This window comes from Micromonospora sp. NPDC049301, from assembly GCF_040678715.1.
Classification (GTDB): Bacteria; Actinomycetota; Actinomycetes; order Mycobacteriales; family Micromonosporaceae; genus Micromonospora.
The window spans coordinates 1-56,341 of the sequence record NZ_JBFAQO010000006.1; the positions used below are offsets into that span (position 1 = coordinate 1).

Genomic DNA, 56,341 nt, shown 5'->3' on the forward strand with positions numbered 1-56,341 from the left:
CACCGCCACGGCGGAGCCCACCGCCACGGCGGAGCCCACCGCCACGGCGGAGCCCACCGCCACGGCGGAGCCCACCATCACGGCGGAGCCCACCATCACGGCGGAGCCCACCATCACGGCGGAGCCCACCATCACGGCGGAGCCCACGACCACGGCGGAGCCCACGACCACGGCGGAGCCCACGACCACGGCGGAGCCCACCGCCACGGCGGAGCCCACCGCCACGGCGGAGCCCACCGCCACGGCGGAGCCCACCGCCACGGCGGAGCCCACCATCACGGCGGAGCCCACCACCACGGCGGAGCCCACGGCCACCCCGACGAAGAGCGAGTTGCCGGTCACCGGCACGTCGGCAGGCAGTCTGCTGTCCACGGCCATCCTCGGCCTGGGTGCCGTGGCGCTCGGTGCCGCGTTCATTGCCGTACGCCGTCGGCGGGACGCGGAGGGCTGATCGTCAGCACCGCAGCGGACACCGGACCGTCCGGCCGTGTCCCCGGGGCCCTCCTCGTCGAGGAGGGCCCCGGGCTACGCCGAGTCGCGCAGGATCAGCTCGGTGGGGAGCATGACCGCCGGTTCGATGGTCTCGCCGGCGGCCAGCCGGAGCAGCTGCCGGGTCATCCTCCGGCCGATCTCCACGATCGGCTGCCGGACGGTCGTCAGCGGCGGCTCGGTGTACGCGGCGGTCTCGATGTCGTCGAAGCCGACCACCGCGACGTCCTCCGGCACGCGCCGGCCGGCCTCCCGCAGCGTCCGCAGGGCGGCGTGGGCCATCAGGTCCGAGGCGGCGAAGACCGCGTCCAGGTCGGGGTGTTCGGTGAGCAGCCGGTGCATCGCCGCCGCCCCGGACTCCCGGGTGAAGTCCCCGATCGCGACCAGCTCGGGCATCCCCGCGTCGGCCATCGTGGTGCGGTAGCCGGTGAGTCGTTCGATCCCGGCCACCATGTCCTGTGGCCCGGCGATGGTGGCGATCCGTCGGCGACCGCTGTCGATCAGGTGCCGGACGGCCGCGGTCACCCCGCCGACGTGGTCGACGTCGACGTACGGCACGGGCACGTCGCCGAGCGGCCGGCCGCTGCACACCACCGGGATGCCGAGCCGGGCCAGCGTGCCGGGCAGCGGGTCGGCGCCGTGCAGCGAGGCGAAGAGCACCCCGTCGACGTGCCGTCCGGTGGTGAACCGTTCGACCCGGTGGTGCCCGGCCGGTGAGCCGGCCAGCATCAGCACCAGTTGCTTGTCGGCCGCCTCCAGCTCCTGGCTGACCCCCCGGATGATGCCGGGGAAGACCTGGTCGTCGGAGAAGACGCGGGTTGCCGCCTCCGGCATGACCAGGGCGATCGAGTCGGTGCGCTGGGTGACCAGGCTGCGCGCGGCCAGGTTGGGCACGTACCCCAGCTCGGCGACCGCCCGGTTGACCGCCTCCCGGATGGGCTGGGCGACGGTGGTGGAGCCGTTGACCACGCGCGAGACGGTGGCCCGGGACACCCCGGCCCGCGCCGCCACCGCCTCGAGCGTCGGCCGTTGCGCCGTCGTCATCGCGACTACCCCCCCGCTCGTCACAACCCGTTCCGGGAGATCACCTCCTGGTACCACCGGGCGCTGGCCTTCGGTGTGCGCCGCTGGGTCAGGTAGTCGACGTGCACGATCCCGAACCGCTTGCGGTAGCCCTCCGCCCACTCGAAGTTGTCCAGGAACGACCATACGAGATAGCCGCGCAGGTCCACGCCCCGGGAGATCGCCTCGTGCGCGGCACGCAGGTGTCCGTCGAGGTACGCGATCCGGTCCGTGTCGATCACCTGCCCCGGCCCGTCGGGCGAGTCGGCGCCCGGCTTGTCGGGGAAGGCCGCGCCGTTCTCGGTGATCAGCAGCGGCACCCCCGGGTAGTCGGTGGCGATCCGCTCCAGCAGGCGGGTCAGCCCGGCCGGTTCGATCATCCACTCCATGTCGGTGAGCGGCCCGGTCGGTGGCAGGAACTGCACGGCGCCCTCGGTGCCCGGGTACGCGCCACCGCCGCCCGCCCCGTCCGGCCGACCCGCGACGTAGCTGGGTTGGTAGTAGTTGATCCCGAGCAGGTCGATCGGTGCGGCGATCAGCTTCTCGTCGCCATCCCGGATGAACGTCGGCTCGACGATGCGCGCCACATGTTCCCGCACGTCGTCGGGGTAGCCGCCGGCCAGCAGCGGGTCGAGGAAGATCCGGTTGTGCAGGCCGTCGACCAGGCGGACCGCCGCCGCGTCCGCCGCGCTCTGCGGATCGGCCGGCCGCACGTCGGCCGGGTTGAGGGTGATGCCCACGCTGCGCGCTCCGGCCGCCCGCAGCGCCCGTGCCGCCAGGCCGTGCCCGAGCAGCAGATGGTGTACGGCCGTGAAGGCCGCCGCCGGATCCTGCTCGCCCGGGGCGTGCACTCCGTTGCCGTACCCGAGGTACGCCGAGCACCACGGCTCGTTGAGCGTGGTCCAGACGTCCACCCGGTCGCCCAGCCGGGCGTACACCGCCGTGGCGTACGTGGCGAAGTGCTCGGCGGTGTCCCGGTTGGTCCAGCCGCCCCGGTCGCCCAGTGTCTGCGGCAGGTCCCAGTGGTAGAGGGTGACGATCGGGTCGATCCCCCGGTCGAGCAGCGTGTCGGTGAGCCGGTCGTAGAAGTCCAGCCCGCGCGGGTTGGCCGGGCCGGTGCCGTCCGGCTGGATCCGTGGCCAGGCCACCGAGAACCGGTACGCCCGCAGCCCCAGCTCGGCCATCAACGCCACGTCGTCGGCGTACCGGTGGTAGTGGTCGCAGGCGACGTCGCCGGTGTGGCCCTGGTACACCTTCCCCGGTGTCCGGCTGAAGGTGTCCCAGATGGACGGGCCGCGTCCGTCGTCGCGGGCCGCGCCCTCGATCTGGTACGCGGCGGTGGCCGCTCCCCAGAGGAAGTGCTCGGGAAACCGGAGTTCATTCACGCCTTGACCGCACCTTCCATGATCCCGCCGATGATCTGCCGGCCGAACAGCACGAAGACCAGCAGCAGGGGCAGCGTCGCGATGGCCGTCCCGGTGAACACCTGCGACATGTCCTGGTAGTACCCGTCCGACAGCGCCCGCAGGGAGAGCTGCACGGTCGGGTTCGCCGGGTCGTTCAGCACAGCGTACGGCCACAGGAAGTCGTTCCACGTGGTCATGAACGTGAGCAGGCCGAGCACGGCGGCGGCCGGGCGCAGCGCGGGCAGCACCACGTGCCAGAAGACCCGGGCGGTGCCGCAGCCGTCCATCCGGGCGGCCTCGATCAGCTCGTCGCTGACCGCCTGGCCGGCGTACTGCCGCATCATGAACACCCCGAACCCGGTGACCAGCGCCGGCACGATCACCGCGGGCAGCCGGTCGTTCCACTGCAGCCGGGTCATCAGCATGTACAGCGGGATCACACCGAGCTGCGTCGGCACCATCATGGTCGCGATGACCACCAGCAGCAGCGCGTTGCGGCCGCGGAACCGCAGCTTGGCGAAGGCGAAGCCGGCCAGGCTGGCGAAGAACACCACGGAGACGGTCACCGTACCGGCCACGATCGTCGAGTTGATCAGGCCGGTCAGGAAGTACGCGTCGGTGTTGTCGAACAGTCGGGAGATGTTGGCTCCCAGGTTGCCGCCCGGTGTGATCGGCGGCGGCAGCTGGCCCATGGCGTCGCTGGACCGGCTGGCCACCACGAACATCCACCAGATCGGGAAGATCGACATCCCGGCGGCGACCACCAGGGCCAGGTACGTGAGCGGGCTGGCCCGCCAGAGCCGGCTCATCGGGCCGCTCCCTTCCGGTCGTCCGGTCCGCCGCCCAGCCGGCGCAGGACCAGTACGTTGACCGCCGCGACGATGGCGATGAGCGCGAAGAGCAGCCAGGCCACCGCCGAGCCGTACCCGAAGTTGTAGTGCGGCGCGAAGGCGTTCTCGAACATGTACATGGTCACGGTCTGCGACTCGCGCAGCGGTCCGCCGCGAATCGGGTTGGTGCCGGAATGGAACAGCCGGGGCTCGGTGAAGAGCTGCAACCCGCCGATGGTGGCGATGATGACGCAGAAGATGATCGTCGGCTTGAGCAGCGGCACCGTGACCGACCAGAACTGCCGGACCCGGTTGGCGCCGTCGATCGCCGCCGCCTCGTACAGGTCGCGGGGGATGGCCTGCATCGCGGCCAGGAGGATCAGCGCGTTGTAGCCGGTCCAGCGCCAGTCGACCATGGCGGAGATGGCCACCCAGGAGGCGACCCGGTCGGACTTCCACTCGACCGCGTCCAGCCCGACCAGGTCGAGCAGCCAGTTGACCATGCCGAACTCGCGGCCGAAGAGCACCCCGAACACGATCGCCACGGCGGCCGTGGAGGTCACGTTCGGGACCAGCACCGCCATCCGCCAGCCGGTGCGGGCCCGCAGCCCCCGGTTGAGCAGGTTGGCCAGCCAGAGCGCGGCGAGCAGCTGGGGGACGGTGGAGATGACGAAGATGCCCAGTGTGTTGACCACCGCGTGCCAGAAGTCGGTGTCGGCCAGCAGCCGGGTGTAGTTCTCCGCGCCGACGAACGGGTGGTCGGTGCCGAGCAGGTCCCAGTCGTGCAGCGAGACCCAGAAGGTGTACACCAGCGGGTAGATCCCGAAGACCGCGAAGAGCAGGAAGAACGGGGCGACATAGAGGTACGGCGAGAACCGGGTGTCGAGGCGGCTGAGCCGGCCCGCCGATCGGCGGTGGGTGCCCGGTGCCGGTGCGACCGGCGGGCGGGCGTCGAGCTGGACGGTCATGCCCGGGGACTCCTTTCCGCAGTGCGGGCGGGACTCCGGTCGCCGGAGCCCGCCCGCACGCTGGTTCGGGCTACTTGGCGGCGGCCTTCTTCGCGTTGGTCACCGCGTCGGTCCAGCCCTGCTCCGGGTTGCGCTGGCCCAGCTCCACGGTCCGTACGGCGTTCTCCACCTCGGTGCGGACAGCCTGGTTCTTCGGGCCCATGTAGACCGGCTTCAGGCTCTTCGCGCCGGTGCCGAAGATCGAGCCGACCGGTGCCCCGAAGAAGTACGCGCTGGTCGCCCCGGTGATCGCCACGTCGTCGAGCGCCTGCGGGGAGGAGGGGAGCGGGCCCTTGGCCTTGAACGCGCCGATCTGGCCCTTGGCGCTGGTCAGGAACTTGGCCAGCTCGATCGCCTCGGCCTGGTGCTTGCTCTGCTTGGGCACCGCGAGGTGCGATCCGCCCCAGTTGCCGCCGTTGCCGGGCACCCGGGCGATGTCCCACTTGCCCTTGGCGGCGGGGCCCGCGTTGCCCTCGATGACGCCGGTCATCCAGGCGGGGCAGGCGATGGTGGCGAACTTCGACTGCTTGAAGGCGGAGACCCACTCCTCCGACCAGGAGCCGTACTTTCCGGAGAGGCCCGAGTCGATGATGTCGATGGTCGTGTCCCAGGCCTGTCGTACCGCCGGGTTGCTGTCGACGACCAGGTTGTCGCTGGTGTCGTAGTAGCTGTAGCCGGTCGTGTTGCCGGCGGTCTGGAGCAGGATGGTGTTGAAGGTGTTGGTCGCCGCGTCGAGGAAGGACGCCCCGGTCTTGGCCGCGACGAACCGTTCACCGGTGGCGATGTAGTCCTGCCAGGTGGGCCAGAGCTTGGAGACCGCGTCCCGCTCGGTGGGTAGGCCGGCCTTGGCGAAGAGGTCCTTGCGGTAGCAGATGGCGATGCCGCCCACGTCGGTGCCGAGGCCGATCAGCTGCTTGCCGTCGGCGGTCAGCCCGGCGTTCCACTTCCACTCGAGGAAGTTGCCCTTGAGGTCGGCGGCGCCGTGGTCCAGCAGGTTGACGAAGTTGCCGGGGTTGGCCTTGTACTCGACCATCAGGCCTTCCTCGATCGCGACCACGTCGCCGGCGCCTCGGCCGGCGGCGAGCCACTGGGTCAGCTTCGGTGAGTACTCGTCGAGGTTGGTGCCGGTGCCGCGCTCGACGATCTTCACGTCGGGGTGCGCGGTCATGTACTCCTGGTAGAGCTGCTCGTAGCCGAACTGGCCGAAGACGTCGACGGTCAGCGTGACCGGCCCGTCCCCGTCCGCCTCGTCGCCGCCACCGCAGCCGGCGGTGACGAGCAGGGCGGTGGCGGCGGCGAGGGCCACCGCGGCGAGGCGGCGGCGCGGGAAGACAGCCATGGGATTCGGACCCCTCTCAAAGGTGGTCGGTGGTGGCAGATGGCTAAGAGAGCGCTCTCACGACAGGGTGGTGGGTCGTCCGGGCCGTGTCAAGAGAGCGCTCTCTAAGGCGTCCGGCATCCAGCGATCTTGATGGCTCGTCGGCACGCGGCGATGCGGAGCGCGGACGCGACGGAGGGCGTCACCCCCACGGGGTGACGCCCTCCGCGTGTCGTCCCGGCCGGCCGGGCGAAGGTCAGCTGGTGCGCACGCCCTCAAGCAGGTTGCGGTCGCCGGTGACGTCCAGCGTCTCGAAGCTGATCCGGCCCCAGAGCGCCAGCAGCAGGTCGCTCGCGGTGCCCCTCACCTGCGCCCGGGCGTGGTGGTCGTCGTGGTCGAAGATGGTCGCGGTGTCGAGCAGCGCAACCCCCTCGCCGCGCAGCCGCAGATACCACTCCTGGGCCGCGTCGGTCGCGGAGAGCTGCACCACCCCGTGCCAGTCGCCCGGCGTCCGCCGCCGGCCCGCGGGCAGCCAGGTGTCCAGCACCTCGCTCACGCCGTCGGCGGCGAGCTTGGCCTCCACGGGCTCACCGGCGGCGATGGCGAGCTGGGCGTCCCAGCGGTGCACCGCCGTCTCGTGCGCCATCCGGCGCGGCCAGAAGCCGGCCTTCTTCGGCTGCGGGGCCCAGTTCCACGCCGGAGCCTCCGCGTCGAGCCCGTCGAAGAGGGTCATCAGCTGGTCGTACCCCTGCTGCCAGAGCTGGAGCGGGCTCCGGCCCGGGTCGGCCTCGACCCGGTCCGGGCGGGCCGGCGCGGTGGTCAGGCCGGAGCCGACAAATGACGAAACCCAGTGGTAGATGCCGGCGAGGTGCAGAGTGAGATCGGTGACCGTCCAGCCCGGACAGGACAGCACCGGTGTCTCCGGCGGCGCCTCGGCCACCGCCGAGGCGAAGGCCGGACCCTCCGTCCGGAGCGCGCCGATCCAGAAATCCTTGCTGCCCTGCAGTCTGCTCATCGCCATCCTCCCGGGGGTGCCGGGCCACCAGTGGGTGCCACGGCTGCCCCTCAGCCTAAGGTGAAAGACGTGTCAGACGCCTACGCCCAGCCGACAACCGAAGCCGATCGTGCCATCCCTGGTCCACTGGCCAGCTACACCACGCTGCGGATGGGTGGGCCGGCCGGGCGGATCGTGGCCGCGGACACTGCCGACGAGATCGTTCGGGCCATCCGGGCCACGGACGGACCGCTCCTGATCCTGGCCGGCGGCAGCAACGTGGTGATCGGCGACGCCGGCTTCCCCGGAACGGTCGTCCTGGTGCGCTCGCATGGCCTGCGGGTCATCGCCGAGGACGCGGACTCGGTCACGGTGCGGGTCGAGGCCGGCGAACCGTGGGACGACCTGGTCGCCGCGACGGTGGCCAACGGCTGGGCCGGCCTGGAGTGCCTCTCCGGCATCCCCGGCTCGACCGGTGCCACCCCGATCCAGAACGTCGGCGCCTACGGCCAGGAGGTCGCCGAGACCATCACCGGGGTCGAGGTGTACGACCGGGCGGAGGACGTCCGCCAGTTCATCCCCGCCGCCGACTGCGGGTTCGCCTACCGGGGCAGCATCTTCAAGTACGGGGACCGCATGGTGGTGCTCTCCGTCGACTTCCGGCTCGCCCGGTCCCCGCTCTCCGGCCCGGTGCGCTACGCCGAACTGGCCCGGGCGCTCGGTGTCGAGGTGGGCGACCGGGTGTCGCTGGCCGATGCCCGCGCGGCGGTGCTGCGGCTGCGCGCCGGCAAGGGCATGGTGCTCGACGCCACCGACCCGGACACTCGCTCGGTCGGCTCCTTCTTCACCAACCCCGTGCTCGACCGGGCGTCGTACGAGCTGCTCCGGGAGCGCGCCGTCGAGCTGGGCGAGCCGCCGGCCTGGCCCGGCCACGACGACACCGTCAAGGTGAGCGCGGCCTGGCTGATCGACAAGGCCGGCTTCACCAAGGGCCACCCCGGCCCGGACGGCGTGGCGATCTCCGGCAAGCACACCCTGGCCCTCACCAACCGCAGCGGCACGGCCAGCACGGCCGACCTGCTCACCCTCGCCGGCGACATCCGCGACACCGTGCAACGCCGCTTCGGCGTGACCCTGCACCCCGAACCCGTCCTCATCAACTGCGCGCTCTGATCCCGGGCCGGCCCGGTCAGGTGCGGGGGGCGACGCTGGGCCAGGGGAGCGTCAGCTCGCCCTGGCGCCAGCGGTGGGGGCGGTCGAGGATGGGCCAGCCGGTGTCCCTGAGGTGGGTCACGGCTCGTAGCCAGCGTTGACGCGGGCCGAAGGTGGCGTACGGGGCGGCGGAATGCCAGGCGCCCTCCAGCGCGGAGATCAGCTCGTGCACCGGCTCGCCCGGCACGTTGCGGTGGATCAGCGCCTTGGGCAGCCGCTCGGCCAGCTCGGCGGGGCTGCCCAGCGTGGTGAGCTTCGCGGCCAGGGTCAGCGTCCGGGGGCCGTCGGCGTCGATCAACAGCCAGCCGGCGAGCCGGCCCAGCTCGTCGCAGGTGCCCTCGACGAGCACCCCGCCGGGGGCGAGCGCGGCGGTCATCGTCCGCCAGGCGTCCGGCACCTCGCGTTCGTCGTACTGGCGCAGGACGTTGAACGCGCGGACCAGCACCGGCCGGAGCCCGGCCAGCTCGAATCCGCCCCGGGCGAAGGTCAGCCCGGGTGGGTCGGCGGCCGGCGCGGCGGCCGCCACCCGGGCCGGGTCGATCTCCAGCCCGACCAGCCGTACGTCCCGACGCACCCCGGCGGCCAGCCGGGCCCGCAGCTCCACCGCGGTCACCGGGGTGGCGCCGTAGCCGAGGTCGACCACCAGGGGGTCGACCGCCGCCCGCAGCCGGTCGGCGCAGGTCGCGACGATCCAGTTGTCCACCCGGCGGAGCCGGTTCGGGTTGGTCGTCCCCCGGGTGACCACGCCGAGAGGCCGGTGCCGCGCCGCCCCGCTCATCCCCGGCTCACCGCTCCCGGGTCACTGCCCGACCCGGTGCACCTTGTGCTGGGCGGCCTGCGCGCGTGGCCGGACCACCAGCCGGTCCACGTTGACGTGCTGGGGTCGGGTGGCGCACCAGGCGATGCAGTCGGCCACGTCCTCGGCGACCAGTGGATCGGGCACACCGGCGTAGACGGCGGCGGCCCTTTCCGCGTCGCCGTCGAAGCGGACCAGCCCGAACTCGTCGGTCTTGACCATGCCCGGGTCGATCTCGATCACCCGCAGCGGCCGGCCGCACAGCTCCAGCCGGAGCGTGCCGGCGATGGCGGTCTGCGCGTGCTTCGCCGCGGTGTAGCCGCCCCCGCCCTCGTACACGGTCAGTCCGGCGGTGGAGGAGACCACCACGATCGTGCCCGCGCCGGACGCCTCCAGCGCCGGCAGCAGCGCCTGGGTCACCCGCAGTGTGCCGAGCACGTTCACGTCGTACATCCACTGCCAGTCGCCGAGCGAGCCGGACTCCACCGGATCCAGCCCGCGCGCCCCGCCGGCGTTGTTGACCAGCAGGGTGACGGGCCCGGGAGCCTGCGCGGCGGCCTCGGCCAGCCCGGCCACCGACTCGTCCGAGGTGACGTCGCAGGTCACGGCGGTGGCCTGCCCGCCGGCGGCGGTGATCTCGGCGACCAGGTCGGCGAGCCGGTCGGCGCGGCGGGCGGCGGCGAGCACGTGGAAACCCTCGGCGGCGAGCCGGCGGGCCGTGGCCGCGCCGATTCCGCTGGAGGCTCCGGTGACGATGGCGACAGGGGTCATCCCGCCATTCTCACCCCGGCCAACGGGTCCGGTTCGGGCGGGCGTGACGGCCACCGTCAGCGGGGCAGGAGGGTGGGCCGTGATGAGGTCCGTCACCCCGGGGGGCCGCGCCGACGAATTTCCGTAGGCCGATGGGGAAGATGACATCCGGCGTACAGGTTGTCCGAGAAGCGCCGGTCGTGCGAGACGGCATTAACCGTGACAAGAGGAGCGGACGTGGCGGAACTGCACACCGGCGTCGGTCGTCAGCGAGGTGCCCGACCGTGGCCCCGGCCCCGCCGCATCGCCACCCTGTCGGTGCACACCTCCCCGCTGCACCAGCCCGGCACGGGCGATGCCGGCGGGATGAACGTCTACATCCTGGAGGTCGCCCGGCGGCTCGCCGAGGCCAACGTCGAGGTGGAGATCTTCACCCGCGCCACCTCCGGCGACCTGCCCCCGGTGGTCGAGATGGCCCCCGGCGTGCAGGTCCGGCACATCACCTCCGGCCCGCTGGAGGGGCTGACCAAGGAGGAGCTGCCCGGCCAGCTCTGCGCCTTCACGGCCGGGGTGCTGCGCGCCGAGGCGTCCCGCCCGCCGGGGCACTACGACCTGATCCACTCCCACTACTGGCTCTCCGGCCAGGTCGGCTGGCTGGCCAAGGAGCGCTGGGGGGTGCCGCTGGTGCACACCGCGCACACCCTGGCGAAGGTCAAGAACGCCCAGCTCGCGGCCGGTGACCGGCCCGAGCCCAAGGCCCGCGTGATCGGCGAGGAACAGGTGGTCGCCGAGGCGGACCGGCTGGTCGCCAACACCCGGGTGGAGGCTCGCGACCTCGTCGAGCGGTACGACGCCGACCCCGCCCAGGTCGCCGTCGTACAGCCGGGCGTCGATCTGCAGCGGTTCCGGCCCGCGCCGGGCGACCGGTCCACGGCCGCCCGCGCTGCCCGCCGCCGGCTCGGGCTGCCGGTCGACGGGTACGTGGTGGCCTTCGTCGGTCGGATCCAGCCGCTCAAGGCGCCCGACGTGCTGATCCGCGCGGTCGCCGCGCTGCGGGAGCGCGACCCGGCGCTGGCCGACCAGGTGACCGTCGCGATCTGCGGCGGGCCGAGCGGCAGCGGGCTGGACCGGCCGACCGCGCTGATCGAGCTGGCCGCCACGCTCGGGGTCACCGACCGGGTGCGCTTCCTGCCGCCCCGCACCGGGGACGACCTGCCGGCCCTGTACCGGGCCGCCGACCTGGTCGCGGTGCCGTCACACAACGAATCCTTCGGGCTCGTCGCCCTGGAGGCGCAGGCCTGCGGTACGCCGGTGCTGGCGGCCGCCGTGGGCGGGCTGGTCACCGCCGTACGCGACCAGGTGAGCGGGGTGCTGATCGACGGGCACGACCCGGCGGACTGGGCGCTCGCGCTGGCCCGCCTGCTGCCAGACCACGCCCGGCGGGCGGCACTGGCCCGAGGCGCCGAGCAGCACGCCCGGCACTTCTCCTGGGACCGTACGGTCGCCGGCCTGCTCGACGTCTACGGCGAGGCGGCCGCCGCGCACCGTGCCCGCCTCGTCGCCGACCTCGCGGGCGGCCCGGCGCTCTCCTGCTCCTGGTGACCCGGCAGGGCTCGCCCGCCAGCCGGTGCTCCCGCCGGGCCGGTCGTAGAGTGGTCCGGTGAGCCCGAAGAGCGATCTTGCGACCCTGATCGAGTCCGTCTGTGCCGAGCGGGAGTTGGCCTGCGAGTCGACCGGGCCCGGCTCGTACGCGGTGACCCTGCCGGGCACCCACAAGCTCAAGACGGTCTGCAACCTGATCGTCGGCGAACACGCGCTGCGGATCGAGGCGTTCGTGATGCGCCAGCCGGACGAGCGGCGTGAGGAGCTGTGGGCCTGGCTGTTGCAGCGCAACGCACGCATGTACGGGGTGTCCTTCTCCACCGACGCGGTCGGCGACGTGTACCTGACCGGGCGGGTCAACCCGGCCGGCGTGGACGCCGACGAACTGGACCGGCTGCTCGGCGCGGTGCTCACGTACGCCGACGAGTCCTTCGACACCATGCTGGAGATCGGCTTCGGCAGCTCCATCCGTCGGGAGTACGAGTGGCGGGTCAAGCGCGGCGAGTCGACCGCCAACCTGGCCGCCTTCGCCCATCTCTTCGAGCCCTCCGGCTCCGGCCCCGCCCCGGCCTGACGGCCCGACGTGGGCCGGCCTGACCCCACGGCCCGGAAGCCCGTTGCCGGCTGGTGGTTCGGAGCGCTCCTGACGGGTATGCCGCACCGCGCGGTGCGGCAAGGGACCCCCGCGCGCCGAGGACGGAGTGTCGAGGAGCGTGAGCGTCCCATGGCTCAGCGGAACAGCTCAGGTCGCGGCGGGACTGCGACCAGGACGAAGCGACAGACCGGCAACCAGACACCGAACACTCCCGGGATCTCCGAGTCGGAGATCTCGGGGATGCGGGTGGACGACATCCGCGGGCAACTGCGCAAGCGCGGGGTCTCCGGTATCTCCGCACTGCGTAAGCCCGACCTGGTGAAACAGTTGGTGCGCTCGCTGCGCGCCGAGGGCGGCGGCGCGGGTCGTCGTAGCACCGGTCCGGCCGGCCGGGCCGCCGGTACCCGGGCGTCGGCGGGTCGTGCCGCCGCGACGAAGAAGTCGGCGACGCGGGCGGCGCCGAGCCGCGCGAAGGCGGCACCGGCGAACAAGAGCGCCCCCGCGAAGCGGGCCGCGGCCAAGAAGACGGCCGCCGCGAAGAAGACGACCGCCGCGAAGAAGACGGCGGCGGCCAAGAAGACGACGGCGGCGGCCAGGAAGACGACCGCGGCCAAGAGGACGACGGCGGCGGCGAAGACGACCGCCCGGAAGAAGACGACGACGGCGCCGGCGAAGAAGACGACAGCGGCGAAGTCGACGGCTGCCCGCAAGGCAGCGACCGCGCGCAAGACAACGGCCGCGCGGAAGTCGACGACGGCCCGGAAGACCACGGCGCGGAAGACGACGACCGCCCGGACCGCCCCCGCGCGGAAGGCGCCGGCCAGGAAGGCCCCGGCGCGGCCGTCGGCGGCGAAGCGGGCGTCGCCCGCCAGGTCCGCTGCGACCACCGGGCCGGCCGGCGGAGCCCCGGCGGCCGTGGGGATCCGCACCGGGCGGGGCACCGGGCGCTCGGTTCGCAGTTCGCAGGTGATCGCGTCGATCGCGGATCGGCCGGAGCGCCCGGGACGAAGCCTGGTCACCGCGAATCACGAGGTCATCCAACGGTGGGCCCGGGAGCGCGGTGCGAAGCCGGCGACCATCGCCGGTACCGAGCGGGACGGCCGGGCGGGTGTGCTGACCTTCAACATCCCCGGTTACCGGGAGAGCAGCCGGATTCGTGAGATCACCTGGGATGAGTGGTTTCACACCTTTGACCTGCGCCGGCTGAACCTGATCTATCAGGAGCAGATGCGCGACGGTCGGCAGAGCAACTTCTTCCGGACCGAATCACCCGATCGGGAGGACGGTTGAGGTGTTTGCGGGAATGCGCGAGGGGTATGCGGCTGTTGCCACAGACCGAGGCCCGAACTGCGGATACTCGCGAGTTGTGACCGGCGAGACAGCCGGTCTGGGTTGAATCCAGAATCCGGGCGAACTAACTTTATTGCACCGCGCCACGCTTGGAAACGTTCGGGGGAGCGGCGGATCGATCAGATCCGCGCACCGGGCGAGGCGCGAGGGGACGGGTGGATCAACCGTTGGGGGACGGTGCCCACCTGTTTGGACCGGCGGCGCGAGCGGGCGACGCTTACGGGGGTGAGTGTTGCCCGCCGCCGCCGGCCCCGCCGTCCAAACGCCCACCACGACCTTTGCGTCGTGGTGGGCGCTTTGCGTCGTACCCGGGGTGGGTGGCCGGTCAGGCTGCCGGCACGCGGTCCACGGGCGGTGTCGCCTCCCGGTTGGCGGCCCGGTGCAGGGCGGCGACGTGCCGCTCCCGGGGCGGCCCGGCGAACAGGTGCCCGAGCGCGGCCAGCAGGCCCAGCCCGCCCACGATCAGCCAGTGCCGGTCACCGAGGTACTGAAGGCTCACCCCGCCGAGCGTGGGGGCGACGAACGCCGCGGCCGGGAACGTCAGGTAGAAGACCGACTGATACCGCGCGCGCAGCTGTGGCGGTGCCAGGTCGGCGTTGATCTGCGCGTTCGGCGGGGCGGCGAGCATCGAGCCGACCGTCCAGACGACCGCGGCACCCAGGTAGACGGCCAGCTCGTCGGCGACCGCGAGGACGCCGAAGCCGACGGCGAGCAGGGCGGTGGAGGCGGCCAGCACGACGTCCTTGCGGTGCCGGTCGATCAGCCGGGGCACGAACAGCTGCCCGAGCACGATGAGCGCGCCGCCGAGCGCCACCACCAGCCCGTACGCGGACGGGCCCAGGCCGTCCGCGCGCATGGCCAGCGGCATGATCGTCGAGGTCTGGAGGGTGAGCACGGCCAGCACGAAGGTGAGCCCGACGAAGACCAGGAAGGTCCGGTCGGTGAGCGCGGTGTGCAGTCCCGGTCGCCGGGGCCGGACGACGCCGGGCGTCGGTTGGAGGTCGGCGGCCCGTTCGCTGCGCCGCAGGGTCTCCGGCACCTTCCAGCCGATCACGGCGGCGGCGGCCAGGGTGGCGCCCGCGTCGACCAGGAACAGCGCGGTGAAGCTCGCCTCGGCCAACACCCCGGCGAGCAGCGAGGCGACCGCCATGCCCAGGTTGAACGCCCAGAACTGGAGGTTGAACGCGCGGGAGCGACGCTCCGCTGGCACCACGTCGACGATCGCCGCGACGAAGGCCGGGCTGGGCATCGAGTGCACCACGCCGACCAGCGCGGAGAGCACCGCGATCAGGATCAGGGGTCGGCTGAAGGCCAGGGCCACCATCAGGCCGGCGGTGACCAGGTGCGCGGCGAGCAGGGTGGCCCGGCGGCCCCACCGGTCGGCCAGCACACCGCCGAGCAGCACACCGGCCGCCCCGCCGGCCCCGTACGCGCCGACCACCGTGCCGGCCAGCGCTTCGCTGGCCCCACGCGCGTCGGTCAGGTAGAGCGACAGGAAGAGCATGGCGAACGCGCCGGCCCGGTTGATGAGCAGGCCGGCCCAGAGGTACCAGAAGGTGGCGGGGAGCCCGCCCGCGGTGTCGTGCCACCAGCGCCGCAGGGTGTGCACCCGACCTCCCGACAGTTCGGTTTCCTAACAGTTTCCCCTGCACGGTAGGAACCGTGCGCGGGCCCCGCCACCCGATTTCCTGATCATGGGCGCTTCGTCACCGGGGAGCGGGCCGCTGCTCAGGCGGCCGCCGCCTCGGCGGGCTGCCCCGCCGACGGCGGGGTGGCGCTGACCGGTGCCAGCGCCTCGCCGGAGCGGCGCAGGGCGGTGGCACGCCGCTCCCGGGCCGGGCCGGACAGCAGGTGGGCCACCGCGGCCACGACGCCGATCGCGGCGCAGCCGAGCCAGAGCGTCGAGTTGCCGGCGTGCTCGCGCACCAGGCCGCCGAGGACCGGCGCGCAGGCTCCGGCGATCTGCCAGGAGAGGCCGAACACGCCCTGGTAGCGCCCGCGCAGCTCGGCGGGGGAGAGCTCGGCGATCAGGGTGGAGTTGGACGGCGAGTTCAGCATCTCGCCGACCGTCCAGATCAGCACGGTCAGCCCGTAGAGCCAGGCGGTGCCGGCGAACGCGGTCAGCCCGAACCCGACCCCCATCACGATGGCGGCCAGCGCGAGCACGTGCGAGCGGCTCCGACCCCGGATCAGCCGGGGCACGAAGAGCTGGCCGATCACGATCAGGACGCCGTTGAGCGCGATCACCGTGCCGTAGGTGGCGGGACTGAGGCCGTCGTCGCTCATGGCGATCGGCAGCATCGAGATGTGCTGGAGGAACACCAGGGCGGCGAGCAGGTTGAGTGCCACGAAGCCGAGGAACACCCGGTCGGTGAGGATCGTGCGCAGGGCGCCGCGCGGGGCCTTCAGCGCGGCGGCCGCGCGCCCGCCCTGCCGGGTCTCCGGCACCCGGGCGAAGATGATCAGCGCGGTGACCAGCATGGTGGCCGCGTCGACCACGAACAGCAGCAGGTAGTCGGCCTGCGCGGCGAGACCGGCGAGGACGGCGGCACAGGCGAAGCCCAGGTTGATCGCCCAGTAGTTGAGCGAGAAGGCGCGCAACCGGTCCTTCGCCGGCACCACGTCGATCATCATGGCCCCGAACGCGGGCCGCGCCGCCTCGGCGAACAGGCCGAGCAGCAGGGCACCCAGGGCCACGGCCCAGAGGTCCTTGGCCAGCCCGAGGGCGAGCATCATCGCGGCTGCGCCCACGTGCGCGGTGAGCAACGTGGGCCGCCGGCCCCAGCGGTCGGCCAGGGTGCCGCCGGCGGTGGTGCCGACCGCCCCGCCGACGCCCCACAGCCCGAGCACCAGACCGGCCTGGGAGGCAGAGAAGCCGCGTTCCTGGGTCAGGTAGATGGCCAGGAAGACGAGGACGAACGAGCCGAGCCGATTGATCAGCGTGCCGGACCACAGGTACCAAAAGGTGGTTGGCAGGCCGCCGGTGGTGTCCCGGAACCAGCTCCGCATCGTCCGCACGTGGCGCCCCCGCGTGTAAGTAATGACCCATATGACTTCAGCGCCTTACAACTTAGTCGGGCGCGGAGTCACTGGTCACCCGCTTTTTCACGTGGTGGTCGTCACGACGGGTGCCCGCGTGTCCCGGCGACGGTTGAGGCAGGATGATCCGCATGACTGCGAGCGAGGGGCCCACCATCGGGACGCTGGTCCTGCTGCGGCACGGCGAGAGCGACTGGAACGCCAAGAACCTCTTCACCGGCTGGGTGGACGTCGACCTGACCGAGAAGGGCGAGGGGGAGGCGCGGCGCGGCGGCGAGCTGATGCGCGAGCACAGCCTGCTGCCGGACGTCGTGCACACCAGCGTGATGCGCCGGGCGATCCGCACCGCCGAGCTGGCGCTGAACGCCGCCGACCGGCACTGGATCGCGGTGCGCCGGTCGTGGCGGCTCAACGAGCGGCACTACGGCGCCCTGCAGGGCAAGAACAAGAAGCAGACCCTGGACGAGTACGGCGAGGAGCAGTTCATGCTCTGGCGCCGGTCGTACGACACCCCGCCGCCGCCGATCGCCGACGACGACGAGTGGTCGCAGGTGGGTGATCCGCGGTACGCGCTGCTGCCGACCGAGCTGATGCCGCGCACCGAGTGCCTCAAGGACGTCGTCGAGCGGATGCTGCCGTACTGGTACGACTCGATCGTGCCGGACATCCTGGCCGGCCGGACGGTGCTGGTGGCCGCGCACGGCAACTCGCTGCGGGCCCTGGTCAAGCACCTCGACCAGATCTCCGACGAGGCGATCGCCAAGCTGAACATCCCGACCGGCATCCCGCTGCGCTACGACCTCGACCCCCAGCTGCGCCCGCTCAGCCTGGGCGGCACCTACCTCGACCCCACGGCGGCGAAGGAAGCCGCCGCCGCGGTGGCGAACCAGGGCCGCTGAGACGTCAGAAAGGGCCCCTTGTCGTCGCCCAGCGACAGCAAGGGGCCCTTTCTCCAGGTCAGCTGGCGGTGGGGGCGGTCTGCCCGGTGATCAGGTAGACCACGTGCTCGCCGGCGTTGACCGCGTGGTCGGCGAACCGCTCGTAGAAGCGGCCCAGCAGGGTGGCGTCGATCGCGGTCTCCACCCCGTACGGCCAGTCGTCGCCGAGCAGCACCGCGAACAGGTTCTTGTGCAGCTCGTCCATCGCGTCGTCGTCGCGGTCCAGCTCGCCGGCGAGGTCGGCGTCGGGCTTCGCCAGCACCGAGCCGATCTTCACCGCCATCCGGTCGGCGATGTCCGCCATCTCGGTGAAGATCGCCCGCAGCTCGGCCGGTACGGCGGGCGAGGGGTGCCGGCGCAGCGCGGTCTTCGCCACGTGGTCGGCGAGGTCGCCCATCCGCTCCAGGTCGGCGGCCACGTGCAGGGCGGTGATCATGGCCCGCAGGTCGGAGGCGACCGGCGCCTGCCGGGCGAGCAGGTCACAGACCCGCTCCTCGACGTGCCGGTAGAGGTCGTCGATCTCGGAGTCCCGCTCGATGACCGTCTCGGCGGCCTGCCGGTCGGCGGTGAGCAGGGCCCGGGTGGCCTGGCGCATGGCGGCGCGCACGCCCTCCGCCATGTCCACCAGCAGTTGGCTGACGATCTGGAGGTCGGCCCGGAACTCGTCGCGCATCATCACGTCCTGTGGTCGGTCGCCGCCGACGGGTGCCGGCGCAGGGGTTGAGCAGGGTGCGCCGCCAACGGTAGGTGGCGCGGACGGACCCCGGATGAACCCCGGTGAACGACGCCAGACGCGGGAGTGAACATTCGCGAAAGTGAGGGTGGTTCGTCCCGGTCTGTGTGGTAGCCAGGTTAACAATGACCCTACGATCGCCGGGTGGAGTGGGCGGTGGCGGTCGTGGTGGCCGTGGCACTGGTGGCCGGGTTGGCCGCCGGTCTCCTGCTGCCCCGGTTCCTGCCGGCCTCCACGTCGACGGGGAGCGCAGGCTCCCGCTGGAGCAGGGGGAGGCCCGCGATAGCCGACGAGCAGCAGGCCGGGCTCGGCCGCCGGACGATCGACTCGCTCCGGGCCGGTGTCGTGGTGCTGGACAACGACGACGTGCCCGTTCTGATCAACCCGGCCGCCCGTGCGATGGGTCTGCTGCGCACCGGCAGCACCGCGGGCTCGGTCGCCGCGCACCCGCTGATCCGTACCCTCGCCGGCCAGGTGCGGCGCACCGGGGTGCGGCGCGAGATCGAGCTGGACCTTCCCCGGGGCCGCGACAGCGCGGGGGAGAACCCGCTCGGCGTGCACCTGCGGGCGATGGGCCTCGGCAACGGCTTCATCGCGGTGGAAGCGGTCGACGTGACCGAGTCACACCGGCTGGCGCGCGTGCGACGTGACTTCGTGGCCAACGTGAGTCACGAGCTCAAGACCCCGATCGGGGCGCTCCAGCTGCTCGCCGAGGCGCTGCTCGACGCCACCGAGCCGGCCGACGCCGCGGCGCCCGACCTCTCCGAGGACCTGGTCGCCGCCCGCCGGTTCGCCGAACGGATCCAGCACGAGTCGACCCGGCTGGGCCGGCTGGTGCAGGAGTTGCTGGAGTTGACCCGGTTGCAGGGCGCCGAGCCGCAGCCGCCGGCCGAGCCGGTCGCACTGGACTGGGTGATCGCCGAGGTGGTCGACCGGACCCGCACCACGGCCTCCGCCCGGGGCGTCGAGGTGTCGGTGACCGGGGAGCGCGGCCTCACCGCGTACGGCAGTGACACCCAACTCGCCACCGCGGTGGCGAACCTGGTGGAGAACGCCATCAACTACTCGGGTGAGGACACCACGGTCCGGGTCACCACCCACGGCGACGACGAGCACGTCGAGATCGCCGTCGCCGACCAGGGCATCGGTATCGCCCCGACGGACGTGGACCGGATCTTCGAGCGGTTCTACCGGGCGGACCAGGCCCGCTCGCGTGCCACCGGCGGCACGGGGCTCGGCCTGGCCATCGTCAAACACATCGCGAGCAACCATGGCGGACGGGTCGAAGTGTCGAGCACTCTTGGTGGTGGATCGACGTTCACTCTCCGGCTGCCCGCCCGTCCACCGGACGACCTGCTGGCGACACTGCCGCCGGCTGGGATCGAGGCCGGTCCGGCCGAGCTACGGCAGGTCTGACAGCAATGGAAAGGAAATCCCCGTTGAGCCGCGTTCTGGTGGTCGAGGACGAGGAGTCGTTCTCCGACGCCCTGTCGTACATGCTCCGCAAGGAGGGCTTTGAGGTCTCGGTCGCCGCGACCGGCACCGACGCCCTCACCGAGTTCGACCGAACCGGCGCCGACATCGTGCTGCTCGACCTGATGTTGCCCGAGATGTCGGGGACCGAGGTCTGCCGGCAGCTCCGGCAGCGGTCGGCCGTCCCGATCATCATGGTCACCGCCCGCGACAGCGAGATCGACAAGGTGGTCGGCCTGGAGATCGGCGCCGACGACTACGTCACCAAGCCGTACTCGCCCCGCGAGCTGGTGGCCCGGATCCGGGCGGTGCTGCGCCGGCAGAGCCCGGAGGTGGCCGACCCGGGTGCCCCGACCCTGGCCGCCGGGCCCGTGCGCATGGACATCGAGCGGCACGTGGTGACCGTCGACGGTGGCGCCGTGCAGCTGCCGCTCAAGGAGTTCGAGCTGCTGGAGCTGCTGCTCCGCAACGCCGGCCGGGTGCTGACCCGGGGTCAGCTCATCGACCGGGTCTGGGGCGCCGACTACGTCGGTGACACCAAGACGCTGGACGTGCACGTCAAGCGGCTGCGCTCCAAGATCGAGCCGGAGCCTTCCGCGCCGCGCTTCATCGTCACCGTCCGGGGGCTGGGCTACAAGTTCGAGCCGTGATCGGCGTACCGGAGGGGCGACGCTCGGCGTCGGCCCCTCCGGCCGTCACGGCGTGACCTGCTCAGGGCCCCGCGGAGCGGACTCGGGGCGAAGGGCTGTCAGGATCAGCTAGACCTCGTCGGCGGGGTGCGGGGCGACCAGGCCCTGCTTCGTGCGGGCCGCGCACAGCTCGGCCAGCCGCTCGTACGCCGCCGCGCCGATCAGCGCGGTCAACTCGGGCCCGTACGAGAGGTACATCGGCTCGGCGCCGACGTGCGCGTCCGTCGAGGAGGTGCACCACCAGTCCAGGTCGTGCCCGCCGGCACCCCAGCCCCGCCGGTCGAACTCCGACAGGGTGGAGACCAGGACCTTGCTGTTGTCCGGACGCTTGACCCACTCCTGGTCCCGCCGGATCGGCAGTTGCCAGCAGACGTCCGGCTTGTACTCCAGTGGGTGCACCCCGTCGCGCAGCGCCTGGGCGTGCAGCGCGCAGCCGCCCCCGCCGGCGAAGTCGGCGTCGTTGAGGAACACGCACGGCCCCTCCGGGCCCTGGGTGGCGGTCCGGCGGGCCGGGGTCTTGCCGTCGATGGTGTCGTTGTCGGTCCAGTTCTTGAACCCGCGCCGGAAGTGCTGCCAGGTCGTCGGGGTGAGCAGCTTGACGGCGTTGCGGACCCGCTTCTCGTCGTCGGAGTCGGTGAAGAACGCTCCGTGCGAGCAGCAGCCGTCGGCGGCCCGGCCGGCGATGATGCCGTGGCAGCCCCGGCCGAAGATGCAGGTCCAGCGGGAGAGCAACCAGGTCAGGTCGGCACGGATCAGGTGGGTGTCGTCGGCGGGGTCGGCGAACTCGATCCACTCTCGGGGAAAGTCCAGCGGCACCTCGCGGCTGCGCGGGTCACCCGGATCGTCCACCAGCACGCGGAGCTCCATCGTCACCCGGCCCAGCGTACGCGCGGTCCACTCCCTGGGCCGGCGAGCCGCGCAAACATGTTGCACCTAGGGTCTTCACCATGCGACTGGGTGTCCTCGACGTCGGATCCAACACGGTGCACCTGCTGGTGGTGGACGCGCACCACGGCGCGCACCCGTGGCCGGCGCACTCGGAGAAGGTGGTGCTCCGGCTGGCCGAGCAGATCGGCCCCGACGGAGCGCTGACCGACGCGGGCTCGGACGGTCTGGTCAAGGCGGTCGGTATGGCGAAGGCGGCGGCCGCCGGGCTGGAGGCCGACGACCTGATCGCGTTCGCCACCTCCGCGGTGCGCGACGCCACCAACGCCGCCGACGTGCTGGCCCGGGTCCGCGACGAGACCGGCGTACGGCTGGCGGTGCTCTCCGGCGCGGACGAGGCGCGGATGACCTTCCTGGCCGTGCGGCGCTGGTTCGGCTGGTCGGCGGGACGGCTGCTGGTGCTGGACATCGGCGGCGGCTCGCTGGAGATCGCCGCCGGGATCGACGAGGACCCGGACGTCGCGGTCTCGCTGCCCCTCGGCGCCGGCCGGTTGACCCGGGAGCGGCTGCGGTCCGACCCGGCCAGCGCGGCGCCGCCGTCCGCCGAGGCCGTCGACAAGCTGCGGGAGTACGTGGACAGCCGGCTGGACAAGGTCGTCGACCAGATGACCGAGGTGGGCTGGGAGCGGGCGGTGGCCACCTCGAAGACGTTCCGCACCCTGGCCCGGCTGGCCGGGGCGGCGCCGTCCGGTGCCGGGCTCTGGGTGCGGCGCAGCCTGACCCGCCCCGGGTTGCGGCAGGTCATCGGCTTCATCCGGCACATCCCACCGGCCCAGCTGATGGAGCTGGAGGGGGTCAGCGCGGGCCGGGCACACCAACTGCTGGCCGGCGCGGTGGTCGCCGAGGCGGTGATGCGCCGTCTGGATCTGGAGTCGCTGGACATCTGCCCGTGGGCACTGCGGGAGGGCGTCATCCTCCGCCGGCTCGATCAACTCGCACCGATGTGACAGGCGCGGGTGGTTACGGGTGGTTTGCCGGCGCTCGTCACGATGGCGTCGGCGCCGCCGGGCTACCCTGGCTGATGTGACTTCCCGCGTTCCCGTCCTCCTGTCCAGCTCGTCGGTCTTCCCCGAGCCGACCGCGGCGGCGTTCCAACTGGCCGCCGCGCTCGGCTACGACGGCGTCGAGGTGATGGTCTGGACCGACGTGGTCAGCCAGGACGCGGGCGCGCTGCGCGGCCTCTCCACGCACTACGACGTGCCGGTCCTGTCGGTGCACGCGCCCTGTCTGCTGGTCACCCAGCGGGTGTGGAGCCCCGACCCGTGGGAGCGGCTGCGCAAGGCCGCCGAGCTGGCCGAGACACTGGGGGCGCCGACCGTCGTGGTGCACCCGCCGTTCACCTGGCAGCGCGACTACGCGCGCCGGTTCACCGAGGGGCTCGCCGAGGTCGAGGAGCGGTTCACCGGGCTGCGCTTCGCGGTGGAGAACATGTACCCGGTGCGGATGGCGGGCCGGCGGTTCGTCCCGTACGTGCCGGGCTGGGATCCCACCGACACCGGCTACCCGTCGTACACCCTCGATCTGTCGCACTGCGCGGCGTCGCACAGTGACCCGCTGGAGATGGCCGACCGGATGGGCGCCGGGCTGGCCCACGTGCACCTCGGCGACGGCACCGGCGAGGGCCGTGACGAGCACCTGGTGCCCGGGCGCGGCACCCAACCCTGCGGGGAGCTGCTCTCCTCGCTGGCCGGGCGGGGCTTCACCGGCGCGGTGGCCGTCGAGGTGGCGACCCGGGGCGCGAAGAGCCGCGCGGTGCGCGAGGCGGACCTGCGCGCCGCGTTGGAGTTCGCCCGTCAGCACCTGACCGCGCCGTCTCCGGTCGACGCCTGACCCCCTGGGCGGGGTGCCCGGACGTCGACCGGTGCGACGTCAGCTGACCGGGGTGAGCGAGTCGGCGCCCGCCGTCGGCTGCGCGGCGACCGTCACCTGCTCGCCGACCGCGGCCCGCTTGCGGGCCCGGTGCGCCGCCACGTGCGAGCGGGTGGCGCAGCGCTCGGAGCAGAACCGCCGGCAGCAGTTGGACGACGTGTCCAGGTAGACGTTGCCGCACCGCTCGTCGGCGCAGACGCCGAATCGGGCACTGCCGTACTCGCAGAGCCAGACCGACAGCCCCCAGACCGCGCCGGCCAGGTATTCGGCGCTGACCGACGCGCCCCGGCTGGTCACGTGCATGTGCCAGTCGCTGGAGTCGTGACCGGAGATGCGCGGCTGGACCGGGAACGCCTCGAGCAGCGCGTTCAGCTCCGTCACCGCCTGGGCGTCCCGCCCCGAAGTGCCGTACTCGAAGACGTCGCGCAGCCGCTTCTGTGCCCGCCGGAAAATCACGACGTCCCGTTCCGCGACCTCGTCGCGCATCCAGGCATTGTCGTCGGGGAAGAGGGCCCGCAGGTCGTCGAGGTCGTCCAGGCGGGCGTTGACCAGGTCAACGCCGGTCCGGGCGTACGCGTCGAAGTTCACGCCCCCAACGGTAGACGACTCACGGGGCGCGCGGCGCGTCGATGTAGTGCGGCAGGAACCGCGCGTAACCGTCGGTGATCAGACTCGCGCTCTCCCGCACCCCCACCCCGGCGGATTCGCCGTCGACGATCCAGCTGCCCAGCACCATCCGGTTGCCGTCGAACTGCGGCAGCGCGCGGAACTCCTGATAGCACCAGCCCTCGTCCCCGTAGATCCCCGGGTTGGTGATCTCCTCCTCGGCGGTGACGATGCGGACCGAGCCGCCCTCCCGGCCCAGCAGGGGCTTGGCCACGTACTCCGGCATGCCGCGCGGCGAGTCGACGTACGCCGGGAGCAGGTACTCGTGGCCGGGGTAGAGCTCCCAGAGGACCGCGAGCAGCGCCTTGTTGGACAGCAGCAGCTTCCAGGCCGGCTCGATCCAGGTGGTCGGGGTGCCCGGGGCCAGCGCCGGCGGCCCGTACGGCTCGGCCAGCATCCACTCCCACGGGTAGAGCTTGAAGCAGGTGGTCACGGGCCGGTCGGCGGCGTCGACGAAGCGCCGGCCGTCCCAGCCGATCTCCTGGATCGGCAGCAGCTCGACGGTCAGACCGGCCTGCCGGGCGGTCTCGGCGAGGTAGCCGGCGGTCATGTGGTCCTCGCCGGACTCCTCCTCGTTCGACCAGAGCACGTGCACCCGGGGGTCGTGCAGCCCGGCCCCGATCTTCGCCCAGGCGCCGACCAGCCGCTCGTGCAGGCTGTTCCACTGGTCCAGCTCCGGCCGGGTCTGCTCCAGCCAGTACCACTGGATGATGCTCGCCTCCACCAGCGCGGTCGGGGTGTCGGCGTTGTACTCCAGCATCTTCGGAGGCCAGACGCCGTCGTAGGCGAGGTCGAAGCGCCCGTAGAGGGTGGGTGGCGCCTCGCGCAGCGAGCGGGCCACCGCCTCGGCCGCCCAGGCCGGGATGCCGAACTCGGCGTACCGGCGGTGGGCCACCACGTGCTCGGCGGCGGCCACCGACATCCGGTGCAGTTCCTCGGTGGCCTCCTCCAGCCGCAGCACCTCGTCCAGGTCGAAGGCGTACGCGGCGGTCTCGTCCCAGTACGACATGATGCCGCCGTCGGGCAGCTCGGTGTCGACGTAGACCAGCCCCTGAGCCCGGATGGTGGCGTCCCAGTCGGGTCGCGGCACGACCCGCTCGCGGCGCATCTCAGCCGCCGCAGGCGGCGAGGTGGGTGCCGAAGCCCCCGCGCTCGGGCAGGGCCGCGGTCGTCGGCTCCGGTGCGGCGCGGCCGGCGGCCGGGTCGGCGACCCGCATGGCGAGCGCGACCGTGTCGCCGCCACCGACGGGCCCGAGGGCGCAGTCGTCGTCGTCATCGTCGTCCGAGGTCATGTTGCAGCCGGAGAGGGCGAGCGCGAGAGCGGTGAGCGCGCCGAGCTGCACGGAGGCCGACCGGAGCCGGCGGCGGGGGCGTTGGTCCACGGCATCGTTGTAGCCGATCGACGCCACCGCCGCCGCCCCGCCCCAGGGTGAGCAAGGAACCCTTGTTGTCGGACTCCGGTGCACAACGGCTCTTTCCAACCGGGCCGGGGCGTGGTGCGGCGGGGTGGTCGGCCGCCCCTCGGCGGGGGTCCTGGCAGGGGCGTTACGCTCGGCTCATGCTCCGTTCCGTCATCCTCGCCGCCTCCCGGTCATCCCAGGTCGAGCGGCTCGTCGCGACCGCCCCGTTCACCCGGGACGTCGTCCGCCGGTTCGTCGCCGGCGCCGCCACCGACGACGCGTTGCGCGCGACCCGCGGACTCGTCGACGACGGCCTGGCGGTCACCCTTGACCACCTCGGTGAGGACACCGTCACCCCCGAGCAGGCCACCGCCACCCGGGACGAATACCTGAAGTTGCTGAAGATGCTCGGTGGCGCCGGGCTGACCCCGGCCGCCGAGGTGAGCGTGAAGCTCTCCGCCCTCGGCCAGATGTTCGACGAGCAGCTGGCGTACGACAACGCCCGGGCGATCTGCGCGGCCGCCGACGCGGTGGGCACCACGGTCACCCTCGACATGGAGGACCACACCACCACCGATTCGACGCTGGAGGTGCTGGAGAAGCTGCGCAAGGACTTCCCGTCGACGGGCGCGGTGCTCCAGGCGTACCTGCGCCGGACCGAGTCGGACTGCCGGGAGCTGTCCTCGGCCGGGTCGCGGGTGCGCCTGTGCAAGGGCGCCTACAAGGAGCCCGAGTCGGTGGCGTACCAGTCGGCCCGCGAGGTGGACAAGTCCTACGTCCGCTGCATGAACATCCTGATGTCCGGCGACGGCTACCCGATGCTGGCCACCCACGACCCCCGCATGATCGCCATCGGGGAGGACCGGGCGCGCTGGTTCGACCGGGGGTCGGAGCGCTTCGAGTTCCAGATGCTGTACGGCATCCGCCCGGAGGAGCAGGCCCGGCTGGTCGGCGAGGGCTACACCGTGCGTACCTACGTCCCCTACGGCGACGAGTGGTACGGCTACCTGATGCGCCGGCTCGCCGAGCGCCCGGCCAATCTGGTCTTCTTCGGCCGGGCCCTGATCTCCAAGAAGTAACCCGGACGGACCGGTCGACGGGCCGGCGGTGGCCCCTGTGGTCCCGCCGGCCCGTTTCGCGTATTCGGGTTGACGAGTTTGGCTAATGACATTAGCTTTATGGCTATGACAACTAGCCAGGTGTGGCGGGACGGCGGACACATCGCCTACGAGGTGCACGGGGAGGGCCCGCTGGTGGTCCTCTCGCACGGCATGGGCGAAAACCGGGGAAGCTTCCGGCACCTGGTGCCGCTGCTGGTCGCGGCCGGCCACCGGGTCGCCTCGGTCGACGTGCGGGGGCACGGCGAGTCCAGTGTCGGCTGGCCCACCTACTCCCCGGCCGAGGTCGGCGCCGACCTGTTGGCCGTGGTCCGCGACCTCGACGCCGGGCCGGCCGTGCTGGTCGGCAGCTCGTCCAGCGCGGCGGCGGTGGTCTTCGCCGCGACCGAGGCACCCGAACTGGTCGCCGGCATCGTGCAGATCGGCGCGTTCGTCGGCCAGCCGAAACTCAACCCGCTGATGCGGACGGCGCTGGCAGCCGTGGTGCGCAGCCCCCGACTGTTCGGGATGTTCCACAAGACGCTCTTCCCGGTGCACCGGCCCGCCGACGACGCGGCGTACCGCCGGTCGATGGTGGCCAAGCTGCGCGAGCCCGGCCGGATGGCCGCGACGCGCGGCGTGGCCGTGCCGGTCGAGCCGCACTGGACCACCCGGGCCCGGGAGGTCCAGCAGCCCGTGCTGGTGCTGATGGGGGCCAGGGACCCGGACTTCCCCGACCCCGGTGCCGAGGCGCGGGCGGCCCGCCGGCTCTACCGCACCGCCGAGGCCCGGATGATCGAGGAGTCCGGGCACTACCCGCACGCCGACCGCCCGCAGCGGACCGCCGACGAGCTGCTCGGTTTCCTGGCGGTGTGCGCGGGTGCCTAGGGTCGGGCTCAACCAGCAGGCCGTGGTGCGGGAGGCCGCCCGGCTGGCCGACGAGGTCGGCCTCCAGCAGCTCACCCTGGCCGCGCTCGCCGGCCGGCTCGGCGTCGCGCTGCCCAGCCTCTACAAGCACGTCCGCGGGGCCGACGCGCTGACCCAGAAGCTCTCCGCGCTGGCCACCGCCGAACTGGCCACCGAGCTGACCACCGCCGCCGCCGGCCGGGCCGGCAGGGACGCGCTAGGGGCGATCGCCGACGCGTACCGCGACTACGCCCGCCGGCACCCCGGCCGCTACCCGGCCACCCAGCGGGTGCCCGACCCGACCGACCCCGAGCACGTCGTGGCGGCCGAGCGGGCGGTCGGCGCGATCTACGCGGTGCTGCGGGGGTACGGGCTCAGCGGCGAGGACGCGGTGGACGCCACCAGAGCGCTGCGCAGCGCTCTGCACGGGTTCGTCACGCTGGAGGCCGCCGGTGGGTTCGGCCTGCCCCGCGAGGTGGACCGGTCGTACCACCAACTGGTCGCCGGCCTGGACATCTCGTTCCGCTCCTGGCCGCGCGCCCGTCGCGCCACACACCAGCCGGACCAGCCGTGATCCGGGCACTCGGGCTGCTGCTGATCTTCCTGCTGGAGCTGGCCGTGCTGGCCATCGGCGCCCGGTGGGGCTGGTCCCTGGACGCGCCCACCGCCGGCCGACTGCTCGCCGCCGTCGGCGTGCCGCTGCTCCTCGCCGGGCTCTGGGGCGTCCTCGGCTCACCGCGCGCCCGGGTGCCGCTGCGCCCGCCGGCCAAGCACACCTTCCAGGCCGGCTGGTTCGTGCTGGGTGGCGGGATGCTCGCACTGCTCGGGCAGCCGTGGCTCGGCCTCGCCCTGGTCGTTGTCTGGGCGGTCGTCATCATCCTGCTGCGCCGCGCCGGCCGCCCGGCCTGAGCGCCGCCGGCCGGGCCTCCCGCTCGGGCTCCGGTCCTGATCCCCCGATAGACCGCGGTGGACGGGTCCCGCGGATCGGGCGGGGCCGTACCGCCCTCGCCCGATCGGCCCACAGGTCGTACCCTTCGGCGGGTGATCGACGGGGAACAGCAGCTGGCGCCGCGGCGGCTCTGGCCGCTGTGGACGGTGCTCGTGGTGGTCGTCCTGCTGCTGGGCTGCGGCCTGCCGGCGCTGCTGGTGGCGGGGGTGGTCCGGGAGGCCGGCGGCCGTGCCACGGTCGGACGCGTCGGCGCCTCGCCGACCGAGGATCCGGCCACAGCGGTCGCCCGTGGGCTGGCCGACCGGATCACCGCCCAACTCCAGCGGCAGTCCACGGCGCTGCTCAGCGACGACCGGGCCGGCTTCCTCGCCGTCGCCGAGCCGGCCGCGCACACCGACCTGCGCCGCCGCTTCGCCGCGCTACGCGCGCTCAAGGTCGCCGTCTGGCGGGCCGAGCCGAGCGGCCTGCCCGCGCCGGTCGTCGGCAAACCGGGCGAGTGGCGGCTGCTGGTCCGCTTCCAGTACTGCTTCGCCGCACCGGGCTGCCGGCCCAGCCCCGTGCTGATCGGCACGCGCTGGCGGGAGAACGGCGCCCAGCCGCTCCTGGTCGCCCTGGAGGAGTCCAGGTCGGCGGAGACGGGCACCCGACCCTGGGAGATCAGCGACCTGGCCGTGGTGATCGGCCCGCGGACCATCGTGGCCACTACCCCGGCGCTGCGCGGCAGGCTGCCCGGCCTGCTCGCCCAGGCCGAGGCGGCGGCCAAGGTCGCCGACGGGTACGTGGTGGCCGGGGCGCCACCGGACCGGTACCGGATCTTCTACGCCGGGCCCACCGAGTGGCAGCGCTGGTACGGCGGCGGCCGGCCACAGTGGACCGGTGGCTACGCGGTGACGGTGGGCGGAGGCCACCACGAGGTGGTGCTCAACGCCGACGGGTTGCCCAGCAGCGGCGCCGACGACCTGCTCCGGCACGAGCTGACCCACGCCGCATCGCTGCCGGAGCGCGGCTACCCGGGCAAGACGACCTGGTGGCTGGTGGAGGGGCTGGCCGAGTACGCGGGCGCCGGCGGCCAGCCGGTCGACCGGTACGAGGGGCTCGCCGAGGTGCGGAAGCTGGTCCGGAGCACCTGGGACGGGCAACTGGAGGGCATCACACCCGCCGAGGACGCCCCCGCGGATCGGGTGGGTGGCAGCTACGGCGTCGGCTACCTCGCCGTCCGGCACCTCGTCGACCGGTACGGGCCGCAGCGGCTGCTCGCCTTCTTCAAGGCGGTGGTGCACGAGCGCAAGGCGTTCGCCGCCGCCGCCGAGCAGACGTTCGGCGAGCAGTGGTCGACGTTGCACGACGAGTGCGTGGCGTACGTCCGCGCCGCCGCCGGCTGACGGCTGGTGGGCGTCGTGGCGGTGCGCCGTACGATCGATGGGTGCGCCGCACCCAGTCGCCGCGGCCTGTCCACGCCACGCGGCCCCGCCTGCTCACCGCCCTGACCGCCGTCGTCGTCCTCACCGCCACCACCGCCGCCTCGTGCGGCGACGACGACCCTGACCTCGCGCTCGCCTCGGCCGCGCGCAACCCGGTCACCGAGGTGATCGACGCGCCGGCGACGGTGACCGCCCGGGCCGCCGCCACCCTGACCGCTCCCGCCGACGGCACCCTGGCCAGCCTGCGTGTCCAGCCCGGACAGCGGGTGAAGCGCGGCCAGGTCCTCGCCGTGGTCGATTCGCCCTCCGCGCAGCAGCGGCTACGCCAGGCGAAGGAGGCGCTCACCGCCGCGAAGCGAGCCGGCCGGGGCGTCGGAGCGGGCGACCTGACCGGCAGCCGGCGCGGCACCGACAGGGCCGCCGACGAGGCGTTCGACGCCGCCCGGAAGGCCGCCGAGAAGATCGCCGACCCGCAGCTGCGGGACGCCCTGCTGACCCAGGTGACCGCCGCCCAGCGGCAGTACACCGCCGCCGCGCGCACCGCCGACCAGGCCGTCCGTGCCGTACAGCGGGGGATCAACGGGCTGAACTCCGCGGTCGGCGCGCTCTCCGCGGCACAACGGCTCCAGGCCCAGCAGGCGTACGACCTCGCGAAGGCGACCGTCGACGCGCTGACCCTGCGCGCCCCGGTCGCCGGCGTGGTGCAGCCGGGCGGCACCCGGGCCGGCGGCCCGAGCGGTGGCCTCGCCGGGCTGCTCGAGCAGGCCGGCGGCCCGCAGGCGGCCGGGATCGACCCGTCGGTGCTGGCCCCCAGCCAGGGCGGCCCGCCCGCCGGGGTGGACGACGCGGTCGCGGTCGGCGGCCAGGTCACCGCCGGCACGCCGGTCCTCACCGTGGTGGACACCGGGCAGCTGGGCCTGCTGGCCGAGGTGGACGAGACCGACGTGCTGCTGGTCCGGGCCGGTGTCACCGCCGCGGTCGAGCTGGACGCCGTCACCGGCGCCAGCTACGACGCCACGGTCCGCTCGGTCGACGTGCTGCCCACCAACTCCGCGCAGGGTGGGGTCACCTACCGGGTGCGCCTGACGCTGGGCGCCGGCAAGCTGGCCGAGGACGAGCCGGCTCCCACGCCGCGTCCCGGCATGAACGCGATCGTCCACCTGCGGGTACGCGAGGCCGCCGACGCGGTGACCGTCCCCGCCTCGGCGGTCTTCTCGGCCGACGGGCGGGACGCCGTCTGGCTCGTCCGCGACGGAAAGGCGGACCGGGCGCCGGTGACCGTCGGCGTCCAGGGATCGGACCTGGTGCAGATCCTCGACGGCGTGCAGGCCGGCGACCGCGTCGTGGTGCGCGGCGCCGACCAGGTGCGCGACGGCCAGGAGGTGCGGTGACCGGATCCCCGCCGGCGATCGAGGCGGTGGACGTGTCCCGGACGTACCAGCTGGACGGGGTGTCGGTCGAGGCGCTGCGCGGGGTGTCGCTGACCGTGCAGCCGGGGGACTACGTGGCACTGGTCGGGCCCTCCGGTTCGGGCAAGTCCACCCTCATGCACCTCCTCGGCGGGCTCGACCGGCCCACCGGCGGCCGGCTGGTGATCGGCGGTCGGGACGTCGCAGCCCTCTCTCCGCCGGAGATGGCCACCCTGCGCAACGAGACGATCGGTTTCGTCTTCCAGGCGTTCCACCTGCTGCCGCGTACCTCGGCGGTGGAGAACGTGGCGTTGCCGCTGGTCTACCGGGGGGTGTCGGCCCGGCAGCGCCGGGAGCGGGCGGCGGCGATGCTCGGCCGGGTCGGCCTCGGGCACCGGCTGGATCACCGGCCCAACCAGATGTCGGGCGGCGAGCAGCAGCGGGTGGCCATCGCCCGCGCGCTGGTCACCGAGCCGACGGTGCTGCTGGCCGACGAACCGACCGGCAACCTGGACAGCGTCACCGGCGCTGCGGTCCTGGAGCTGCTGGAGCGGCTGAACGCCGAGTCCGGGGTGGCGCTGGTGATGGTCACCCACGACCAGGAGGTCGCCGCTCGCGCCCGCCGCCGGATCACCATGCGCGACGGCGTGGTCGTCGCGGACAGCGCGGACAGTTCCGCCGACACCGGCCCGCCGGCCGCCGGCAGCAGGACCGATGACGGCGCCATCCACCTGCCTGATCGACCGCTGTCCGTTGATCATGGTCGACCTGCGACACTGGTCCCCGCTCCCAGCGCGGAGCCCCGGTCCGTGTCCGGAATCGGCCCGGGGCACCCGTCCGGTGGCTCTGGTGGCGCCGCCGGAGCCACCGGGCGCCTTCCGCACCCGCCGGTGAGCGGCCACGGCCCCGATGACGCCGACACGGCGACCGGCGGCGGGAGCGGGTCGTGAGGGTCGCCGAGGCGTGGCGGGTGGCGCTGGACGCGTTACGGGCCAACCGGCTGCGCAGCGCGCTGACCATGCTCGGGGTGATCATCGGGGTGGCCTCGGTGGTGCTGCTGGTGGCCATCGGCACCGGCACGAAACAGAAGGTGGAGCAGCAGGTCGAGGGGCTCGGCTCCAACCTGCTGCTGGTCGTGCCCGGCAAGATCGAGGTGGGCACCGCGCCGGTCGTCTCGCCGCTGACCCTCAAGGACGTGGACGCGGTCACCCGGGTGGTCGGCGACCCCGATCGGGTGGCGGTCACCATCGCCTCCGGGGCGACCGCGCGGGCCGGCGCACGCTCCGACTTCACGACCGTCCAGGGCGTACTGGAGACGACCCCGGCGGTGTTCACCCGGTCGCTGGCCCGGGGCCGCTATCTCACCGGCACGGACGTGGACACCAGCCGGCGGGTGGCGGTGCTCGGCGACTCGGTGGCACGCGCACTCTTCCCGGACCGGGACCCGCTCGGGCAGCAGGTGACGCTGGCCGGCGTGCGGTTCCGGGTGATCGGCGTCTTCGCACCGCTCGGGCAGAGCCTCGGCGTCGACCGGGACGACGAGGTGCACGTGCCGGTGACCGCCGCGCAGCGGCTCTGGGGCACGCAGCGGGTGGACGGCATCGCGGTGAAGGCGCCGGACCGGGAGCGCATCGACGACCTGGGCGAGCGGATCGTCGCCGAACTCAACCGCCGGCATCCGGACACCGAGTTCAGCGCCGTCACCCAGCAGCAGATCCTCGGCGTGCTCGGCGACATCCTCGGCGTGCTCACCGGCGTACTGGCCGCCATCGCCGGCATCTCATTGCTCGTCGGCGGGGTCGGGGTCTCCAACATCATGCTGGTGAGCGTCCGGGAACGGACCCGGGAGATCGGGCTGCGCAAGGCCGTCGGCGCCCGTCCGCGCGACATCGGTGTGCAGTTCCTGTTGGAGGCGGTGCTGCTCACCACGATCGGTGGGCTGACCGGAATGGCCCTCGGCGTGGGCACCGCACTGCTGGTGGACGCGCTGTCCCCCATCCCGGCGGCGATCACCTGGTGGTCGCTGGCGCTCGCCTTCGGCGTGTCGGCGGCGGTGGGCATCGTCTTCGGGGTGGTCCCCGCGCAGCGCGCCGGGCGGCTCGACCCGGTGGTCGCGCTGCGCGCCGAGTGAGCAGCGCCCGCCGCCCCCAACCGGACGTCGGACGCAGGCGGGGAGATACCGGCAGCGCGGATCGGGTGAACCGGGGACCAGAACATGATCAGTTGTACGAAGGGATCGCGCCGGTCACAGCCGCCCCGCTACCGTACTGGTAACACGCGCGTCGCCGGCCCGGCCCGGAGCATCCGTCGGGTTGGCACGCGCCGGGCATGGGATGGGTCGGTGAGCCATGGCCGGGTCGCAGTCCGACGGGCGGCTGTCGGAGGTCAAGTTCCTCACCGTTGCCGAGGTGGCAACGGTGATGCGGGTGTCGAAGATGACGGTCTACCGCCTGGTGCACAGCGGTGAGCTCACCGCGGTCCGGGTGGGCCGGTCGTTCCGGGTGCCCGAGCACGCGGTGCACGAATATCTCCGGGGTGCGTTTCAGGAGACCGCCTGAGCCACCGCCCCGTCCGCCGAGCGCGACCTAGCGGGCGCTGGCGGGCGCTGTGGTCGTGACCGGAAAGCGGCATCGACGGGGGCGCGTTGGTCCTGCTGACGCTCTCCGGCTACCCTGGAGCCCGACCGAGACCCCACCGGTGCGCCCCGCCGCCCAGACTGGTCCGGTCCGTTGTCCGCAAGCGGTCGCCGTCGCCACCTGCGTGGTGTCATCCGGTCCGCCCCGCACGTTGTATCGAAAGGCTGTCGTATGGGCTCGGTGGTCAAGAAGCGCCGCAAGCGCATGGCTAAGAAGAAGCACCGCAAGCTGCTGCGCAAGACCCGCGTCCAGCGTCGCCGTCTCGGCAAGTGATCGTCGCCGGGCTCGCCGCCCGGCATTCGACGTCACTTGCCACCTGTCGACCTCCGGAGGCTCAGGTGATCAGGCCGTGGTCGTCCCGGCTCGATCACTCCTGCCGGGGTAGGTGCGTCAGATGACCCCCGGTAGCACCTCAGGTGCTCCGGGGGTCGTCGTCGTCACCGGCGTCGGTCGTTACCTGGGCGCCCACGTGGCGGCCCGGCTGGCCGCCGACCCGCGTATCGAGCGGGTCATCGGCGTGGACGCGCCGGATCCCGGCGCCGAGTTCACCGACCTGCTGGACCGCGTCGAACGGATCCGCGTCGACGCCGGCTCGCTCGGCGGGATCCTCGCCGACCTCGACGTCGACGCGGTGGTCCACCTCGCGCTGGTCAGCGCCGCCGACCCGCAGCACGGTGGCCGGTCCGCCATGAAGGACCAGAACGTCATCGGCACCATGCAGCTGCTCGCCGCCTGCCAACGGGCGCCCCGGCTCCGCAAACTCGTGGTCCGCTCGTCGACCGCCGCGTACGGCGTGTCGTTCCGGGACCCGGCGGTGTTCACCGAGGAGACCGAGCCGCGCGAGGTGCCGCGCGGCGGGTTCGGCCGCGACATCCTGGACGTCGAGGGGTACGTCCGCGGCTTTCGGCGCCGCCGGCCCGACGTCACCGCGACCGTGCTGCGCTTCGCGCCGTTCATCGGCTCGACCGCCGACACGACGTTGACCCGCTACTTCGCGCAACCGCTGGTGCCCACCGTCTTCGGCCGTGATCCCCGCCTGCAGTTCCTGCACTTCGACGACGCGTTGGAGGTGCTGCACCGCTCGATCGTGGAGGATCACCCCGGCACCTACAACGTCGCCGGGCCGGGGGTGCTCTCGCTGTCCCAGGCGATCCGCCGGGCCGGTCGTGTGGCCGTCCCGGTGCTGGAGCCGGGCCTCTCCGGTGCCGCCGCGCTCGCCCGCAGCATGGGCTTCGGCCGCTACGGCCTGGACCAGGTCGACCTCTTCGTGCACGGCCGCGTGGTCGACACCACCCGGCTGGAGCGGGAGTACGGCTTCACGCCCCGCTCCACCGCCGCGGCCTTCGAGGACTTCATCCGCGCGCACCACGGCGGGGTGGTGGTCACCCGCAACCAGTTGGCCGCGGCTGAGCAGCTCGTCCTGGACGGCATCCGGCAGGTCCGCGCAGCGGTGCGGGAGCGGTCGTGACCGGGCCGGGGGAGGGGCGTGACCCAGCGGGCATCGGGCGGTTCGACGTACCGCAGGGGTCGGCCGCAGCGGCCGAGGACCCGGCGCGGCGCAACGGACACCGGCCGACGGCCGGGATCGCGCAGACCCCGGCGCCGGCCGACGAGGTCGACACCGCGGCCACCGACGAGCCGGCGGCCATGGGCGACGAGACCACCGGCGAGCCGGCGGGCGAGGGCGTTCGGGCCACCGGCGGCGAGGCCGGCGGCATCGGGGCGGCCGTGCCGGATCGGCCGGGTGACCACTGGGACCGGAAGGTCGCCAACGGCCTGGCGTTCCTGCGCCGGCGGCTCTCCGGTGACTACGAGGTCGACGAGTTCGGCTTCGACCCGGACCTGACCGACGCCGTCTTCCACCCGCTGCTGCGGCTGCTCTACCGGGACTGGTTCCGCACCGAGGTCAGCGGTGTCGAGCACGTGCCCGTCGAGGGGCCCGCCCTGGTGGTGGGCAACCACTCGGGCACGGTGGCGCTGGACGCGTTGATCCTTTCCGCGGCGCTGCACGACAAGCACCCCGCCCACCGCTACCTGCGCCTGCTCGGTGCGGACCTGGTCTTCCGGATGCCGGTGGTGTCGGAGATCGCGCGCAAGACCGGTGGCACGGTGGCCTGCAACCCGGACGCCGAGCGGCTGCTCGGCGGCGGCGACCTGGTCGGCGTCTTCCCCGAGGGCTTCAAGGGCATCGGCAAGCTCTACGCCGACCGCTACAAGCTGCAACGGTTCGGCCGGGGCGGTTTCGTCTCGGCGGCGCTGCGCACCGGCACCCCGATCGTGCCGGTCGCCATCGTCGGCGGCGAGGAGATCTACCCGATGCTCGCCGACATCAAGCCCCTCGCGCGGCTTCTCAAGCTGCCGTATTTCCCGGTCACGCCGACGTTTCCGTGGCTCGGGCCGCTGGGCATGGTGCCGCTGCCCAGCAAGTGGCTGATCGAGTTCTGCCCACCGATCCCGACCGCGCACCTGACCGACTCGGCGGACGACCCGCTGGTGGTCTTCAACCTCGCCGACCAGGTGCGGGAGACCATCCAGCAGACCCTGCACACGCTGCTGGAGCGGCGGCCGGACCCGTTCGGCCCCTGACCCCGCCGCTCAGCCGCTGCGGCGCCGGCGCTGCAACGCCAGGCCGCCGGCGACCGCGCCGGCGACCAGCCCGGCCGCCGCAGTCGACGGTACGGCGATCTTGACGGCGCGGCGGCCGGTACGGAAGTCCCGCACCTCCCAGCCGCGCTGCCGCGCCTGCCGCAGCAGGGTGCCGTCCGGGTTGACCGCCACCGCCCGCCCCACGGCGGAGAGCAGCGGAAGGTCGTTGGCCGAGTCGCTGTAGGCGGCGCAGCGGGCCAGGTCCAGGCCCTCCACCGCAGCGAGCTGGGCGACCGCCTCGGCCTTCGCGGGCCCGTGCATCAGGTCGCCCACCAGCCGCCCGGTGTACGCCCCGTCCATCACCTCGGCCACCGTGCCGATCGCGCCGGTCAGGCCGAGCCGGGTGGCGATCACCCGGCCGATCTCCACCGGGGCGGCGCTGACCAGCCAGACCCGCTGGCCGGCGTCCAGGTGGCGCTGGGCGAGCTGGTGCGTGCCGGCCCAGATCCGGGGAGCCATCAGCTCGTCGAAGATCTCCTCCGTGAGGCGTTCCACGTCGTCCACCCGCCAGCCCTCGACGAAGGCCAGCGCGGCCTCCTTGGCCTGGGACATGTCACCGGCGTGCTCCCGGGCGAGCAACCGGAACCGGAGCTGCTGCCAGGCGAACCGGGCCAGGTCGGCGGTGGTGAAGTAGTTCCGGGCGGCGAGGCCACGAGCGAACCAGTAGATCGACGCTCCCTGCATCATCGTGTTGTCCACGTCGAAGAAGGCCGCCGCGATCGGGTCCGGTGCGGGCGCGGTCGCCGGAGCCCGCTCGGTCTCCGCCCAGCCGGCGGTGTGACCATGGGCGTCGGTGCTGACCGTCACCTTGCGGCTGCGCGCCACGCGTCTCCCCTCCTCGCCAGATGCGACGGATTACCTCCAGCGAGGGTAGCCGGCGAGCATGGTCGACCGGCCGGGCAGACAGCGAACTGCGTCACGACCGGCCGGACCTGCGGTATGGGAGTCGCCGGGCCGCCCGGGGTCGGTCAGCGGGAGCCGGGGCAGGCGGACGGGGCGGGGCCGAGGGTGTCGCTGGCCGCCGGAGCCGGGAGGCCGCAGGCGATCGCCGCGCGCAGCGCGTCCGAGCGCTCCCGGATGCTGTCCAGCAGCACCAGCGAGCGCCGGGTCCGCTCCCGGTCGGCCCGGGTGGCCCCGTCGAGCAGGTTGCCCACCGCTCGCCGCTGGCCGGCGACGAAGGTGTTGACGGTGTCCAGGCTGGCCGGCTCGGCCCGCTGCACGGCGGCGGCGGTGAGCAGGCGGACACCCTGCCGGGTGTCGGCGTCCATGTCGTCGAGGACCGCGCTGTAGCCGATCCGGTCACCGCGCAGCTCGGCGGCCTCACCGAGCCGGGTCCGGGCGAAGTCCAGGAAGAGCTGGCCACGGCTGATGTCCGAGCTGGCCAGGGCGAGTTGGGCCCGCTCGGTCGAGCGCTTCATGCCGTACAGCGCGTCGCCGGGGACCGCGTTCTCGCTGGCGGCGGAGATGCCGGAGACGGCGATGGCGCCGGCCGCGATGCCGATCAGGATCGCGCCGCGGGCGCGGGCGCGGCGGGCGGTGACCGCCGGAAGCAGTGAACCCCGGGTGGTGTTGGCGGGACGCGCGGCGGCCGGTTCCCCGGCCGGTGGGGTGGTGCCCATCCCTTCCCGCACGGCGGTGGCGAGCAGCATCGCCCGCAGGCCGGTGCGGAATTCGGCGTCCACCTCGACCGCCGGCGGATCGACGCTGAGCCGCTGGCCCACTGCGACGAGCGGCGCGAGCTGGCCGTCGACCCGGGAACGGACGTGGTGCCGCCGCCCGCCGTTGGCCTCGTCGAGAAGCTGCGCGAAGCGCTCGGCGCGCCGGCGGGAGAAGAGGATGTTGTCCACCGCAGGCACCTCCTCTCGCTGGTCACGGCCGGTCGGCCGCCGTCGTTGCCAGCGACCGGGCGGCAGTGTGACACCACGGAGGTGAGGCCCCGTCCGGCGTGCCGGTCGGACCTCGGTGACCCGGGCCTGCCGGGGCAACCACCGGTCGCACCCGGAGAAACGCCGTGGACCGGGCACGGGTTACGGGCCCGGCGGGGCGGAAATCACAGAAAGTGATTGCCGTCACCCGACGCAACCGACTCTGAACGGCCCGGACGTCGATCGACGCAATCCGTCCCGCGGAGAGAAACTACGGCTGGAAGCCGTCGGGCAGAAGTCGGGCCAGGGCGCGGACCGCCCGGTACTGGAGGGCCTTGATGGCGCCCTCGTTCTTGCCCATCGCCCGGGCCGTCTCGGCCACCGAGAAGCCCTGGAGGAACCGGAGCACGATGCACTCCTGCTGCTCCGGGTTGAGCTGCTTCACGGCGGTGAGCAGCGCGACGTTGGTGATGTGCTCCACCACCGCCGCCTCCGGGCTGCCCTCCGGGCCGCGGTCCTCCCGGTCGGCGTCGAGCACGTCGCCGGTGGTGACCTCCAGCCGGTACCGGCCGGACTTGAAGTGGTCCGCGACCAGGTTGCGGGCGATGGTCACCAGCCAGGCGCCGAGGTCGCGGCCCTGCCAGGTGAAGCTGCCGATCCGCTTGAGCGCGCGGAGGAAGGTGTCCGAGGTGAGATCCTCGGCGAGCTGCCGGTTGCCGACCCGGAAGTAGACGAACCGGAAGACGGTGTCCACGTACCGGTCGTAGATCAGGCCGAACGCCTCGGACTCGCCGGCCTGGGCCCGCTCGACCAGCGTCCAGACCTCGGTGGCCGGGTCGGACGGGTCCGGGCGGCTCGGGAAGCCGGTCGGGGTCGTGGTGGTGGTCGCCGGCACCGCCGGGATCACCGCCGTCTCGCCCGCGGACGGGTCGGTGGTCGTCGCCGTCGTGTCGCCGACCCGCCGGCCCTGGGCCGGCATGGTCGGTCGGGCCGGTACGGCGACCCGGCCGCCGGCCGGCTTCGCGTTCCCGCCGGGCACCGCTGGTCGCGGGGGCGGCTCGTTGTGGTGTGGCCGGTTGCGAATCCGCTTCGCCGTGCCGTCGCCCCGCACGGCGGTGCCGTGTGGTTCGTCCAGCGGAGCGCGGGCCGCCGGCCGCTCGTTGACCTGGGCGCGGGTCGTCTGACCGGTCAGGCCGACCGGGCGTTCCGCGTAACCGAAGGTGGTCACCGGGTCGCCCCCGTCCCATCAGTCGCCGGGCGGGCCGGTTTGCGGGTCGTCGGTGCGGACCGACCGGGCTTCCGGTCGGGCAGGACGGTTCCGGGGTGTGCCGACGGGCGGCAGTTCCCCTTGAGGTGCTGGTCCAATGCGCTCACAGGCACGGGGGCCTCCTCGGGCTGAGGGGTGTCGACTCACGGCAAATGGGGTGAGCCGACCCGAGTGATGATAAGGCCAACGTCACCCGCGCGTGGCAAGTCCGTTACACAGGGCGGAAGTATTTCCCGCTCCATCGCACCGTCGGCGGACCGGTTGTCCGTCGTGTGCGGTTGACTTTGGATCGGCGCGGTGATCCAGGGTGGATCCCCAGGTCGGGGGTGTCGTGCCCGTTCGGCTGACCCACCCCGTCGGGTGGTCGGTGCGAGCCCGGCCGAACCGGTGCCGGACGGCGTCACCCGTCCCATCGACAGGACCTGATCGGATCGTCGGTGGCACAGTGGGCGGTCCCGTCGGCGGGACTTTCGCGGAGCGGGGTCCGGGCCGTCGGGGCGTGGCCTGTCGTCGCCCGCTGTGCCAGACTCGATCACCGTGCAGGACGCATCGGCAAACCCCGCGCCGAACCTCGCCGACCGGGTCCACCGGGCGGCTCTCGACCACGGCGACCGGCCCGCGCTGCACTGGCGCGACCGGACGCTCAACTGGTCCGATCTGGACGCCGCGGTGGACGCCACCGCGCACGCACTGACGGCCATCGCGCCGCCCACCGACCCGGGCGGTACGCCGCCACGCGTCGCTATCGCGCTGCCCAACACCCCCGACTTCGTGGTCAGCCTGCTCGGTGCCCTGCGGGCCGGGCTCGTCGCGGTGCCGGTCAACCCCGGCTTCACCACCCCGGAGCTGCGGCACGTGCTGGCCGACTCGGGCGCATCGGTGCTGATCGGCACCGAGCGGATCCGGGGCCTGGTCGCCGAGGTGGCCACCGAGCTGCCCGCGCTCACCGCCGTGCACGGCACGCCCCCACGGTCGGCCGCCGACGCACCCGAGCCGCCGGCACGCCCGCACCGGGGCGGTGCCGACCTGGCCGTACTGCTCTACACCTCCGGCACCGAGGGCCGCCCCAAGGGCGCGATGCTCTCGCACCGCGCGCTGCTGGCGAACCACGAGCAGGTCGACCGGATCGAGCCGCCGGTGGTCGGTCCGGGAGACACCGTGCTCCTGGCCCTGCCGCTGTTCCACGCGTACGGGCTCAACTCGGGGCTCGGCGCCGTCGTCCACCATGGCGCGACCGGCGTGCTGCTCGACGAGCTGGGGCCCACGGCGGGGCTCGACGAGATCGCCCGGCACCGGGTGAGTGTGCTGGTCGGCGTACCGTCGATGTTCCTGGCCTGGGCCAGCACGGCCGCGGTCCGCACGGCGACCGCCTCCGTCCGGGTGGCGGTCTGCGGCGCGGCACCCCTGGAGCCGGCGGTCGCGGCGCGCTTCACCGAGGCCACCGGTCATGCCGTGCACATCGGGTACGGCCTCACCGAGACCGCTCCGGTGCTCACCTCCACGCTGGTCGGCGGGGTGGCCAAGGCCGGGTCGATCGGCCGGCCGCTGCCCGGTGTACGGCTGCGGCTGGTCGACGCGGACGGCGCGGACCTGTGGCGCGACGGCGTGGCCACCCCCGACGACGACCCGGATGAGCTGGACATCTCCGACGTGGCGCCGGGCACCGACCCGGGGCAGATCGTCGTGGCCGGCCCCAACCTCTTCGCCGGCTACTGGCCGGACGGCCGGGACGGCCCGGACGCCGACGGCTGGTGGGGCACCGGCGACGTCGCGTACGCCGACGAGGACGGCGACCTCTTCCTGGTCGACCGGCTCGGCGAGCTGATCCTGGTCAACGGGTTCAACGTCTATCCGCACGAGGTCGAGCTGGTGCTCGCCGGGCATCCCGGGGTGGCCGAGTCGGCCGTACTGGGTGTGCCGCATCCCCGGACCGGCGAGACTGTCCGGGCGTACGTGGTGCCGGCGCCGGGGCGGCAGGTGACCGGAGAGGAGCTGCTCGCCCACTGCGCGCGGAACCTGGCCCGGTTCAAGTGCCCGACCGCGGTCGAGTTCGTCGACGCCCTACCGCACTCGGCGATCGGCAAGGTACGCAAGACCCAGCTCCGGTCGGCGGCGCCGACCGACCCGCCGGCGCACGCCGACACCCGCACGGAGGTAACCGATGTCCACTGACGCCCGCCTCGCCCTCATCACCCGCCCCGGCTGTCACCTGTGCGACGACGCCAAGGCGGCGCTCGACCGGGTGGTGGCGGTCACCGGGGACAAGTGGGTCGAGTGGGACGTCACCGGCGACGAGGGGCTGGAGCGGGAGTACGGGGACCGGCTGCCGGTGGTGATGCTCGACGGCAAGGAGCACGGCTACTGGCGGGTGGAGGAGGAACGGCTGCTGCGGGACCTGACCACGCCGCAGCTCTGAGCGGTGCCTATGGTGCTCTGATGACCCCCGCGCACCCCCACCTGGTCTGGGACTGGAACGGCACCCTGCTCAACGACCTCAGCCTGGTGGTCGCGGCCACCAACGCGGCGTTCGCCAGCGTGGGCGGGCCGGCGGTCACCTCCGACGAGCACCGGGTGCGGTTCCGTCGGCCGATCGCCGAGTACTACGCCGACGTGCTCGGTCAGGCCGTGGACGACGACGAGTTCGGCCGCCTGGACCGGATCTTCCACGACGCGTACCGCAGCGGGTTGACCACCTGCGAGCTGGCCGCCGACGCGCGGACCGCGATGGCCGCCTGGCCGGGCAGCCAGAGCCTGCTCTCCATGTGGTTCCACGAGGAGCTGGTGCCCACCGTGCACACCTACGGGCTGACCAGCCACTTCACCCGGGTGGACGGGCTGCGGGCCACGGTCGGCGGCGGCCGCAAGGCCGAGTCGCTCCAGCGGCACCTGGCCGAGCTGGGCGTGGACGGCGCCTCGGTGGTGCTGATCGGCGACTCCATCGACGACGCGGACGCGGCGCTCGCGGTCGGTGGCCGTGCTGTGCTCTACACCGGCGGCTTCACCGACCCGGCCCGGCTGCGCGCGTCCGGTCACCCGGTGGCCGACACCCTCACCGACGCCGTGAAACTGGCCGGGGAGGTCAGTTCCGCAGGTAGGTGAGGACGGCCAGCACCCGCCGGTGCTGCTCGGTGTCCGGCGGCAGGGTGAGCTTGGTGAAGATGTTGCGCACGTGCTTCTCCACCGCGCCGTCGCTGACCACCAGGGCGCGGGCGATGGCGGTGTTCGAGCGCCCCTCGGCCATCAGGGCGAGCACCTCACGCTCGCGCGGGGTCAACTCGCGCAGCGGGTCGTCGCGGCGGCGCCGGGCGAAGAGCTGGCCGACCACCTCCGGGTCGAGCACGGTGCCGCCGGCCGCCACCCGGCGCAGCGCGTCCAGGAACTCGTCGATCGCGGCCACCCGGTCCTTGAGCAGGTAGCCGATCCCGCCGCCCGCTCCGCCGGTGGTGGCCAGCAGGTCGTCGGCGTACGAGACCTCGACGTACTGCGACAACACCAGGATCGGGGTACGCGGCACCAGCCGACGGGCCTCCACCGCCGCCCGCAGCCCCTCGTCGGTGTGCGACGGGGGCATCCGGACGTCGACGATCGACACGTCCGGCCGGTGCTCCACCACCGCCTCGACCAGCGCGTCGCCGTCCCCGACGGCCGCCACCACATCGTGCCCACTCTCGGTCAGCAGCCGCACCAGCCCCTCGCGGAGCAGCACGGCGTCGTCGGCGATCACGATGCGCATGGCTGTGTTGTCTACCACGTCCGGCCTGCCGGAAGGGCTCGACGCGGTGTCCGCCGGCTCACAGCGGAAGTTCCGCGCGGACCTCGGTGGGCCCGCCGGCCGGGCTGACGACGGCCAGTTCGCCGCCGGCAGCCCGGACCCGGTCGGCGATGCCGACCAGCCCGTGCCCCTTGGCCAGGTGCGCGCCGCCCTGCCCGTCGTCGCCCACCCGTACCAGGAGGTGGGTGCCCTGCCGGGCCACGGCGACCATGGCTTCGGTGGCCCGGCTGTGCTTGGCGACGTTGGTCAACGCCTCCGCCACCATGAAGTACGCGGTGTTCTCCACGGCCGGGTCGAGCCGCCCGCCCGGCGTGCCGAGCTGCGGGTCCACCTGGAGGTCGATCGGGATCAGCCCCCGGCCGGCGAGCGCGGCCAGGGCGCTGGGCAGGCCCCGGTCCACCAGGACCGGTGGGGCGATGCCGCGGGACAGCGCCCGCAGCTCGGCCAACGTGTCCCGGGTCTGGGTGACCGCCTCGTCGATGGTCCGGCCGGCCGCCTCCGGGTCGGAGGCGAGCTGCTGCCGGGCCCGGCTGAGGTCCATGGCCAGCCGCACCAGGCGCTGCTGGGGGCCGTCGTGGATGTCGCGTTCCAACCGGCGCAGCGCGGACGCCTCGGCGGACACGGCGGCGCGCTTCTGCTCCTCCAGGACGGTGATCCGGTCCCGCATCTCGGCCACCCCGGTCAGCATGGCCCGGGCGAAGCTGGCCTGGAGCAGCGCGCAGCCCCGGACCACGATCGGCAGGGTGATCAGGAAGAACACCCCGATCGCGGTGGTCAGCCCGATCCGCGCGGTGGTCGAGTCGCCCAGGCCGAGCAGCTGGGCGAGGTCGCTGTCGCCCTCGCCGCGCGGCAGCGCCCAGTCGTACGCCCAGTAGAGGGAGCCGGTGACGGCGGCGGCCCACCAGGCCAGCGCCACCACGAACGTGATGACCGACACGATCAGGCGCAGTACGCCGTGTGCCACGTCGAGCCAGGACTGGGCGTCCCGCATCGGCACGAAGATCCGCCGCCAGGCGTTCGCTCCGGCCTCGGGCAGCCGGTAGTGCGGCCGGATCCGGGGCTGCCGGAGCACCGCGGGCAGCCGCAGTCGCTCGATGTCGGCCAGCCCTCGGGCGGCGTACAGGGTGCCGCTGATGATCGGCAGGCCGATCACCGTGACCACCAGCCCGACGCCGACCGCGAGGCCCACGACGAGGACGACGAAGCTGGCCAGGGCCAGGGGCAGGCCGAGCAGCACGTACCCGGAGTCGACGAAGAGTTGGCGGGGAATGCTCGGCGCCAGCGTCGGCTGGTCGCTGGAGGCGGCAACGGCGGTCATGCCCAAAGGCTAGGCAGCGCGGGTGGGCCACCCCATCCCGAAGCCCTGCCTCTGCCTCGTAGTGCTGTCCCTACCCATTTCGGCACGCCTACCAGACGTGGGCGCGGGATTGGTCAGAGAAGTCGGGATTGAGCAATAATCGCCCGGGCGGGTTCGGCGGACGCCGCTGGATCGATCTTGCGGAATGGAGGTGCTGGTGGAGTCGCGTCGCGCAGCGACAAGATCGCGATTTGTGCACGTCTTCACAAGCGCCTACTCTCTAGTTCCGACGCGCCCTGCTAGCACAGCCGGCAATCTCGGTCGCCAGCGGGAGTCCACTAACGGCCGACCAGCGGAGTTGGCCGAGGATCGCACCGCACGGAGTCTCATGAGTCAGCATCGTCACCCAGGCGCGCCCGGCCGCGCCGGTGCCGTACCGGCGCTCCCGGACCTGCCCGAGGCGACCGTCGCGCGGCTCCCGGAGTACCTGCGTGCGCTGCACAACCTCGCCGACGCCGGCCACGAGACGGTCTCCAGCGAGGGCCTGTCCGCCGCCGCCGGCGTCAACTCCGCCAAGCTCCGCAAGGACCTCTCCCACCTCGGCTCGTACGGCACCCGGGGCGTCGGCTACGACGTCGCGCTGCTGATCGAGCAGATCGAGTACGTGCTCGGGCTCACCCAGCGACGGGCCGTCGCCCTGGTCGGCGTGGGTAATCTCGGTCACGCTCTGGCCGGTTACGACGGCTTCGCCAGCCGAGGCTTCCGGATCGCCGCACTGCTCGACGCCGATCCCTCCCGGGTCGGCGAAGAGATCAACGGGTTGGTGGTCCGGCATGTCGACGAGCTGCCGGCGGTCGCCGCGGAGGAGTCGCTCGCGATCGGCGTGATCGCCACCCCGGCCGCAGCCGCCCAAAAGGTCGCCGACCAGCTGGTCGCGGTCGGCGTGACGAGCATCCTCAACTTCGCGCCGTGCGTACTCTCGGTTCCGGAGGGGGTCGACGTGCGCAAGGTCGACCTCGCCATCGAGCTGCAGATTCTGTCCTTCCACGAGCACCGCAAGGCGTCGCTGACCGCGCTGCCCGCCACCGGCGGGTCCGCTCTCACCGCCCTGCCGGGCGGGCTCGCGGCCACCGACACCCAGGAGGCGATCGGCACGTGAAACTGCTCGTCGTCGGCGCGTCCTACCGGACCGCCCCGGTCGCCACGCTGGAGCAACTGGCCGTGCCCCCCGCCGACCTCACCCGCACGCTGGACCGCCTGGTCGCCCAGCCGTACGTGGCCGAGGCGGTGCTCGTCTCCACCTGCAACCGGGTGGAGGTCTACGCCGCCGTGTCCGGTTTCCACGGCGGGCTCGGCGACATCTGCGCCGTCCTGGGCGAGCAGGCCGGCAGTCCGCCGGCGGCGCTCGCCAGCCACCTCTACGTGCACTACGACGCCGCCGCCGTGGACCACGTCTTCCGGGTCGCCACCGGACTGGACTCGATGGTCGTCGGCGAGGCGCAGATCCTCGGGCAGCTGCGCGACTCGTACCACTGGGCCACCGGCGCCGACTCCGCCGGCCGGCTGCTGCACGAGCTGATGCAGCAGGCGCTGCGGGTCGGCAAGCGTGCCCACGCCGAGACCGGCATCGACCGGGCCGGCCAGAGCGTGGTCACCGCCGCGCTGGAGCTGGCCGCCGGGCACCTCGACGGTGACCTCGCCGGCCGCCCGGCCCTGGTTGTCGGAGCCGGCGCGATGGGCTCGCTCGGGGTGGCCACCCTGTCCCGGCTGGGCGCCGGGCCGCTCACCGTCACCAACCGGGGCGCTGACCGGGCCGTGCGGCTCGCCGAGTCGTACGGTGCGAACGCGGTGCCGATGACCGAGCTGGCCGACACTCTCTCCACAGTGGACATCGTAGTGGCCGCCACCGCCTCCACCGAACCGGTCCTCACCCGAGCCGTGGTCGGCGCGGCGCTGGCCGAGCGGGACCGGGCCCGGGGCCCGCTGGTCCTTCTCGACCTGGCCGTTCCGCGCGACGTCGAGGAGGGCGTCGCCGACCTCGCCGGCGTCGAGGTGATCGACATCGACCGGATGGCGGCGCTGCTCGCCGACGGTCCGGCCGCCGCGGACGCCGCCGCCGTCGAACGGATCGTGCTCGGCGAGGTGGAGAGCTTCCTCTCCTGGCTGCGCGGCGCCGACGTGGCGCCCACCGTGGCCGCGCTGCGCGGCCGGGCCGACGACGTGGTCACCGCCGAGCTGCGCCGGCTGGCCCAGCGCCGCCCGGACCTCGGTGACGACCTGCGGGCCGAGGTGGCCCGCACCGTGCACCGCGTGGTGCAGCGGCTGCTGCACCAGCCCACCGTCAAGGTCCGCCAGCTGGCCGCGGAGCCCGGCGGCGACCAGTACGCAGCCCTGCTGCGCGAGCTGTTCGATCTCCAGGTGCCGCAGACCTCGCCGGTGGACACCGTCCCCGACGTGGTGGCACCCGACCTCGGCGCGGCGTTCGCCGGCACCGACCCGGTGCTGGACGCGGACGCCACCGACCCGATCCCGCCCACCGGAGGTGCGCGATGACCGCCCCCCTACGCCTCGGCACCCGGGGCAGCACCCTGGCGATGGCCCAGTCCGGCCAGGTCGCCGAGGCGTTGACCGCCGCTACCGGCCGCCCGGTCGAGCTGGTCGAGGTGATCACCGCCGGCGACCGCTCCAGCGCGCCGGTGCACCGGCTCGGCGTCGGGGTGTTCGTCTCCGCGCTGCGCGACGCGCTGGCCGCCCGGACCATCGACTTCGCCGTGCACTCCTACAAGGATCTGCCCACGGCCGCCGCCGGCGGGCTGCACATCGCGGCGGTGCCGACCCGGCAGGACCCGCGCGACGCGCTGGTCGCCAGGGACGGGCGGACCCTCACCGAGCTGCCGCCCGGGGCCACCGTGGGCACCGGCGCGCTGCGCCGGATCGCCCAGCTGCACGCGCTCGGCATGCAGCTGGAGGTCACCCCGATCCGCGGCAACGTGGACACCCGCCTCGCGCGGGTGCTCGGCCCCGAGGCCGACCTCGACGCCGTCGTCCTGGCCCGGGCCGGGCTGGCCCGAATCGGCCGGGCCGACGTCATCACCGAGACGCTGGACCCGATGCTGATGCTGCCCGCGCCCGCTCAGGGCGCGCTGGCCGTGGAGTGCCGGGTCGACGACCAGGACCTGGTCGAGCTGCTCGCGGTGCTCGACCACGCACCGTCGCACGCCGCCGTCACCGCGGAGCGCGCGTTGCTGGCCACCCTGGAGGCCGGGTGCAGCGCACCCGTCGCCGCCTATGCGGAACTCGCCGAAGGTGACGCCGGCGATGAGATCTACCTGCGCGGGGCGGTGATCAGCCCGGACGGCACTCGTGACCTCCGGCTGTCCCGCACCGGAACGCCCGCCGACGCGGCGGAGATCGGTAAGGCACTCGCCGCCGAACTCCTCGACCTCGGCGCCGACTCGATCCTCGGCCACGAAGGACACACCGGCTCGGGGACCCAGCAATTTGGGAGCACAGAATGACCCGCACCCGTAAGCCCGTCGGCCGTATCGCGTTCGTCGGGGCTGGCCCCGGCGACCCGGGCCTGCTGACCCGTCGGGCGCACGACGCCCTGGTCGACGCCGACCAGGTGATCTACGACCGGGGAGTCCCGGAGTCGTTGCTCGCCGTCGTCCGCGCCGAGGCCAGGGACGACGCCGAGTTCACGCCGGCCGAAGGCGCGCCGGGGGATGTGGCGAAGGTGCTCATCTCCGCGGCCCGCTCCGGGCTGAACGCGGTGCACCTGGTCGCCGGCGACCCGTTCGGCCACGACTCGGTGGTCAAGGAGGTGCAGGCGGTGGCCCGCACCGCCGCCCACTTCGAGGTGGTGCCCGGGGTCGGTCAGGCCGAGGGTGTCGCCACCTACGCGGGTGTCCCGCTGCCGGGCGTGCGTACCGCCGCCGACGTCGAGGACGTCAGCACGCTGGACTTCGAGGCGCTGGCCGCAGCCGTCGGTCGGGGCTCGCTGGCCGTCGCGGTGGACGCCGGTGACCTCGCCGCCGTCCGGGACGGGCTGCTGGCCGCCGGAGTCGACGGCACCACGGGTGTCGGGGTGACCGGCGACGGCACCGGCGAGACCCAGTACACGACCACGTCGACCGTCGACAGCTTCGTGGCCGCCGCGCTCGGCTTCACCGGCCGGGTGGTGCTCACCGTCGGCGCGGGCGTGGGCCAGCGGGACAAGCTGAGCTGGTGGGAGAACCGCCCGCTGTACGGCTGGAAGGTGCTGGTACCCCGCACCAAGGAGCAGGCCGGCGCGATGAGCGCCCGGCTGCGCGCGTACGGGGCGATCCCGTGCGAGGTGCCGACCATCGCGGTCGAGCCGCCGCGCACCCCGGCGCAGATGGAGCGGGCCGTCAAGGGCCTGGTCGACGGCCGTTACGCGTGGGTCATCTTCACCTCCGTGAACGCGGTCCGCGCGGTGTGGGAGAAGTTCGCCGAGCACGGGCTGGACGCCCGGCACTTCGGTGGCGTCAAGATCGCCTGTATCGGTGAGGCGACGGCGGACGCGGTTCGCGCGTTCGGCATCCAGCCGGAGCTGATCCCCGCCGGGGAGCAGTCCTCCGAGGGGCTGCTGGCCGAGTTCTCGCCGCACGACGAGATCCTCGACCCGGTGGGCCGGGTGCTGCTGCCGCGTGCCGACATCGCCACCGAGACGCTGGCCGCCGGGCTCACCGAGCGCGGCTGGGAGGTCGACGACGTGACGGCGTACCGGACGGTCCGGGCCGCTCCGCCGCCCGCCGAGATCCGGGACGCGATCAAGTCGGGCGGGTTCGACGCGGTGCTCTTCACCTCGTCCTCCACCGTGCGGAACCTGGTCGGCATCGCGGGGAAGCCGCACGCGCGTACCGTTGTTGCCGTCATCGGGCCCAAGACGGCGGAGACCGCGACGGAGTTCGGCCTGCGGGTCGACGTCCAGCCGCCGCAAGCCTCGGTGCCCGACCTGGTGGAGGCGCTCGCCGCCTACGCCGTCGAGCTGCGCGAGAAGCTCGCCGCCATGCCGGCGAAGCAGCGTCGCGGCTCGAAGGTGCAGGGGCCGACCGCGCTCCGCTTCCGGTAGTCGTCCGAGGAGGCGCTCCCATGTCGTACCCCGAGATTCGGCCTCGCCGGCTCCGCCACACCCCGGCGATCCGCCGGCTGGTCTCCGAGACCCGCGTCGACCCGGCCGAGCTGGTCGTGCCGATGTTCGTCAAGGAGGGGCTGACCGAGCCCCGGGCCATCGCGTCGCTCCCGGGGGTGCTCCAGCACTCCCGGGACTCGCTGCGCAAGGCTGCGGTCGAGGCGGTCCAGGCCGGTGTCGGCGGGATCATGCTCTTCGGCGTGCCGGAGCACCGCGACCCGACCGGGTCCGGTGGCATCGACCCGGACGGCATCCTGAACGTCGCCATCCGGGACGTGGTTGCCGAGGTGGGCGACGCCACGGTGGTGATGAGCGACCTGTGCCTGGACGAGTTCACCTCGCACGGGCACTGCGGGCTGCTCACCCCGGGCGGTGAGGTGGACAACGACGCGACCCTGGAGGCGTACGCCGAGATGGCGGTGGCCCAGGCCGCCGCCGGGGTCCACATGGTCGGGCCGTCCGGGATGATGGACGGCCAGGTCGGCGTGGTCCGCCGGGCGCTCGACGCCGCCGGGCACCAGGACGTGACCGTGCTGGCGTACGCCGTGAAGTACGCCTCGGCCTTCTACGGTCCGTTCCGGGACGCGGTGGAGTCGGCGCTGGAGGGCGACCGGCGCACCTACCAGCAGGACCCGGCCAACCTGCGCGAGTCGCTGCGTGAGGTGGCGCTGGATGTCGCCGAGGGCGCCGACATGGTGATGGTCAAGCCGGCGCTGCCCTACCTCGACGTGGTGTCGGCGGTGCGGGCCGCGGTGGACGTCCCGGTCGCCGCCTACCAGGTCTCCGGTGAGTACGCGATGGTCGAGGCGGCCGCCGCGAACGGCTGGATCGACCGGGAGCGGGTGATGCTGGAGACGCTCACCTCGATCCGCCGGGCCGGCGCGCAGGTCATCCTCACCTACTGGGCCGTCGAGGCCGCCGGGCTGCTGCGCCAGCGCTACTGAGCGGTCCGGCCCGGCCCGTGGCAGGGCCGGGAGTCGGGCGCGACCGCTTGCACGCAACCCCAACTCCGGGACCCGGATACCCCCTTCGCGCCTCCTTTGCTCTGCTTCAACGGACGCAACAGTCGGACCCGAAAAGTGTTGCGCCCGTTGAAGCAGAGCAAAGGGCGCCAACCAAGCCCTCGGCCCCCCGGCCCTCGGCCCCGGCCCCCTGCACCCGACCTACGCGGTTATCCACAGGTTTATCCACAGGGATTGAGCCTGGCTGACACCACGGGGATGGTGGTGGGATGGCGTCGGCGCTCGATCCTCCTCCTCCCACCGGTCCCACCGTCGGTCGGTTTCCCATTGCCGGTCTGGTTCGCCGGGCACGTCGGATCGTCCGGCTGAGCCAGCACGGGATGGCCCGCTTCGCCAAGGTTTCGCCCTCGACGGTGGGGCGGGTCGAAGCGGGCAGCCTGACCCCCAGCCTGGCCGTGCTGGAGCGCCTGCTCGGAGCGGCCGGGCTCTACCTGACCGTGGTCGACCAGAACGGCCGGGTGATCCAGCCGATGGCCGACCGGGAGGACGTCCACGACGGTGCCGGCCGTCGCTACCCCTCGCACCTGGACACCATCCTCGACCCGGAGCCGGGGGAGTGGTGGGGGGACATCTACGGGCTGGCCCGACCACCGGAGACCTACCACCGCAGCTCGGCGGACCGGGAGGCGCGGCGACGGCGCAGCCAGTGGGAGGTACGGGTCGCGAAACACCGCCACCTGCCGCCCCCGCCGATCGTCCACGACTACCACTGACGCCGGCGGCAACGACAGCGGCCCGCCATCCGGGGTTGCACCTGGATGACGGGCCGCTGACACGGCGTCTGGAGGATCAGTCGTCGTTGGTGATGGTGCCCGTCGCGAGCGGGTCGGCCAGCCGCAGGCCGGGCACGCCGGCCACCAGCAGGGTGAGCTTCTCGTCCGCCTCCCGCTTCCGGTCACCGCGCACGGTCACCGGGAAGGCCAGTGAGGTCTGCCCGGCGGCCAGCGTGCGGCAGCCGGCGTACCCGTCGAAGTCCGAGCCGACCTGCGCCGTGCCGCCAAGGGTGGCGGCGCAGAGCAGCACCGGCTGGGACAGCGGCCGGGACACGGTGGCGGTGAAGGTGAGCTGCCGGTTGCCCTTGTCGCCCTCGACCACCGTCGCGTCGGCGACGGTCAGCGACGCCCTGGACCGGAACCGGGCCACCTGCGGGTCGTGGTCGCTGGAACCCCGCGACCCGTCGCCGCTGAACTCCGCCGGCCAGTCGGCGTTGATGTGCGCCGCCCGCACCTGCACCAGGTCGCCGTAGAGCGCGTCGTTGACGAACAGGTGGTCGAGCGTCTGCGCCTGCCCCTCGAAGCTGTACGAGTAGGCCGACGCCGGCACGTCCGCGACCAGGTTGTCCCACAGGTTGTGCAGGCCCGCCTGGTAGAGCGGGGCCAACTGGTCCGACGGGGTGGGCTGGCTGCCGGTGGCGATCGGGTCGTCCGGGCGGGGGAAGACGTTCAGGTCCCCGCCGTAGACCACCCGGGCGTCCCGGTCGGCCGCCTCGATCGCGGTGACGATCGCCGCGCCGTACGCCGCCTGCTCCCGACGCTGCCCGATCCGGCTGTCCGGGCCGGAGGAGTAGTGGTTGCTGAGCGCGTACAGGGTGAACCGCTCCGACGAGCCGGGCGCCGCGGCCACACTGAACTCGCCCAGCTGGGGAGCCCGGGTGAAGACGTTGTTCCCGTCCCGGCCGGTCGAGGTGTCCACGTCGGACGGGAGCACCGCGTTGAGCGCCTTCGGGTTCTGCACGTCGGCGTTGGCCGGCAGCCCCGGGGCGCGGTACTGGACGGTCGGCGCCGAGCCGAGCAGCGGGTCGGTCGCCGTCGCGGCTGCCAGCGACAACCGGTCGGTGCGGTACAGGAACGCGGCGGTGATGCCCCGGGCGTCCGCGCCGGTCCGGTCGTAGGTGGCGGCGTACGCCGGACCACCAGCCGCCGCCACCGCGAGCGCCAACTCCTGGATGCTGTCCGGAGCGCCGTCGGCGTTGTCCGTGTCGCCGCAGGCCAGTGCCGCCCCGGACACGGTGCAGATGTCCTGGTCCTCGGCCTCCTGCACCAGGATCAGGTCCGGCGCGTGCAGGTCCTTGACGATCTGGTCGGCGAGCGCCGTGAGGTGCTCGCGGTAGTCGGCCTCACTGCTGGGCACGTAGTCGAACGGCGGGGCGACGCCCGGGCAGCCGGCGTTGCCGGTGAAGTCGCAGCCGTCGAACGGGTCGTCCCGGTGGTCGTAAAGGTTCTCCACGTTGTACGTGGCGACCGCCACCTCCTGCGACCGGTCGGCCGGCTTCGGCGGGTTGTTCTTCGACGGGTCGGCCCCCGCGTCGAACTCCGCCCGCTCGACCTGGACGCCGTACTTCTCGAACGAGTAGTAGACGCCGCCCACCGCGTCCGCGCGCAGCGTGTCGAAGGTGTGCGCCGGAGGGAGCAGCGCCGTGCTGTCCCCGGCGGTGCCCTTCACGCCCATGCTGCCGAGCATCACCCGCTGGCCGTTGCCGTCGTCGAAGCGGCGGGTCGGGTCGTTGTCCAGCGGGTGGGAGTCCCGGAACACCCGTCGGGCGTACGGGTCGGTGCGGTCCAGCAGCGGGTCGTCCCGGTCGACCACCCACAGCTCCGCGTCGGCGGTCGAGGCGAAGACGTCCCGGCCGCTCACCGCACCGCTGCCCGCGCGCACCCGCAGCCGGGCGCCCTCGTGCCGCTCCCAGAAGCGCTGGGCGTCGGCCAGTTCGGCTGGCGGCGCGGCGTCGGTCACCGCGACCGCGGAGTCCACGGCCAGACCGGTCGTGATCCGCCGAACCAGTGAGGCGCCGGAGAGCTGGGTGAGGTTGAAGTACTCCGACACCCGGGCCCGGAGCACCACCTCGTCGCCGACCGTCGGGACGTAACCGCCGATCAGCGAGGTGAACGTGCCCATGAACACGAAGATGCCGTCGGAGCTGGTCGCGTCGCCGTCGGTGTCGCCGGTGCGGCTCTGCAGGAAGAACCCGTGCTGCTCCGCCCCGGCCGAGGTGCGGGCCAGGGTCAGCTGGGTGATCACGCCGCGTACGTCGTACAGCGTGCTGCTGGTGCCGTTGCCGCTCGCCGGTGCCAGCGGCGACCGGTCGGCCGGGCCGGACTCGGCGTCGGTCGTCGGGCCCTGCACCTCGCCGACGGTCAGCTCCCGGGTCACCTGCACGACCAAGGCGCAGCTTGCGGTGCCACCGCCCGCGTCGGTCGCGGTGACCGTGACGGTGTACGCCCCGGCGGCGAGGTCGGCGCTCGCGCCGACAGTGGCGCGAGCGGTGCCACCCACCCCTTCGGCCGGGGTGAGCGCCGTGCGGGTGATCGAGCCGGTGGCCGGGGTCGGGCTGACCGCGGTCACCGCCAGGTCGACGATCGTGTCGTCGGGGTCGGTGGCGGTGACCTCGCGGCTCGCCGCCGTGCCGGCGGCGGTGACCAGCGGCCCGCCGCAGGTCAGCGTGGCCGGCGCGTCGACCGGGCCACCGCCGTCCACGGTGTGCGTGCCGAGCCCGTCGAAGGTGTCGACCGGGAGACCGGCCCACTGTGCGGCGGGGTCGAACGCGTCCGACGGATCGGTGTCACCGGCGGTCACGGTGGGCAGCCGGCGCAGGGTGTTGTCCGCCGTGCTGGTGGCCCCGGCGCCCCACTCGGTGCCTGGGTCGACGCCCACCTGGCCGATCGAGTCGAGCACGGTGGTGCCCCGGCGCAGCACGATCGCGTCGTCGCCGTTGAACAGGCTCGCCCCGGTCGTCTGGTCGGCCTGGGCGAGGATGGCGGACCCGGCCGAGGCGCTGGCGAACACGAACACGTCGCCAGCGGCCACCGTCCCGGTCAGCGCGATGGTGGTGGCCGTGCCGGAGCCGTTGAAGAAGAGCTGGAGCTGGTAGCCGCCGGCGGTGAGGTCGACGGCGCCACCGGTGCCGTTGAACAGCTCGATCGCCTTGTTGTTCGACGAACCTTCGACGTACTCCGAGATGAACAGGTCGGTGGGCGCGGCGCTGGCCGCGGTGGGTGCGACGCCGAGCGCCGTGACGGTCACGGCGACGGTGGCGGTCGCGAGCGCGGCGATTGTGCTGCGCGGGCGCATAGGGCCTCCACGATGGGTGGATGGGAGTCAACGCACGTTAAGGTGCGCAGCTGTCCAGCGTCCATCCCCCATTGGACGGTTTCGTGAATTCCCTCAGCGGGGTGGATCGATGCGGTGCACCAGCTCGGCGATGTCGACGCTGTATTCGCACCAGTCCCGGTCGGGACGGTAGCCCAGCTCGGCGTTGACCTTGAGCATCGCCTCGTTGGCCTGGGCGTTCCAGGTCTGCACCTCGGCCAGCTCCGGCTCGGCGGAGCGCAGCTCCAGCAGCATCCGGGCCTTGATCGCCCGGTCGATGCCGTAGCCCCGGTGGTCCTGCGCCACGATCGTGTCGTACTGGTCGGCGCGGGTCGGGTGCTGTGCCGGCACCACCACCTCGGTCAGGCCGGCCACCTCGCCGCTCTGCTCGTGCCGGGCAAGCACGATGTACGGCTTCATGCCCCGCCGGTGCAGGGTGTCCAGGCTGTCCCGCAGCCGCTGCGGGTCGTAGGAGCTGGGGCGCAGCTCACCGTCGTCGACGTCGCGCACCTCGGCCTTGGCCCGCGCGTACGCCTCGATCAGGTCGTCCGGTGGCCCACCGGGGAAGAACTCCAGGTGGTAGCCCGCCCCGATGCCGGTGGCCATCCCGGCCAGCTCGGTCCAGTCGACCGTGGACAGGTCGAGCACGCTGCGGGTCTCCACGTACTCCCGGGTGAAGCCGAGCGACTCGTAGAAGTCCACGGCCGGCGTGTCGCCGACCACCTCGACCCCGATCGACCGGAAGCCCTCCTGGTAGACCCGGCGGGCGGCGCGCAGCACCAGGTCACGGCCGAGCCCGGTGCGCCGCACGGACGGGTGCACCAGCACCTCGAGCACGCCGATGTCACCGAGGAGCAGCACGTGGACCTGCCCGAGCACCGCGCCCGGATCGCCGGGGGCGGTCGGCTCGGCCTGGGCGATCCAGGAGATCCGCCGTTCACCGGGCATCACCTCAGCGAGGTATTCCCGCAGAGAGTCCTCCCGCCAGGGCGGATCCTGCGGCAGATCGACCGACAGGACCGCGTTGAGCGTGTCCAGCAGCGACGCGATCTCGGCGGACGACGCGGTCCTGGGGTCCCACTCGCGCACCATCACCCGTCTAGCTTGCCGCTAACAGCTGCCCGGGGGAAGTGTCCAGGTCTCTAATGTATGCGGACGATCACTTCACGTACGGCTGGCCCGTCCGTACCGGTTGGCGGTGTCGTAGACGTCCTGGGCGTACCGACGCACGTCGTTGTACGACAGGATCGCGTTCCACCAGTCGCCCGGGATGCTCAGGTTGCGGTTGTTCTTGCACAGGTAGTTTCCGGCCGCCAGGGCGGCGTCGTCCAGGTCGTGCGGGTCCTTCTTGCCGTCGTTGTCCGCGTCCGCCCCGATCTCCTTCCAGGTGCTCGGGATGAACTGCATCGGCCCGATCGCGCGGTCGAACGCGGTGTCCTGGTCGAGATCGCCGCGGTCGGTGTCGATGATCCGCATCCGGCCGTCCCGCCCGTCCAGCGGCAGGCCGATGATGTACGGCAGGGCCTTGCCGTCCTGGCCCAACCGGGCGCCGTTGGCGGCGCCGTGCCCGGACTCGACCTGGCCGATCGCGGCCAGCGTGGTCCAGCTCAGCGCGCAACTGCGGTTGGTCTGGGCGAGCACCAGCTCGGC

Annotated in this window: 55 protein-coding genes (1 of these 55 cut by a window edge); 31 read left to right on the forward strand and 24 right to left on the reverse strand. The window is 73.1% G+C overall.

All coding sequences use genetic code 11. The features are described 5' to 3' along the window. Positions 1-372 (reverse strand): hypothetical protein (locus AB0K07_RS18655; protein ID WP_363757188.1); only part of this gene is annotated, 372 nt, incomplete at its 3' end. Between AB0K07_RS18655 and AB0K07_RS18660 the strand changes: the two genes are divergently transcribed. After that, entirely contained in the window at positions 332-451 is a 120-nt protein-coding gene (locus AB0K07_RS18660; RefSeq protein ID WP_363757154.1) for an LPXTG cell wall anchor domain-containing protein, read from the forward strand. The genes AB0K07_RS18655 and AB0K07_RS18660 overlap by 41 nt on opposite strands. 74 nt (positions 452-525) lie before the next feature. On the opposite strand, the gene AB0K07_RS18665 is transcribed toward AB0K07_RS18660, so the two are convergent. The 6 genes from AB0K07_RS18665 to AB0K07_RS18690 form a co-directional block, all read right to left on the reverse strand. Further along, positions 526-1,533, reverse strand: a complete 1,008-nt coding sequence (locus tag AB0K07_RS18665) for a LacI family DNA-binding transcriptional regulator (protein ID WP_363756666.1) — start codon at positions 1,531-1,533, stop codon at positions 526-528. 20 nt (positions 1,534-1,553) lie between these two features. Beyond that, a complete protein-coding gene (locus tag AB0K07_RS18670) occupies positions 1,554-2,936 on the reverse strand; it encodes a GH1 family beta-glucosidase (protein WP_363756668.1) in 1,383 nt (460 codons plus the stop codon). Beyond that, positions 2,933-3,766, reverse strand: a complete 834-nt coding sequence (locus AB0K07_RS18675) for a carbohydrate ABC transporter permease (protein WP_363756670.1) — start codon at positions 3,764-3,766, stop codon at positions 2,933-2,935. The genes AB0K07_RS18670 and AB0K07_RS18675 overlap by 4 nt, the downstream gene beginning before the upstream one ends. Continuing rightward, positions 3,763-4,755 carry a sugar ABC transporter permease gene (locus tag AB0K07_RS18680; RefSeq protein WP_363756672.1) on the reverse strand — a complete coding sequence of 331 codons (993 nt, stop codon included), beginning with the start codon at positions 4,753-4,755 and terminating at the stop codon, positions 3,763-3,765. Before AB0K07_RS18680 ends, AB0K07_RS18675 begins: the two co-directional genes overlap by 4 nt. 70 nt (positions 4,756-4,825) lie before the next feature. Then, the gene (locus tag AB0K07_RS18685; protein WP_363756674.1) at positions 4,826-6,133 is read right to left on the reverse strand and encodes an extracellular solute-binding protein; all 1,308 of its coding nucleotides are present in this window, start codon (positions 6,131-6,133) and stop codon (positions 4,826-4,828) included. A gap of 235 nt (positions 6,134-6,368) precedes the next feature. Beyond that, entirely contained in the window at positions 6,369-7,127 is a 759-nt protein-coding gene (locus tag AB0K07_RS18690; RefSeq protein WP_363756676.1) for a maleylpyruvate isomerase family mycothiol-dependent enzyme, read from the reverse strand. A 69-nt stretch (positions 7,128-7,196) separates the two neighbouring features. Here AB0K07_RS18690 and AB0K07_RS18695 point away from each other — a divergent pair, with 69 nt between their 5' ends. Then, positions 7,197-8,279, forward strand: coding sequence for a UDP-N-acetylmuramate dehydrogenase (locus AB0K07_RS18695; RefSeq protein WP_363756678.1), 1,083 nt, complete (start codon positions 7,197-7,199; stop codon positions 8,277-8,279). Between the two features lie 16 nt (positions 8,280-8,295). On the opposite strand, the gene AB0K07_RS18700 is transcribed toward AB0K07_RS18695, so the two are convergent. Both AB0K07_RS18700 and AB0K07_RS18705 read right to left on the reverse strand, forming a co-directional pair. Continuing rightward, positions 8,296-9,096 carry a class I SAM-dependent methyltransferase gene (locus AB0K07_RS18700; RefSeq protein ID WP_363756680.1) on the reverse strand — a complete coding sequence of 267 codons (801 nt, stop codon included), beginning with the start codon at positions 9,094-9,096 and terminating at the stop codon, positions 8,296-8,298. Positions 9,097-9,117: 21 nt separating this feature from the next. After that, a complete protein-coding gene (locus tag AB0K07_RS18705; protein WP_363756682.1) occupies positions 9,118-9,885 on the reverse strand; it encodes an SDR family oxidoreductase in 768 nt (255 codons plus the stop codon). A 216-nt stretch (positions 9,886-10,101) separates the two neighbouring features. Between AB0K07_RS18705 and mshA the strand changes: the two genes are divergently transcribed. From mshA to AB0K07_RS18720, 3 genes are all read left to right on the forward strand, one after another. Then, positions 10,102-11,466: a D-inositol-3-phosphate glycosyltransferase gene (gene mshA / locus AB0K07_RS18710; protein WP_363756684.1), complete on the forward strand. Its 1,365-nt coding sequence runs from the start codon at positions 10,102-10,104 to the stop codon at positions 11,464-11,466. A 58-nt stretch (positions 11,467-11,524) separates the two neighbouring features. Beyond that, on the forward strand, positions 11,525-12,040 hold the full coding sequence (locus AB0K07_RS18715; protein ID WP_363756686.1) for a YbjN domain-containing protein: 516 nt from the start codon (positions 11,525-11,527) through the stop codon (positions 12,038-12,040). Between the two features lie 261 nt (positions 12,041-12,301). Further along, positions 12,302-13,351, forward strand: coding sequence for a hypothetical protein (locus tag AB0K07_RS18720; protein ID WP_363756688.1), 1,050 nt, complete (start codon positions 12,302-12,304; stop codon positions 13,349-13,351). Between the two features lie 385 nt (positions 13,352-13,736). Here AB0K07_RS18720 and AB0K07_RS18725 read toward each other — a convergent pair whose 3' ends face one another. Next, positions 13,737-15,020 carry an MFS transporter gene (locus AB0K07_RS18725; RefSeq protein WP_363756690.1) on the reverse strand — a complete coding sequence of 428 codons (1,284 nt, stop codon included), beginning with the start codon at positions 15,018-15,020 and terminating at the stop codon, positions 13,737-13,739. Positions 15,021-15,139: 119 nt separating this feature from the next. Next, entirely contained in the window at positions 15,140-16,429 is a 1,290-nt protein-coding gene (locus tag AB0K07_RS18730) for an MFS transporter (RefSeq protein WP_363756692.1), read from the reverse strand. A gap of 152 nt (positions 16,430-16,581) precedes the next feature. Here AB0K07_RS18730 and AB0K07_RS18735 point away from each other — a divergent pair, with 152 nt between their 5' ends. After that, positions 16,582-17,349 carry a phosphoglyceromutase gene (locus AB0K07_RS18735; protein ID WP_363756694.1) on the forward strand — a complete coding sequence of 256 codons (768 nt, stop codon included), beginning with the start codon at positions 16,582-16,584 and terminating at the stop codon, positions 17,347-17,349. 58 nt (positions 17,350-17,407) lie between these two features. Here the strand turns inward: AB0K07_RS18735 and phoU are convergent, their stop codons facing one another. Next, positions 17,408-18,061, reverse strand: coding sequence for a phosphate signaling complex protein PhoU (gene phoU, locus AB0K07_RS18740; RefSeq protein ID WP_363756696.1), 654 nt, complete (start codon positions 18,059-18,061; stop codon positions 17,408-17,410). A gap of 204 nt (positions 18,062-18,265) precedes the next feature. Here phoU and AB0K07_RS18745 point away from each other — a divergent pair, with 204 nt between their 5' ends. Continuing rightward, a complete protein-coding gene (locus AB0K07_RS18745; RefSeq protein WP_363756698.1) occupies positions 18,266-19,537 on the forward strand; it encodes an ATP-binding protein in 1,272 nt (423 codons plus the stop codon). A 23-nt stretch (positions 19,538-19,560) separates the two neighbouring features. After that, a complete protein-coding gene (locus tag AB0K07_RS18750) occupies positions 19,561-20,244 on the forward strand; it encodes a response regulator transcription factor (protein ID WP_363756700.1) in 684 nt (227 codons plus the stop codon). A gap of 108 nt (positions 20,245-20,352) precedes the next feature. On the opposite strand, the gene AB0K07_RS18755 is transcribed toward AB0K07_RS18750, so the two are convergent. Further along, complete coding sequence (locus tag AB0K07_RS18755) at positions 20,353-21,150, reverse strand: hypothetical protein (RefSeq protein WP_363757155.1); 798 nt, start codon at positions 21,148-21,150, stop codon at positions 20,353-20,355. An 80-nt stretch (positions 21,151-21,230) separates the two neighbouring features. On the opposite strand from AB0K07_RS18755, the gene AB0K07_RS18760 reads away from it, so the two are divergent. Then, positions 21,231-22,175 carry a Ppx/GppA phosphatase family protein gene (locus AB0K07_RS18760; RefSeq protein ID WP_363756702.1) on the forward strand — a complete coding sequence of 315 codons (945 nt, stop codon included), beginning with the start codon at positions 21,231-21,233 and terminating at the stop codon, positions 22,173-22,175. A 76-nt stretch (positions 22,176-22,251) separates the two neighbouring features. Beyond that, positions 22,252-23,058, forward strand: coding sequence for a sugar phosphate isomerase/epimerase (locus AB0K07_RS18765; protein WP_363756704.1), 807 nt, complete (start codon positions 22,252-22,254; stop codon positions 23,056-23,058). Positions 23,059-23,097: 39 nt separating this feature from the next. On the opposite strand, the gene AB0K07_RS18770 is transcribed toward AB0K07_RS18765, so the two are convergent. Genes AB0K07_RS18770 through AB0K07_RS18780 form a run of 3 tightly spaced genes read right to left on the reverse strand, consistent with a single transcriptional unit; the run spans position 23,098 to position 25,145 of the window. Then, positions 23,098-23,685, reverse strand: coding sequence for a CGNR zinc finger domain-containing protein (locus AB0K07_RS18770; RefSeq protein WP_363756706.1), 588 nt, complete (start codon positions 23,683-23,685; stop codon positions 23,098-23,100). A 19-nt stretch (positions 23,686-23,704) separates the two neighbouring features. Beyond that, on the reverse strand, positions 23,705-24,871 hold the full coding sequence (locus AB0K07_RS18775) for a glutathionylspermidine synthase family protein (protein ID WP_363756708.1): 1,167 nt from the start codon (positions 24,869-24,871) through the stop codon (positions 23,705-23,707). A gap of 1 nt (position 24,872) precedes the next feature. After that, positions 24,873-25,145, reverse strand: coding sequence for a hypothetical protein (locus AB0K07_RS18780; protein ID WP_363756709.1), 273 nt, complete (start codon positions 25,143-25,145; stop codon positions 24,873-24,875). A gap of 176 nt (positions 25,146-25,321) precedes the next feature. Here AB0K07_RS18780 and AB0K07_RS18785 point away from each other — a divergent pair, with 176 nt between their 5' ends. The 12 genes from AB0K07_RS18785 (at position 25,322) to AB0K07_RS18840 (ending at position 36,167) form a co-directional block, all read left to right on the forward strand. Continuing rightward, positions 25,322-26,242 carry a proline dehydrogenase family protein gene (locus AB0K07_RS18785; RefSeq protein ID WP_363756711.1) on the forward strand — a complete coding sequence of 307 codons (921 nt, stop codon included), beginning with the start codon at positions 25,322-25,324 and terminating at the stop codon, positions 26,240-26,242. Between the two features lie 105 nt (positions 26,243-26,347). Beyond that, a complete protein-coding gene (locus AB0K07_RS18790) occupies positions 26,348-27,148 on the forward strand; it encodes an alpha/beta hydrolase (RefSeq protein ID WP_363756713.1) in 801 nt (266 codons plus the stop codon). Further along, complete coding sequence (locus AB0K07_RS18795; RefSeq protein ID WP_363756715.1) at positions 27,141-27,740, forward strand: WHG domain-containing protein; 600 nt, start codon at positions 27,141-27,143, stop codon at positions 27,738-27,740. The genes AB0K07_RS18790 and AB0K07_RS18795 overlap by 8 nt, the downstream gene beginning before the upstream one ends. Next, positions 27,737-28,075: a YrdB family protein gene (locus AB0K07_RS18800; protein ID WP_363756717.1), complete on the forward strand. Its 339-nt coding sequence runs from the start codon at positions 27,737-27,739 to the stop codon at positions 28,073-28,075. The genes AB0K07_RS18795 and AB0K07_RS18800 overlap by 4 nt, the downstream gene beginning before the upstream one ends. A 132-nt stretch (positions 28,076-28,207) precedes the next feature. After that, entirely contained in the window at positions 28,208-29,497 is a 1,290-nt protein-coding gene (locus tag AB0K07_RS18805) for a hypothetical protein (protein ID WP_363756719.1), read from the forward strand. A gap of 41 nt (positions 29,498-29,538) precedes the next feature. Then, a complete protein-coding gene (locus tag AB0K07_RS18810) occupies positions 29,539-30,927 on the forward strand; it encodes an efflux RND transporter periplasmic adaptor subunit (RefSeq protein WP_363756720.1) in 1,389 nt (462 codons plus the stop codon). Further along, entirely contained in the window at positions 30,924-31,895 is a 972-nt protein-coding gene (locus AB0K07_RS18815) for an ABC transporter ATP-binding protein (RefSeq protein WP_363756721.1), read from the forward strand. The genes AB0K07_RS18810 and AB0K07_RS18815 overlap by 4 nt, the downstream gene beginning before the upstream one ends. Next, complete coding sequence (locus AB0K07_RS18820) at positions 31,892-33,076, forward strand: ABC transporter permease (RefSeq protein WP_363756722.1); 1,185 nt, start codon at positions 31,892-31,894, stop codon at positions 33,074-33,076. The genes AB0K07_RS18815 and AB0K07_RS18820 overlap by 4 nt, the downstream gene beginning before the upstream one ends. Before the next feature lie 217 nt (positions 33,077-33,293). Further along, positions 33,294-33,503, forward strand: coding sequence for a helix-turn-helix domain-containing protein (locus tag AB0K07_RS18825; protein ID WP_007465625.1), 210 nt, complete (start codon positions 33,294-33,296; stop codon positions 33,501-33,503). A gap of 249 nt (positions 33,504-33,752) precedes the next feature. Then, positions 33,753-33,854 carry an AURKAIP1/COX24 domain-containing protein gene (locus AB0K07_RS18830; RefSeq protein WP_007465623.1) on the forward strand — a complete coding sequence of 34 codons (102 nt, stop codon included), beginning with the start codon at positions 33,753-33,755 and terminating at the stop codon, positions 33,852-33,854. Positions 33,855-33,975: 121 nt separating this feature from the next. Then, a complete protein-coding gene (locus tag AB0K07_RS18835) occupies positions 33,976-35,049 on the forward strand; it encodes an NAD-dependent epimerase/dehydratase family protein (protein WP_363756723.1) in 1,074 nt (357 codons plus the stop codon). Positions 35,050-35,297: 248 nt separating this feature from the next. Further along, positions 35,298-36,167 carry a lysophospholipid acyltransferase family protein gene (locus AB0K07_RS18840; RefSeq protein WP_363757156.1) on the forward strand — a complete coding sequence of 290 codons (870 nt, stop codon included), beginning with the start codon at positions 35,298-35,300 and terminating at the stop codon, positions 36,165-36,167. Positions 36,168-36,176: 9 nt separating this feature from the next. On the opposite strand, the gene AB0K07_RS18845 is transcribed toward AB0K07_RS18840, so the two are convergent. From AB0K07_RS18845 to AB0K07_RS18855, 3 genes are all read right to left on the reverse strand, one after another. Continuing rightward, positions 36,177-37,052: an HAD-IB family hydrolase gene (locus AB0K07_RS18845; protein WP_363756724.1), complete on the reverse strand. Its 876-nt coding sequence runs from the start codon at positions 37,050-37,052 to the stop codon at positions 36,177-36,179. 143 nt (positions 37,053-37,195) lie between these two features. Beyond that, positions 37,196-38,074 carry a DUF5667 domain-containing protein gene (locus AB0K07_RS18850; RefSeq protein WP_363756725.1) on the reverse strand — a complete coding sequence of 293 codons (879 nt, stop codon included), beginning with the start codon at positions 38,072-38,074 and terminating at the stop codon, positions 37,196-37,198. 289 nt (positions 38,075-38,363) lie between these two features. Continuing rightward, a complete protein-coding gene (locus AB0K07_RS18855) occupies positions 38,364-39,320 on the reverse strand; it encodes an ECF subfamily RNA polymerase sigma factor, BldN family (RefSeq protein ID WP_363756726.1) in 957 nt (318 codons plus the stop codon). 576 nt (positions 39,321-39,896) lie between these two features. Here AB0K07_RS18855 and AB0K07_RS18860 point away from each other — a divergent pair. Genes AB0K07_RS18860 through AB0K07_RS18870 form a run of 3 tightly spaced genes read left to right on the forward strand, consistent with a single transcriptional unit; the run spans position 39,897 to position 42,458 of the window. Then, complete coding sequence (locus tag AB0K07_RS18860; RefSeq protein ID WP_363756727.1) at positions 39,897-41,531, forward strand: AMP-binding protein; 1,635 nt, start codon at positions 39,897-39,899, stop codon at positions 41,529-41,531. Continuing rightward, positions 41,521-41,775 (forward strand): glutaredoxin family protein, encoded by a 255-nt coding sequence (locus AB0K07_RS18865; RefSeq protein WP_074314802.1) that lies wholly within the window; start codon positions 41,521-41,523, stop codon positions 41,773-41,775. The genes AB0K07_RS18860 and AB0K07_RS18865 overlap by 11 nt, the downstream gene beginning before the upstream one ends. Before the next feature lie 20 nt (positions 41,776-41,795). Next, a complete protein-coding gene (locus AB0K07_RS18870) occupies positions 41,796-42,458 on the forward strand; it encodes an HAD hydrolase-like protein (RefSeq protein WP_363756728.1) in 663 nt (220 codons plus the stop codon). On the opposite strand, the gene AB0K07_RS18875 is transcribed toward AB0K07_RS18870, so the two are convergent. Then, positions 42,439-43,092: a response regulator transcription factor gene (locus tag AB0K07_RS18875; RefSeq protein ID WP_363756729.1), complete on the reverse strand. Its 654-nt coding sequence runs from the start codon at positions 43,090-43,092 to the stop codon at positions 42,439-42,441. The genes AB0K07_RS18870 and AB0K07_RS18875 overlap by 20 nt on opposite strands. A gap of 58 nt (positions 43,093-43,150) precedes the next feature. After that, entirely contained in the window at positions 43,151-44,449 is a 1,299-nt protein-coding gene (locus tag AB0K07_RS18880) for a sensor histidine kinase (protein ID WP_363756730.1), read from the reverse strand. A 367-nt stretch (positions 44,450-44,816) separates the two neighbouring features. Here AB0K07_RS18880 and AB0K07_RS18885 point away from each other — a divergent pair, with 367 nt between their 5' ends. From AB0K07_RS18885 to AB0K07_RS18910, 6 genes are all read left to right on the forward strand, one after another. Further along, entirely contained in the window at positions 44,817-45,587 is a 771-nt protein-coding gene (locus AB0K07_RS18885) for a redox-sensing transcriptional repressor Rex (protein ID WP_363756731.1), read from the forward strand. Continuing rightward, positions 45,584-46,981, forward strand: a complete 1,398-nt coding sequence (locus tag AB0K07_RS18890) for a glutamyl-tRNA reductase (RefSeq protein ID WP_363756732.1) — start codon at positions 45,584-45,586, stop codon at positions 46,979-46,981. The genes AB0K07_RS18885 and AB0K07_RS18890 overlap by 4 nt, the downstream gene beginning before the upstream one ends. After that, positions 46,978-47,946 carry a hydroxymethylbilane synthase gene (hemC, locus tag AB0K07_RS18895; protein ID WP_363756733.1) on the forward strand — a complete coding sequence of 323 codons (969 nt, stop codon included), beginning with the start codon at positions 46,978-46,980 and terminating at the stop codon, positions 47,944-47,946. Before AB0K07_RS18890 ends, hemC begins: the two co-directional genes overlap by 4 nt. Next, positions 47,943-49,523, forward strand: coding sequence for a uroporphyrinogen-III synthase (locus AB0K07_RS18900; RefSeq protein WP_363756734.1), 1,581 nt, complete (start codon positions 47,943-47,945; stop codon positions 49,521-49,523). The genes hemC and AB0K07_RS18900 overlap by 4 nt, the downstream gene beginning before the upstream one ends. A 20-nt stretch (positions 49,524-49,543) precedes the next feature. After that, complete coding sequence (gene hemB / locus AB0K07_RS18905) at positions 49,544-50,527, forward strand: porphobilinogen synthase (RefSeq protein WP_363756735.1); 984 nt, start codon at positions 49,544-49,546, stop codon at positions 50,525-50,527. A 287-nt stretch (positions 50,528-50,814) separates the two neighbouring features. Further along, the gene (locus AB0K07_RS18910) at positions 50,815-51,318 is read left to right on the forward strand and encodes a helix-turn-helix transcriptional regulator (RefSeq protein WP_363756736.1); all 504 of its coding nucleotides are present in this window, start codon (positions 50,815-50,817) and stop codon (positions 51,316-51,318) included. Positions 51,319-51,394: 76 nt separating this feature from the next. Here the strand turns inward: AB0K07_RS18910 and AB0K07_RS18915 are convergent, their stop codons facing one another. The 3 genes from AB0K07_RS18915 to AB0K07_RS18925 form a co-directional block, all read right to left on the reverse strand. Next, positions 51,395-54,673 (reverse strand): lamin tail domain-containing protein, encoded by a 3,279-nt coding sequence (locus AB0K07_RS18915; RefSeq protein ID WP_363756737.1) that lies wholly within the window; start codon positions 54,671-54,673, stop codon positions 51,395-51,397. 93 nt (positions 54,674-54,766) lie between these two features. Then, positions 54,767-55,783: a GNAT family N-acetyltransferase gene (locus AB0K07_RS18920; protein WP_363757157.1), complete on the reverse strand. Its 1,017-nt coding sequence runs from the start codon at positions 55,781-55,783 to the stop codon at positions 54,767-54,769. A gap of 72 nt (positions 55,784-55,855) precedes the next feature. Continuing rightward, positions 55,856-56,341, reverse strand: the end of a protein-coding gene (locus AB0K07_RS18925) for a lytic murein transglycosylase (protein ID WP_363756738.1). The gene runs 921 nt beyond the window's last position; the window shows 486 of its 1,407 coding nt (coding positions 922-1,407); the start codon falls outside the window, past its right edge — the gene reads right to left on this strand; its stop codon occupies positions 55,856-55,858.

What these genes read in the sequence shown, in the direction of transcription:
- AB0K07_RS18870 (WP_363756728.1), top strand. Translation starts at nt 41,796, where the DNA reads ATGACCCCCGCGCACCCCCACCTGGTCTGGGACTGGAACGGCACCCTG.
- AB0K07_RS18835 (WP_363756723.1), top strand. Translation starts at nt 33,976, where the DNA reads ATGACCCCCGGTAGCACCTCAGGTGCTCCGGGGGTCGTCGTCGTCACC.
- AB0K07_RS18910 (WP_363756736.1), top strand. Translation starts at nt 50,815, where the DNA reads ATGGCGTCGGCGCTCGATCCTCCTCCTCCCACCGGTCCCACCGTCGGT.
- hemB (WP_363756735.1), top strand. Translation starts at nt 49,544, where the DNA reads ATGTCGTACCCCGAGATTCGGCCTCGCCGGCTCCGCCACACCCCGGCG.
- AB0K07_RS18685 (WP_363756674.1), bottom strand. Translation starts at nt 6,133, where the DNA reads ATGGCTGTCTTCCCGCGCCGCCGCCTCGCCGCGGTGGCCCTCGCCGCC.
- AB0K07_RS18675 (WP_363756670.1), bottom strand. Translation starts at nt 3,766, where the DNA reads ATGAGCCGGCTCTGGCGGGCCAGCCCGCTCACGTACCTGGCCCTGGTG.
- AB0K07_RS18880 (WP_363756730.1), bottom strand. Translation starts at nt 44,449, where the DNA reads ATGACCGCCGTTGCCGCCTCCAGCGACCAGCCGACGCTGGCGCCGAGC.
- AB0K07_RS18690 (WP_363756676.1), bottom strand. Translation starts at nt 7,127, where the DNA reads ATGAGCAGACTGCAGGGCAGCAAGGATTTCTGGATCGGCGCGCTCCGG.
- AB0K07_RS18830 (WP_007465623.1), top strand. Translation starts at nt 33,753, where the DNA reads ATGGGCTCGGTGGTCAAGAAGCGCCGCAAGCGCATGGCTAAGAAGAAG.
- AB0K07_RS18915 (WP_363756737.1), bottom strand. Translation starts at nt 54,673, where the DNA reads ATGCGCCCGCGCAGCACAATCGCCGCGCTCGCGACCGCCACCGTCGCC.
- AB0K07_RS18665 (WP_363756666.1), bottom strand. Translation starts at nt 1,533, where the DNA reads ATGACGACGGCGCAACGGCCGACGCTCGAGGCGGTGGCGGCGCGGGCC.
- AB0K07_RS18900 (WP_363756734.1), top strand. Translation starts at nt 47,943, where the DNA reads ATGACCCGCACCCGTAAGCCCGTCGGCCGTATCGCGTTCGTCGGGGCT.
- AB0K07_RS18700 (WP_363756680.1), bottom strand. Translation starts at nt 9,096, where the DNA reads ATGAGCGGGGCGGCGCGGCACCGGCCTCTCGGCGTGGTCACCCGGGGG.
- AB0K07_RS18920 (WP_363757157.1), bottom strand. Translation starts at nt 55,783, where the DNA reads ATGGTGCGCGAGTGGGACCCCAGGACCGCGTCGTCCGCCGAGATCGCG.
- AB0K07_RS18865 (WP_074314802.1), top strand. Translation starts at nt 41,521, where the DNA reads ATGTCCACTGACGCCCGCCTCGCCCTCATCACCCGCCCCGGCTGTCAC.
- AB0K07_RS18705 (WP_363756682.1), bottom strand. Translation starts at nt 9,885, where the DNA reads ATGACCCCTGTCGCCATCGTCACCGGAGCCTCCAGCGGAATCGGCGCG.
- hemC (WP_363756733.1), top strand. Translation starts at nt 46,978, where the DNA reads ATGACCGCCCCCCTACGCCTCGGCACCCGGGGCAGCACCCTGGCGATG.
- AB0K07_RS18875 (WP_363756729.1), bottom strand. Translation starts at nt 43,092, where the DNA reads ATGCGCATCGTGATCGCCGACGACGCCGTGCTGCTCCGCGAGGGGCTG.
- AB0K07_RS18885 (WP_363756731.1), top strand. Translation starts at nt 44,817, where the DNA reads ATGAGTCAGCATCGTCACCCAGGCGCGCCCGGCCGCGCCGGTGCCGTA.
- AB0K07_RS18825 (WP_007465625.1), top strand. Translation starts at nt 33,294, where the DNA reads ATGGCCGGGTCGCAGTCCGACGGGCGGCTGTCGGAGGTCAAGTTCCTC.
- AB0K07_RS18785 (WP_363756711.1), top strand. Translation starts at nt 25,322, where the DNA reads ATGCTCCGTTCCGTCATCCTCGCCGCCTCCCGGTCATCCCAGGTCGAG.
- AB0K07_RS18790 (WP_363756713.1), top strand. Translation starts at nt 26,348, where the DNA reads ATGACAACTAGCCAGGTGTGGCGGGACGGCGGACACATCGCCTACGAG.
- AB0K07_RS18760 (WP_363756702.1), top strand. Translation starts at nt 21,231, where the DNA reads ATGCGACTGGGTGTCCTCGACGTCGGATCCAACACGGTGCACCTGCTG.
- AB0K07_RS18680 (WP_363756672.1), bottom strand. Translation starts at nt 4,755, where the DNA reads ATGACCGTCCAGCTCGACGCCCGCCCGCCGGTCGCACCGGCACCGGGC.
- AB0K07_RS18720 (WP_363756688.1), top strand. Translation starts at nt 12,302, where the DNA reads ATGCGGGTGGACGACATCCGCGGGCAACTGCGCAAGCGCGGGGTCTCC.
- AB0K07_RS18775 (WP_363756708.1), bottom strand. Translation starts at nt 24,871, where the DNA reads ATGCGCCGCGAGCGGGTCGTGCCGCGACCCGACTGGGACGCCACCATC.
- AB0K07_RS18735 (WP_363756694.1), top strand. Translation starts at nt 16,582, where the DNA reads ATGACTGCGAGCGAGGGGCCCACCATCGGGACGCTGGTCCTGCTGCGG.
- phoU (WP_363756696.1), bottom strand. Translation starts at nt 18,061, where the DNA reads ATGCGCGACGAGTTCCGGGCCGACCTCCAGATCGTCAGCCAACTGCTG.
- AB0K07_RS18755 (WP_363757155.1), bottom strand. Translation starts at nt 21,150, where the DNA reads ATGGAGCTCCGCGTGCTGGTGGACGATCCGGGTGACCCGCGCAGCCGC.